The 57,671-nt window shown below is 47.6% G+C and carries 58 protein-coding genes (1 of these 58 only partly in view); 4 read left to right on the top strand and 54 right to left on the bottom strand.

Annotated elements, in window-relative coordinates; translation table 11 throughout:
• The 25 genes from JOC95_RS02240 to JOC95_RS02360 form a co-directional block, all read right to left on the bottom strand.
• Positions 1 to 40: the beginning of a complex I subunit 4 family protein gene (locus JOC95_RS02240; protein WP_204412988.1), read on the bottom strand. The gene continues 1,493 nt to the left of window position 1, outside the view; 40 of the gene's 1,533 nt are visible here — the first part of the coding sequence; its start codon is at positions 38 to 40; its stop codon lies beyond the left edge, outside the window.
• Positions 37 to 1,905 carry an NADH-quinone oxidoreductase subunit L gene (nuoL, locus tag JOC95_RS02245; RefSeq protein ID WP_204412990.1) on the bottom strand — a complete coding sequence of 623 codons (1,869 nt, stop codon included), beginning with the start codon at positions 1,903 to 1,905 and terminating at the stop codon, positions 37 to 39. Before nuoL ends, JOC95_RS02240 begins: the two co-directional genes overlap by 4 nt.
• Positions 1,906 to 1,975: 70 nt before the next feature.
• Positions 1,976 to 2,290, bottom strand: coding sequence for an NADH-quinone oxidoreductase subunit NuoK (gene nuoK, locus JOC95_RS02250; protein WP_204412992.1), 315 nt, complete (start codon positions 2,288 to 2,290; stop codon positions 1,976 to 1,978).
• Positions 2,287 to 2,808 (bottom strand): NADH-quinone oxidoreductase subunit J, encoded by a 522-nt coding sequence (locus tag JOC95_RS02255; RefSeq protein WP_204412994.1) that lies wholly within the window; start codon positions 2,806 to 2,808, stop codon positions 2,287 to 2,289. The genes nuoK and JOC95_RS02255 overlap by 4 nt, the downstream gene beginning before the upstream one ends.
• Positions 2,805 to 3,224 (bottom strand): NADH-quinone oxidoreductase subunit NuoI, encoded by a 420-nt coding sequence (nuoI, locus tag JOC95_RS02260; RefSeq protein WP_204412996.1) that lies wholly within the window; start codon positions 3,222 to 3,224, stop codon positions 2,805 to 2,807. Before nuoI ends, JOC95_RS02255 begins: the two co-directional genes overlap by 4 nt.
• A gap of 47 nt (positions 3,225 to 3,271) precedes the next feature.
• The gene (gene nuoH, locus JOC95_RS02265) at positions 3,272 to 4,285 is read right to left on the bottom strand and encodes an NADH-quinone oxidoreductase subunit NuoH (protein WP_204412998.1); all 1,014 of its coding nucleotides are present in this window, start codon (positions 4,283 to 4,285) and stop codon (positions 3,272 to 3,274) included.
• Entirely contained in the window at positions 4,285 to 5,385 is a 1,101-nt protein-coding gene (locus JOC95_RS02270) for an NADH-quinone oxidoreductase subunit D (RefSeq protein ID WP_204413000.1), read from the bottom strand. The genes nuoH and JOC95_RS02270 overlap by 1 nt, the downstream gene beginning before the upstream one ends.
• A gap of 3 nt (positions 5,386 to 5,388) precedes the next feature.
• The gene (locus JOC95_RS02275) at positions 5,389 to 6,645 is read right to left on the bottom strand and encodes an NADH-quinone oxidoreductase subunit C (RefSeq protein WP_204413002.1); all 1,257 of its coding nucleotides are present in this window, start codon (positions 6,643 to 6,645) and stop codon (positions 5,389 to 5,391) included.
• Positions 6,646 to 6,647: 2 nt separating this feature from the next.
• On the bottom strand, positions 6,648 to 7,160 hold the full coding sequence (locus tag JOC95_RS02280; protein ID WP_204413003.1) for a NuoB/complex I 20 kDa subunit family protein: 513 nt from the start codon (positions 7,158 to 7,160) through the stop codon (positions 6,648 to 6,650).
• On the bottom strand, positions 7,151 to 7,525 hold the full coding sequence (locus tag JOC95_RS02285; RefSeq protein WP_204413004.1) for an NADH-quinone oxidoreductase subunit A: 375 nt from the start codon (positions 7,523 to 7,525) through the stop codon (positions 7,151 to 7,153). Before JOC95_RS02285 ends, JOC95_RS02280 begins: the two co-directional genes overlap by 10 nt.
• 633 nt (positions 7,526 to 8,158) lie before the next feature.
• Positions 8,159 to 9,340, bottom strand: coding sequence for an endonuclease (locus JOC95_RS02290; protein ID WP_419096212.1), 1,182 nt, complete (start codon positions 9,338 to 9,340; stop codon positions 8,159 to 8,161).
• Positions 9,341 to 9,489: 149 nt separating this feature from the next.
• Positions 9,490 to 9,810: a TM2 domain-containing protein gene (locus JOC95_RS02295; RefSeq protein ID WP_204413005.1), complete on the bottom strand. Its 321-nt coding sequence runs from the start codon at positions 9,808 to 9,810 to the stop codon at positions 9,490 to 9,492.
• A gap of 591 nt (positions 9,811 to 10,401) precedes the next feature.
• A complete protein-coding gene (locus JOC95_RS02300) occupies positions 10,402 to 10,803 on the bottom strand; it encodes a F0F1 ATP synthase subunit epsilon (RefSeq protein ID WP_204413006.1) in 402 nt (133 codons plus the stop codon).
• A 25-nt stretch (positions 10,804 to 10,828) separates the two neighbouring features.
• Positions 10,829 to 12,247 (bottom strand): F0F1 ATP synthase subunit beta, encoded by a 1,419-nt coding sequence (gene atpD, locus JOC95_RS02305; protein ID WP_204413007.1) that lies wholly within the window; start codon positions 12,245 to 12,247, stop codon positions 10,829 to 10,831.
• A 45-nt stretch (positions 12,248 to 12,292) separates the two neighbouring features.
• Complete coding sequence (locus tag JOC95_RS02310; protein WP_204413008.1) at positions 12,293 to 13,153, bottom strand: F0F1 ATP synthase subunit gamma; 861 nt, start codon at positions 13,151 to 13,153, stop codon at positions 12,293 to 12,295.
• Between the two features lie 114 nt (positions 13,154 to 13,267).
• The gene (gene atpA, locus JOC95_RS02315; protein WP_204413009.1) at positions 13,268 to 14,779 is read right to left on the bottom strand and encodes a F0F1 ATP synthase subunit alpha; all 1,512 of its coding nucleotides are present in this window, start codon (positions 14,777 to 14,779) and stop codon (positions 13,268 to 13,270) included.
• An 18-nt stretch (positions 14,780 to 14,797) separates the two neighbouring features.
• Positions 14,798 to 15,340 (bottom strand): F0F1 ATP synthase subunit delta, encoded by a 543-nt coding sequence (locus JOC95_RS02320; RefSeq protein ID WP_204413011.1) that lies wholly within the window; start codon positions 15,338 to 15,340, stop codon positions 14,798 to 14,800.
• The gene (atpF, locus tag JOC95_RS02325; protein ID WP_204413013.1) at positions 15,337 to 15,888 is read right to left on the bottom strand and encodes a F0F1 ATP synthase subunit B; all 552 of its coding nucleotides are present in this window, start codon (positions 15,886 to 15,888) and stop codon (positions 15,337 to 15,339) included. The genes JOC95_RS02320 and atpF overlap by 4 nt, the downstream gene beginning before the upstream one ends.
• Positions 15,889 to 16,085: 197 nt before the next feature.
• The gene (gene atpE / locus JOC95_RS02330) at positions 16,086 to 16,301 is read right to left on the bottom strand and encodes a F0F1 ATP synthase subunit C (protein ID WP_204413015.1); all 216 of its coding nucleotides are present in this window, start codon (positions 16,299 to 16,301) and stop codon (positions 16,086 to 16,088) included.
• Positions 16,302 to 16,359: 58 nt separating this feature from the next.
• Positions 16,360 to 17,112, bottom strand: coding sequence for a F0F1 ATP synthase subunit A (atpB, locus tag JOC95_RS02335; protein WP_204413432.1), 753 nt, complete (start codon positions 17,110 to 17,112; stop codon positions 16,360 to 16,362).
• 6 nt (positions 17,113 to 17,118) lie between these two features.
• Positions 17,119 to 17,502: an ATP synthase subunit I gene (locus JOC95_RS02340; RefSeq protein ID WP_204413017.1), complete on the bottom strand. Its 384-nt coding sequence runs from the start codon at positions 17,500 to 17,502 to the stop codon at positions 17,119 to 17,121.
• Position 17,503: 1 nt separating this feature from the next.
• Positions 17,504 to 17,725, bottom strand: a complete 222-nt coding sequence (locus JOC95_RS02345) for an AtpZ/AtpI family protein (protein ID WP_204413018.1) — start codon at positions 17,723 to 17,725, stop codon at positions 17,504 to 17,506.
• Between the two features lie 600 nt (positions 17,726 to 18,325).
• Entirely contained in the window at positions 18,326 to 20,641 is a 2,316-nt protein-coding gene (locus tag JOC95_RS02350) for a S8 family serine peptidase (protein WP_338083040.1), read from the bottom strand.
• A gap of 129 nt (positions 20,642 to 20,770) precedes the next feature.
• Positions 20,771 to 21,769, bottom strand: coding sequence for an ABC transporter permease (locus tag JOC95_RS02355; protein WP_224839747.1), 999 nt, complete (start codon positions 21,767 to 21,769; stop codon positions 20,771 to 20,773).
• Positions 21,762 to 22,688 carry an ABC transporter ATP-binding protein gene (locus JOC95_RS02360; protein ID WP_204413019.1) on the bottom strand — a complete coding sequence of 309 codons (927 nt, stop codon included), beginning with the start codon at positions 22,686 to 22,688 and terminating at the stop codon, positions 21,762 to 21,764. Before JOC95_RS02360 ends, JOC95_RS02355 begins: the two co-directional genes overlap by 8 nt.
• Positions 22,689 to 22,800: 112 nt before the next feature.
• On the opposite strand from JOC95_RS02360, the gene JOC95_RS02365 reads away from it, so the two are divergent.
• A complete protein-coding gene (locus JOC95_RS02365) occupies positions 22,801 to 23,571 on the top strand; it encodes an SGNH/GDSL hydrolase family protein (RefSeq protein WP_204413020.1) in 771 nt (256 codons plus the stop codon).
• 157 nt (positions 23,572 to 23,728) lie between these two features.
• On the opposite strand, the gene upp is transcribed toward JOC95_RS02365, so the two are convergent.
• From upp to spoIIR, 11 genes are all read right to left on the bottom strand, one after another.
• Positions 23,729 to 24,358 (bottom strand): uracil phosphoribosyltransferase, encoded by a 630-nt coding sequence (upp, locus tag JOC95_RS02370; RefSeq protein ID WP_204413021.1) that lies wholly within the window; start codon positions 24,356 to 24,358, stop codon positions 23,729 to 23,731.
• Between the two features lie 164 nt (positions 24,359 to 24,522).
• Positions 24,523 to 25,764, bottom strand: a complete 1,242-nt coding sequence (locus tag JOC95_RS02375) for a serine hydroxymethyltransferase (protein ID WP_204413022.1) — start codon at positions 25,762 to 25,764, stop codon at positions 24,523 to 24,525.
• Positions 25,765 to 26,173: 409 nt separating this feature from the next.
• On the bottom strand, positions 26,174 to 26,986 hold the full coding sequence (locus JOC95_RS02380) for a leucine-rich repeat domain-containing protein (protein ID WP_204413023.1): 813 nt from the start codon (positions 26,984 to 26,986) through the stop codon (positions 26,174 to 26,176).
• A gap of 329 nt (positions 26,987 to 27,315) precedes the next feature.
• Positions 27,316 to 27,879 carry a TIGR01440 family protein gene (locus JOC95_RS02385; RefSeq protein ID WP_204413025.1) on the bottom strand — a complete coding sequence of 188 codons (564 nt, stop codon included), beginning with the start codon at positions 27,877 to 27,879 and terminating at the stop codon, positions 27,316 to 27,318.
• Between the two features lie 79 nt (positions 27,880 to 27,958).
• Entirely contained in the window at positions 27,959 to 28,396 is a 438-nt protein-coding gene (rpiB, locus tag JOC95_RS02390) for a ribose 5-phosphate isomerase B (protein ID WP_204413027.1), read from the bottom strand.
• Positions 28,397 to 28,861: 465 nt separating this feature from the next.
• Positions 28,862 to 30,151, bottom strand: a complete 1,290-nt coding sequence (locus JOC95_RS02395) for a methyl-accepting chemotaxis protein (protein WP_204413435.1) — start codon at positions 30,149 to 30,151, stop codon at positions 28,862 to 28,864.
• A 65-nt stretch (positions 30,152 to 30,216) separates the two neighbouring features.
• Entirely contained in the window at positions 30,217 to 30,645 is a 429-nt protein-coding gene (locus JOC95_RS02400; protein ID WP_204413029.1) for a low molecular weight protein arginine phosphatase, read from the bottom strand.
• A 132-nt stretch (positions 30,646 to 30,777) separates the two neighbouring features.
• The gene (locus tag JOC95_RS02405; protein WP_204413031.1) at positions 30,778 to 31,332 is read right to left on the bottom strand and encodes a manganese efflux pump MntP; all 555 of its coding nucleotides are present in this window, start codon (positions 31,330 to 31,332) and stop codon (positions 30,778 to 30,780) included.
• A gap of 98 nt (positions 31,333 to 31,430) precedes the next feature.
• On the bottom strand, positions 31,431 to 32,480 hold the full coding sequence (locus JOC95_RS02410) for an L-threonylcarbamoyladenylate synthase (RefSeq protein WP_204413037.1): 1,050 nt from the start codon (positions 32,478 to 32,480) through the stop codon (positions 31,431 to 31,433).
• A 262-nt stretch (positions 32,481 to 32,742) separates the two neighbouring features.
• Positions 32,743 to 33,183, bottom strand: a complete 441-nt coding sequence (locus JOC95_RS02415; RefSeq protein WP_204413038.1) for a GNAT family N-acetyltransferase — start codon at positions 33,181 to 33,183, stop codon at positions 32,743 to 32,745.
• Between the two features lie 66 nt (positions 33,184 to 33,249).
• On the bottom strand, positions 33,250 to 33,999 hold the full coding sequence (gene spoIIR, locus JOC95_RS02420; protein ID WP_204413042.1) for a stage II sporulation protein R: 750 nt from the start codon (positions 33,997 to 33,999) through the stop codon (positions 33,250 to 33,252).
• Positions 34,000 to 34,198: 199 nt separating this feature from the next.
• Between spoIIR and JOC95_RS02425 the strand changes: the two genes are divergently transcribed.
• A complete protein-coding gene (locus JOC95_RS02425) occupies positions 34,199 to 34,504 on the top strand; it encodes a hypothetical protein (RefSeq protein ID WP_204413043.1) in 306 nt (101 codons plus the stop codon).
• Positions 34,505 to 34,570: 66 nt separating this feature from the next.
• Here JOC95_RS02425 and prmC read toward each other — a convergent pair whose 3' ends face one another.
• The 11 genes from prmC to JOC95_RS02480 all read right to left on the bottom strand — a co-directional run bounded on the left by prmC (position 34,571) and on the right by JOC95_RS02480 (position 45,788).
• A complete protein-coding gene (gene prmC, locus JOC95_RS02430; protein WP_204413437.1) occupies positions 34,571 to 35,428 on the bottom strand; it encodes a peptide chain release factor N(5)-glutamine methyltransferase in 858 nt (285 codons plus the stop codon).
• A gap of 8 nt (positions 35,429 to 35,436) precedes the next feature.
• On the bottom strand, positions 35,437 to 36,507 hold the full coding sequence (gene prfA, locus JOC95_RS02435) for a peptide chain release factor 1 (RefSeq protein ID WP_204413044.1): 1,071 nt from the start codon (positions 36,505 to 36,507) through the stop codon (positions 35,437 to 35,439).
• A gap of 456 nt (positions 36,508 to 36,963) precedes the next feature.
• Positions 36,964 to 37,398 carry a hypothetical protein gene (locus JOC95_RS02440; protein WP_204413046.1) on the bottom strand — a complete coding sequence of 145 codons (435 nt, stop codon included), beginning with the start codon at positions 37,396 to 37,398 and terminating at the stop codon, positions 36,964 to 36,966.
• A 69-nt stretch (positions 37,399 to 37,467) separates the two neighbouring features.
• Positions 37,468 to 38,073 (bottom strand): thymidine kinase, encoded by a 606-nt coding sequence (locus tag JOC95_RS02445; protein WP_204413048.1) that lies wholly within the window; start codon positions 38,071 to 38,073, stop codon positions 37,468 to 37,470.
• Positions 38,074 to 38,213: 140 nt separating this feature from the next.
• The gene (locus JOC95_RS02450; protein ID WP_204413054.1) at positions 38,214 to 38,459 is read right to left on the bottom strand and encodes a type B 50S ribosomal protein L31; all 246 of its coding nucleotides are present in this window, start codon (positions 38,457 to 38,459) and stop codon (positions 38,214 to 38,216) included.
• Positions 38,460 to 38,839: 380 nt separating this feature from the next.
• On the bottom strand, positions 38,840 to 40,111 hold the full coding sequence (gene rho, locus JOC95_RS02455) for a transcription termination factor Rho (protein WP_204413055.1): 1,272 nt from the start codon (positions 40,109 to 40,111) through the stop codon (positions 38,840 to 38,842).
• A gap of 491 nt (positions 40,112 to 40,602) precedes the next feature.
• Positions 40,603 to 41,571: a class II fructose-bisphosphatase gene (gene glpX, locus JOC95_RS02460; protein WP_204413056.1), complete on the bottom strand. Its 969-nt coding sequence runs from the start codon at positions 41,569 to 41,571 to the stop codon at positions 40,603 to 40,605.
• Between the two features lie 382 nt (positions 41,572 to 41,953).
• Positions 41,954 to 43,246 (bottom strand): UDP-N-acetylglucosamine 1-carboxyvinyltransferase, encoded by a 1,293-nt coding sequence (locus JOC95_RS02465; protein WP_204413062.1) that lies wholly within the window; start codon positions 43,244 to 43,246, stop codon positions 41,954 to 41,956.
• Between the two features lie 186 nt (positions 43,247 to 43,432).
• Positions 43,433 to 44,077 carry a fructose-6-phosphate aldolase gene (gene fsa, locus JOC95_RS02470; protein ID WP_204413064.1) on the bottom strand — a complete coding sequence of 215 codons (645 nt, stop codon included), beginning with the start codon at positions 44,075 to 44,077 and terminating at the stop codon, positions 43,433 to 43,435.
• Between the two features lie 138 nt (positions 44,078 to 44,215).
• Positions 44,216 to 45,073, bottom strand: a complete 858-nt coding sequence (locus JOC95_RS02475; protein ID WP_204413066.1) for a class II fructose-bisphosphate aldolase — start codon at positions 45,071 to 45,073, stop codon at positions 44,216 to 44,218.
• A 337-nt stretch (positions 45,074 to 45,410) separates the two neighbouring features.
• Positions 45,411 to 45,788 (bottom strand): response regulator, encoded by a 378-nt coding sequence (locus tag JOC95_RS02480; RefSeq protein WP_204413068.1) that lies wholly within the window; start codon positions 45,786 to 45,788, stop codon positions 45,411 to 45,413.
• Positions 45,789 to 46,090: 302 nt separating this feature from the next.
• On the opposite strand from JOC95_RS02480, the gene JOC95_RS02485 reads away from it, so the two are divergent.
• Together JOC95_RS02485 and JOC95_RS02490 are read left to right on the top strand one after the other, a co-directional pair.
• Positions 46,091 to 46,633 (top strand): DUF2529 domain-containing protein, encoded by a 543-nt coding sequence (locus JOC95_RS02485; RefSeq protein WP_204413070.1) that lies wholly within the window; start codon positions 46,091 to 46,093, stop codon positions 46,631 to 46,633.
• A gap of 51 nt (positions 46,634 to 46,684) precedes the next feature.
• Entirely contained in the window at positions 46,685 to 47,209 is a 525-nt protein-coding gene (locus tag JOC95_RS02490; protein WP_204413072.1) for a GNAT family N-acetyltransferase, read from the top strand.
• Between the two features lie 60 nt (positions 47,210 to 47,269).
• Here JOC95_RS02490 and JOC95_RS02495 read toward each other — a convergent pair whose 3' ends face one another.
• The 7 genes from JOC95_RS02495 to JOC95_RS02525 form a co-directional block, all read right to left on the bottom strand.
• Positions 47,270 to 48,886, bottom strand: a complete 1,617-nt coding sequence (locus JOC95_RS02495) for a CTP synthase (protein WP_204413074.1) — start codon at positions 48,884 to 48,886, stop codon at positions 47,270 to 47,272.
• A 722-nt stretch (positions 48,887 to 49,608) separates the two neighbouring features.
• A complete protein-coding gene (rpoE, locus tag JOC95_RS02500) occupies positions 49,609 to 50,178 on the bottom strand; it encodes a DNA-directed RNA polymerase subunit delta (protein WP_275580512.1) in 570 nt (189 codons plus the stop codon).
• Positions 50,179 to 50,582: 404 nt separating this feature from the next.
• The gene (gene icmF, locus JOC95_RS02505; protein WP_204413075.1) at positions 50,583 to 53,828 is read right to left on the bottom strand and encodes a fused isobutyryl-CoA mutase/GTPase IcmF; all 3,246 of its coding nucleotides are present in this window, start codon (positions 53,826 to 53,828) and stop codon (positions 50,583 to 50,585) included.
• Complete coding sequence (locus JOC95_RS02510) at positions 53,806 to 54,462, bottom strand: TetR/AcrR family transcriptional regulator (protein ID WP_204413076.1); 657 nt, start codon at positions 54,460 to 54,462, stop codon at positions 53,806 to 53,808. The genes icmF and JOC95_RS02510 overlap by 23 nt, the downstream gene beginning before the upstream one ends.
• 16 nt (positions 54,463 to 54,478) lie before the next feature.
• Positions 54,479 to 55,618, bottom strand: coding sequence for an acyl-CoA dehydrogenase (locus tag JOC95_RS02515; RefSeq protein ID WP_204413077.1), 1,140 nt, complete (start codon positions 55,616 to 55,618; stop codon positions 54,479 to 54,481).
• Positions 55,619 to 55,638: 20 nt separating this feature from the next.
• Positions 55,639 to 56,775: an acyl-CoA dehydrogenase gene (locus tag JOC95_RS02520; RefSeq protein WP_204413078.1), complete on the bottom strand. Its 1,137-nt coding sequence runs from the start codon at positions 56,773 to 56,775 to the stop codon at positions 55,639 to 55,641.
• Between the two features lie 25 nt (positions 56,776 to 56,800).
• Positions 56,801 to 57,655: a 3-hydroxybutyryl-CoA dehydrogenase gene (locus tag JOC95_RS02525; protein WP_204413079.1), complete on the bottom strand. Its 855-nt coding sequence runs from the start codon at positions 57,653 to 57,655 to the stop codon at positions 56,801 to 56,803.
• Positions 57,656 to 57,671: the final 16 nt, after the last annotated feature.

Here is a 57,671-nt window from a genome sequence, read left to right on the forward strand (position 1 = left end):
GAGGGGCGAAAATCAAGATTGTCAAGAACATGTTGTTCATCCCAAGTACCCCCCTGTGAATGCAAAAATAATCAATAGGATTGCCAGGCCGACGAATGCGACAGCGCCGTAGACCTGCGTCTGGCCGTTCTGCATTTTCGCGCCAAGGCGTCCGATGGATTGGGTCGCATAGACAATGCCCTTCATCGTCCCGTGAACGAGGAATTCATCAACATACTTCAGGAACAGGCTGATTACGCGCGTGCCGTAGACGAATGTCATCTTATAGAACTCATCGACAAAGTATTTGTTTCGTAAGATTCCGTACAGATGCGGTGCCCCCGTGCTGAATGTGGCACGGTCGATGGAGCGGCGGTAGTAGATCATGTAGGCAATGCCGATTCCAGCGAGGGAAACGAGGATTGCGGCAATCATGATCCATGCCGGGCCTTCGATATGGGACGGGCCGTACATGTCGGTTCCTTCTGTCAGCCAATCTCCCAGGAAATGACCGAACCACGGGGTATTCATGTACCCAGCCACGACTGCCAGGACGCCAAGCACCATCATAGGGATAGTCATGACGGACGGCGACTCATGGGCATGGCGCTGGTCCCCGCGTGCCTCGCCAGTGAAGACAAGGAAAAAGAGGCGGAACATGTAGAACGCTGTAAAGAATGCTGCAATTAGTGCCAGTGCAAAAAGGAACGGATTCCCGTTTACCCAAGCTGCGATCAGGATTTCTTCCTTACTGAAGAATCCGGAGAACAATGGCACCCCTGTGATGGCGAGTGTGCCGATCAGAAACAGGATTCCGGTTGTACGCATTTTTTTCCATAGTCCGCCCATTTCGTCGATGTTCTGGGTATGTGCGGCATGGATGACGCTACCTGCTGCAAGGAACAACAAGGCTTTGAAGAAAGCATGCGTGGTAAGGTGGAACACTCCTGCCACATAGCCTGCAGAGCCAAGCGCAAGCATCATGAAGCCTAATTGACTAACAGTCGAGTAGGCTAGTACTCTTTTAATATCCTTTTGCACAAGGCCGATCGATGCGGCAAAGATCGCGGTGAACGCACCGACGATCGCGACTGTCATCAAGGCCGTTTCACTTGCTGCGAATAGCGGGAACAGGCTCGCCACCAGGTAGACCCCTGCTGCAACCATTGTCGCGGCGTGGATGAGGGCGGAAACCGGTGTCGGACCTTCCATCGCATCCGGCAGCCAGGAGTGCAGCGGGAATTGACCGGATTTCCCCATCGCCCCGATGAAAATCAGGATCGCGATGAGGGTCAGCATGCCTGCAGAAATCACGCCTGCATTAACAGCTGCAAAAATCGCATCATATTCAAAGCTTCCAACCTGCCAGAATAATAGGATAATCCCGATGAACAATCCGACATCCCCGATGCGTGTCATGATGAACGCTTTCTTGGCAGCAGCTTTTGCATCTTCTTTAAAGAAATAGAATCCGATGAGCAAGAACGATCCCAGTCCCACAAGCTCCCAGAAAATATAGAGCTGAAGCAGGTTAGGCGAAATCACTAAGGCCAGCATGGCAAAGGTAAAGAGCCCAAGGTAGGCGTAGAAGATGTGGAAACGCTCATCTCCATGCATATATCCTTTGGAATAGATATGTACTAATAAGCTGACAAGTGATACTACGACAAGCATCAAGGCATTCAATTGATTTACTTCATATCCCGCCGTCAAAGTCACATCGCCGATTTGCAGCCATTTGAATGTGGCCTTGAAGGTTGGTGCCGAAAACCTTTCCCATAATGCCATCACAGAAAAAATGAGGGATAGTCCGATGAGCGCGATTCCGACGAATGCACTCGCTTCCTTCAGTTTTTTCCCGATGAACAAGAGCAGGATAAAGGAGATCAGCGGAAAAAGCGGGATGATCCAAGCATTTTCCATCATCGTATCAAGTCCCCTTCTCTTACGCGGGTTTGTAATTTTCCCGCGCTTTTGTAAAGCAAGCTACCCCTCGTTAATTCTTCAAGGTGTTCATTTCATCGATATTTACCGTCTTGCGGTTGCGATATAGCGCAATCAGGATAGCTAACCCCACCGCTGCTTCAGCTGCTGCGACCGTAATGGTAAACAGAGAAAAGACTTGCCCTGTAATGGACGGGTTAATACCGAATTTACTAAAAGCAACTAGATTGATATTCACTGCATTCAGCATCAGCTCGATACAGATCAGCACGATGACCGTATTTCTTTTCGTCAGTGCCCCATAAAGGCCGATACAGAATAGGATTAGCGCTAAAACCAGGTAGGCCGATAATGGAACTGTTGTCATTCCTTTGTCGCCTCCTCTTCCACGTCATCACGTTTTGCCAAAATGATCGCCCCGACCAGCGCCACAAGCAACAGCACGGAGGTCAGCTCGAATGGAATCACGTATTTTGCATAGATGGCAAGACCGATCTTCTCCGTGTTGTCCACGTGCAGGTCAGCGGCACCACTGCCAAGGTCCAGGTTGTACACGCCGAAATACATCAGCCCGGCGAAACCGAGCACACCGAGTCCGATAAGGATTTTACGAGTCAGGCCCGCTGTTTCTGTTTCATCGTTATGGCGCGTGAGCATGATCCCGAACAGCATGATGATCGTGATGGCACCGGAGTAGATGAGAATCTGGACAAATGCCACGAACTCAGCGGAAAGCATCACGTAAATGCCGGCGATGCTGATGAAGGTGAACACAAGGGCGACGACCATGTGCACGACCTTCGTCAAATTCAGCATGAGCACGCCACCGGCAATCGCAGCAAGCGCGAGCCCTATGAAGGCAATGAATTCACCGGATATACTCATGCTTTATTCTCCCTTCTGATGTTCGTATCGTTTTCATCAAGCCACTCAAGATTCTTGAAAAGTCGATCGCGGCTGTATTCCGCTAGTTCGAAGTTATTCGTCATGATGATCGCTTCCGTCGGGCAGACCTCTGTACAAAGGTCACACAGGATGCAGATTTCAAAATTGATATCGTACGTATCGATGATCTTCCCTTTTTTCGTCGGATCCGGATGTTTTTTCCCGGTAAGCTGTATGCAGTCTGTCGGACAGATGTTGGCACACTGATTGCAGACGATGCACTTTTCCGGGTAGAACTTCTGGATGCCGCGGAACCGGTCCGGTAGTGGAAGCGGCTCCTTCGGGTAATTGTACGTCACTTTTTTCTTGGATAAGTTTTGTAGGGTATATTTCAAACCTTTTGCAAGACCGCGCATTTCGCTTCACCCCTATTCTTCCGTTACGCTAAGTAAGAAAGGCATTTTTATTTGAAAAATAATTCCTTAATGATCGCTGTGAAAAAGATGTTTGCCAATGCCAGCGGCAACAGTACCTTCCAGCCGAATTCCATGAGCTGATCCGCTCTTAGGCGAGGGAACGTGACACGGATCCAGATGAGGAAGAATACGACGATGCTGAACTTCAATGCGAACCAGATGGCACCAGGAATGAAGTCAAGGAACCCTCCGAATGGGGCCAACCAGCCTCCAAGGAAGAGGACCGTAGTCAAGGATGCCATGGCGAAGAGGTACACATACTCGGCAAGCATGAAGAATGCCCAGCGGAAGCCGGAATACTCGACATGGTAACCTGCAACAAGCTCCGACTCCGCTTCCGGAAGGTCGAATGGTGTACGGTTCAGCTCTGCGACAGAGGCAATCATGAAGATCAGGAATGCTACTGGCTGCAGGAGGATGAACCATGTTGTTTCGCCTTGTGATGCCACGATTTCGTTGAGGTTCAAGCTTCCTGCTAAAAGAACCACCCCGATGACACTCATGACAAGCGGCACTTCATAGGAAATCATCTGTGCCGCAGCACGCATGCCCCCTAGAAGCGAGTATTTATTGTTGGACGCCCAGCCTGCCGCCACAACCCCGACCGTCGTGATGCCGGAAATGGCGATGTAGTAAAGCAAACCTACCCCGATATCGGCAAATTGGAATTTGTCGGTGAACGGAATCGCAGCCAGCACCAGGAATGCCGGTGTGAACGCGATCACAGGCGCCAGGATGTATAATGGTCGATCCGCATCCTTAGGGATGGTATCTTCCTTAATTAATAGTTTCAGAACGTCGGCCACGGTTTGCAGGAGTCCCCATGAACCCCCGACCTGGTTCGGTCCCATGCGTCCCTGCATGAAGCCCATTACCTTACGCTCGGCAAGGATTCCGTATGTAACGAAGCCAAGCACCGCAAGCAAAAGTGCCGTTGCCAGTCCGAAGAATATGAAAAAGTTCGTCCAGGACGGTGATGATTCCAGCAGATTTTGTACCATTAACCATCAACCTCCCCAAGAACGATATCGATTGCCCCCAAAATGGTGATCAGGTTCGCCATGTTCTCCCCTTCAAGCAGCTTCGGAAGGATCTGAAGGTTGTAGAACGACGGGCGACGGAACTTCAGGCGGTACGGCTCTTTTTTACCATCACTGGCAATATAGCAGCCTATCTCCCCACGAGGAGACTCGATGCGTACATACGCCTCACCCTTTGGCGCCTTGATGATCCGTGGCACCTTTGCCATGATCTCGCCCTCTTGCGGGAACTGTTCCACCGCTTGTTCGATGATCTTCAAGGATTCCTCGATTTCCTCCATGCGGCAATGATAGCGTGCCCATGCATCCCCGCCATCACGGGTCGGCACATCAAAATCAAAGCGGTCATAGATCGAATACGGCTCATCCTTGCGCAGATCCCATTTCACGCCGGTACAGCGCAGGTTGGCCCCGCTAAGTGAGTATGCAAGTGCATCCTCCTTCGTATAGCGTCCCACCCCTTTTACACGGCTCATGAAGATCTCATTTCCTGTCACCAGATCGTGATAGCCCTTCAACTGCTCCCTCATATAAGGAACAAACTCGGCCACCTTTTCGATCCAGCCCTCAGGTGCATCCCATTTCACCCCGCCTACACGCATGTAGTTGAAGGTAAGTCTGGCACCGGACAGCTCATTCAATAGATTGATGATCATCTCGCGCTCACGGAACGCGTATAGGAATGGACTGACTGCCCCGATATCAAGGAGATATGTGCCATACCAGACAAGGTGACTCGCCACACGGCCAAGCTCCATCGCTAGCACGCGAAGGTACTCGGCACGGTCCGGGATCTCAAGTCCCATCATCGTCTCCACCGCGTGACAGAGCACATAGTTATTCGTCATCGCAGACAGGTAATCCATGCGGTCCGTATATGGGATGATCTGCGTATACTGCAGGTTTTCCGCCAGCTTCTCCGTCCCGCGATGCAGGTATCCGACGACAGGTGTAGCCTCCTTGATGATTTCCCCGTCGATCTTTACCACCAAACGGAACACCCCGTGCGTACTCGGATGCTGCGGCCCTACATTTAAAAGCATTTCCTCCGTGCGAATCATCTGCTACACCTCCACATCGTACGGCTCATAATCTTTTCGAAGCGGATGACCGACCCACTCATCCGGCATCATGATTCGCGTCATATTCGGGTGTCCGGTAAACTGGACCCCGAGAAGATCGTATGTCTCGCGCTCCGGCCAATTCGCCCCCGCCCACAATGGCACAAGGGATGGGATGACAGGATTGTCGCGATCTATTTTCACCTTCAATGCCACCGACTGTCGATTCTTATAGGAGTAAAAATGATTATAGATCTCCATATGCGTCTCAAAATCAGATCCGTGCATTTCCGACAAAAATTCAAACGTCAGCTGTTCATTGTATCTTAAAAATTCTGCAATTTTATAATAGGTCTCAGGCTTTGCCACCAGCGTAGGGACATCTTTGGAAAGTGCATTGATGTAGGAATCCTCCAACATGCCCTCGCCAAGATTGTCGTTGATCACTTTTACATATTTGTCCAAGTATTTCTGGTTTGGTGACGGCGCAGCCGGTGCTTCTTTCGTTGCTCCCGCGGGGCCGCCTGCTTTTGCTGCTGCCGCTGCCTTTGCCTTGGCTGCCGCTGCGGCTTTTGCTTTCGCTGCTGCGATTGCTTTTGCTTTTTCCTTGGCGAGTTCATCGTCACCGGCAGGCTGGTCTGCTGCTCCGCCATCGCGGTTTTGCTTGGCTAGTGCTGCAGCCTTTGCTTTTGCCGCTGCTGCTGCTTTGGCTTTTGCCGCTGCGATCGCTTTTGCTTTTTCGTCGGTTCCTGCGTCACCCGCATCGGCAGTTTCGCCGTTTTGCTTTGCCAGTGCGGCCGCTTTGGCCTTGGCTGCTGCTGCGGCCTTTGCTTTTGCCGCTGCTGCCGCTTTTTTCTTGGCGAGGTCGAGGTCATCGGTGGCGTCGGCGTTGTCGGCGGCTGAGTCCGCTCCGCCTGCGTCACGTTTTTGCTTGGCGAGTGCCGCTGCTTTCGCTTTGGCTGCCGCTGCGGCTTTCTTTTTCGCGAGTTCTTTGGCGTCCTCTTCCGCTGGTGCTTCTGACGGAACCTCCGCTTTTTCCGATGCGGATGCTTCCTGCAATTCTTTCGCCTTTTGCTTCGCTAGTGCTACTGCTTTCGCTTTGGCTGCCGCTGCCGCTTTCTTTTTCGCGAGGTCCACGTCGTCGCCTGAGTCGGCTGACGCTTCCTGCTCCTGCTTCGCTTTCATTTTTGCCAGGGCTGCCGCCTTTGCTTTTGCCGCGGCTTCCCTCTTTTGTTCTTCTAGGCTTTTTTCATCGCTCACTACTAGATCACCTGCTTCCCTGTCTTAGCTTCGTGGCGAATTTTCTCTCTCAATTTATTGATTCCATAAATAAGAGCCGCTGGATTTGGCGGGCATCCCGGAATGTACACGTCTACAGGTACAATCTGGTCCACTCCTTTGACAACGGCATAGGATTTGATATACGGACCTCCCGCGGTAGCACAGGAACCCATTGCAATGACCCACTTCGGCTCAGGCATCTGATCATATAGGCGTTTCAGGACTGGTGCCATCTTCTTCGTCACGGTGCCTGAAACGATCATACAGTCCGATTGGCGCGGAGATGTACGGAAAAAGGACCCGAAACGATCCAGATCGTAATGAGAGGAACCTACCCCCATCATCTCGATTGCACAGCAGGCAAGTCCAAACGTCATCGGCCACATGGAGTTGGAGCGCGCCCATGCTTTCAGCTCTTCTAAAGTTGTCAGGAAGACGGTCTGCTTGAGCTCTTCCATTTCCTCTGGTGATATACTCTCTAGATTTAGATCCATTTCAACACCTTCTTCTTCCAAGCATAGATTAATCCGATCAGCAGCATCACAACGAAAATCAGCATCTCAATCAAAGCAAAGATACCCAATTTCTCATACGCCACCGCCCATGGATAAAGGAAAACTGTCTCTACGTCAAAAATGACGAATAACAGAGCAAATATGTAATAACGAACATTAAACTGGACACGTGAATCATGAAAGGGATCAATCCCACTCTCATAGGTCGTTTGCTTAGCTGCAGACGGTTTATGCGGACGCAACAGTCTCCCTATCGCAAGCGCAACAACCGGTAATAAAACCCCTAGAGCCAAGAATACAACCACGATCAAATAGTTATTTTGATATAAGTTTAGTAGATTCATGCCCGCCCCCTCCGAAGCTTTCTATTTTTCAGACTGCTCTCAATATTTAAATTTGTAACCGATAACAATTATATCAAATACCAATATCTGTGTCACCAACATATCGCCCTTTATCTGACTATTGCTTCGATAGTGGAAATTTGTTGTTTGTTATTTCACATTTATTTGGGAATAAGGTATGGTTTATAGATTATTTTGCTGGTGTGGTTAATCTTTTGTTTTTGAGACCGCCATTTCATGCTTTCCTCCCGATCGTGGTCTCATTCCGTAGCTTTGAGACCGCCATCTCATGCTTTCCGCCAGATGGTGGTCTTATTCCGCTGCTTTGAGACCGCCATTTCATGCTTTCCCCTCGATCGTGGTCTCATTCCGCTGCTTTAAGACCACCATTTCATGCTTTCCCCTCGATCGTGGTCTCATTCCGTTGCTTTGAGACCACCATTTCATGCTTTCCCCTCGATTGTGGTCTCATTCCGCTGCTTTGAGACCGCCATTTCATGCTTTCCTCTCGATCGTGGTTTCATTAACCCTTTTCAAGACCGCCAATCCATTCCCCCCCATAGTCGCTGTCTCATAACCTAATAATCTCAACGCCCACATAAAAAACGCCTGGCAGCTACCAAGCGTCTTTCCCTACCAAATCATGTCCGCAAATTCCGGGTGGTCGATGAACGGGTTGCGGTTGCCCTGGTAATCTTCAAAAATGATGAGGTTCCGTCTGATTTCCCTCGCATCCACAGGGTCCTCCTCATGCCACTCAAGCAGGACGGACATTTTTCCGTGTAACGGTGCGCTTCCGTTGTTCACAAGGTCATTGAGCTCAAGATTGATCTCCCCGCTGTCCCCTTCATAGCGGACTGCCATATAAAATAACATGCGCGCGACGTCGCCCTTCACTTCATCCCTCGGCTCCCAGGAATCGCTATCGTAATAGTTGCCAAGCGCCTCTGCATGCTCCCTGCCGCCGTTGTCAAAATCAAGGTTACTGCGTGAGGAGTTGACAGAAGCGTCTGTCGGTCGCAGATGATGGAGATCGGTGCCTGGCCCCCTCTCTGTCCCGAAGTCACCGTGGGATTTTGCCCAGACATGCTCGCGGTTCCAATCATTTGCTCCCCCGCCATTTGAGGTTTTCGATTGGGAGCGCCCGGTGTAGAGCAAGATCACGTTGTTTGGGTTAGCTGGATCTTCATCGGTTACCCGCAAGGCTGCCCATAATGCGTCATAGGAAAGGGTCTGATGGTCATCGATGATGTTGTGAAGTGCTGTTTTCAAAGCCGAGCCTGTTTTGCCTTCTGCGTCTTTATAGTATTCTTCAAAGGCCGGTGGAGGGTCTACCGGGTCTTCAGGGTCTGTTGGCGGCGGGTCTCTCGGAACTTCGTCTTCAACTAATTCGATGGCCGTTGCCGACTTCAGGCCGGGATGTGAAAAATAAGCTGTAAGAGAGCCTGTCACTTTAATCTTTTCACCAAGCAGGTCCGGATTGCTTTGCAGGCCGTAGCTTGTTCTGAATGAGGAAGGAATCTGTACATATATCATTTTACCTGTATTAGCTTCGGTGGATGTATCGGCTAACGCTAGAGCATAATCGTTTGGAAAATTGCTCGTGACGACCGTTGCCGTGGAAGTCGGCTGACCCACAATATACCCTTCCACTGTCTGCGTGAATCCATTTTGACTGGATATCGCTTGTGTGACCGTCAAAGGCGATGTCCAGGATCCCGAACCATCTGCATTCATCTGACTTGGTGATACTTGGCCACAGGCAATGGTAAAGGTAAAAAGAAAAGCAACGATGCTGAGGATTTTTCTGTTCAAGTATTCCGCCTCCTTGAGTGATTTACATATTTTCAGCGTACAACATCTACTATTAAAATAGGATGAATTTTTTGTAAATGGGTGAAAATGAGTCCAATGGAGGAGTAGGCAAAAAAAAGAAGCCCCACTTGGAGCCTCTAGGTCACATGTTATATTGCCGATGGTTGGTTGGAGTACAGTTTGACCTTTTGAATGATGTTACGTTCAATCTCATCGTTCTTCAGTTCCATTCTGCGTCCAATGAAGAATACGTCTACGAAATTCCAGATAAATAAAGTAAAAATACCGAATAATAGCATGCAGACTGCGTAGCCTGTATCCCCAACATAAAAACGGTGACCTGCAAATGTGCCTGTAAACCACCATAATAAATATCCCAGCGTCTTTGATTTTTTCTTTTTGTCCATCTCCGACTGTACCAATGACAATTGTTGAGCTGACAAACTCTGTTTCTCCAAAATGTTACTCATTCTAGAATATCCCCCTAATGGATTAGTTTACCAATTAATTATAGAATTGACCTGTTTAAAAGGCAATACCTATTTAAAATGGCATGATACATAACACTCTATGTGTTTGGAAGGAGAAACTGACCAGGTTTTAGTTAAAACAAGGTAATTGAAGATTCTTTTTAAGGGCCAGTTACCTTATTTTTGGTTGGTCGAGGTCTTTTATGTAGCGAATCTGTGGGGATATCTCGTTTCGTATATGAATTTTCGTGGTTTTTTAGCATCCTCAGGGAGTATCATTTTGACATATCAACGGTTTTGGGCAGGATATCAACGGTTTTTTATTTTTATCAACGGTTTCGACGCACATATCAACGAAAATTTTCATATATCAACGAATCGGGGCAGGATATCGACGAATAGACATAAAGCTACACATTTTTACAAATTTCGCGGACCGCGGTGCAATGAGGAATGCGCAATACCCACTGCACGATGTACAACGGCCAATGCACAACGCCCATTGCCCAATACATCCCCAACCCCACCCCAAACAAAAAACCCCCACTACCAAAGTGGGGGTCTCTCCATCTATACACGGGTCACCAGAAGTTACCCTCTTTTTGCTACATTGATGCGGTTGATTGCGCGTTGGAGTGCAAGCTCGGCGCGGCGGTAGTCGACGTCATCCTGTTTGGATTGCAGTCTTTGCTCCGCCCGTCTTTTTGCTTCCTCAGCACGAGTAAGATCGATTTGCTCAGCTGCTTCTGCAGATTGTGCAAGGATCGTAACTTTATCAGGACGCACTTCCAGGAATCCTCCGCTGACAGCCACTTGTTCTGTGCTTCCGCTTTTTTTCATGCGGACTGCACCGATCTGAAGTGGGGCAACCATTGGAATATGTCCAGGCAGGACGCCGAGCTCTCCGCTTTGAGCTCGTGCCACTACCATTTCTACGTCTGATTCATAAACCGGGCCATCGGGAGTAACTACACTGACTTTTAACGTCTTCATTTCATTCCCTCCTAGGTCCCTTTAATTAAACTTCTACACCCATTTGCTTCGCTTTTTCCACTACTTCTTCGATGCGGCCGACTAGACGGAATGCATCTTCAGGTAGGTGGTCGTATTTGCCGTCAAGGATTTCCCTGAAGCCCTTCACAGTCTCTTGGACAGGAACGTAAGAACCTTTTTGTCCAGTGAACTGCTCCGCTACGTGGAAGTTCTGAGATAAGAAGAATTGGATACGGCGGGCACGTTGAACGATCAACTTGTCCTCATCCGTCAACTCATCCATACCAAGGATGGCGATGATGTCTTGTAGTTCTTTGTAGCGTTGTAAAGTGGATTGCACTTCACGCGCTACTTGATAGTGGTCTTCTCCAACTACTTCCGGTGATAGTGCACGGGAAGTGGAAGCTAGAGGATCCACCGCTGGGTAGATACCCATCTCGGAAAGCTTACGCTCAAGGTTAGTCGTTGCATCCAAGTGAGCGAAAGTTGTTGCTGGAGCCGGATCCGTGTAGTCATCGGCAGGTACATAGATCGCTTGGATCGATGTTACAGAACCTACGGATGTAGACGTGATACGCTCTTGTAATTGACCCATTTCAGTAGCAAGTGTCGGTTGGTAACCAACGGCAGATGGCATACGGCCTAGTAGCGCGGATACCTCAGAACCTGCTTGAGTGAAACGGAAGATGTTGTCCATGAAGAAAAGAACGTCCTGACCTTGGTCATCACGGAAGAACTCAGCCATTGTAAGACCTGTTAGTGCAACACGCATACGTGCTCCAGGCGGCTCGTTCATTTGTCCGAATACCATGGCAGTTTTCTTGATAACTCCGGAATCTGTCATCTCGTGGTAAAGGTCATTTCCTTCACGAGTACGCTCACCAACACCTGCGAATACGGAGATACCACCGTGCTCTTGTGCGATGTTGTTGATCAATTCCTGGATAAGAACTGTTTTACCTACACCGGCACCACCGAATAGACCGATCTTACCACCTTTGATGTAAGGAGCAAGCAAGTCTACTACTTTGATACCTGTTTCAAGGATTTCAACAGCAGTTGATAATTGTTCGAATGTAGGAGCTTGTCTGTGAATCGGATCACGACGAGAACCTGCCGGGATTGGAGCATCCAAGTCGATGTTTTCTCCAAGTACGTTGAATACACGACCTAGTGTTACGTCACCTACTGGTACAGAAATAGGATGACCAGCATCTTCTACTTCCATGCCGCGAACGACACCATCAGTAGAAGCCATAGCGATTGTACGAACTGTGTTGTCACCTAAGTGAAGAGCAACTTCAAGCGTTAGAATAACATCAACTTCGTTAGCGCTACGAGCTTTATGATTAATATGAAGAGCGTTGTATATTTCAGGAAGATGCCCGCTGTCGAACTTTACGTCAACAACCGGACCCATGATTTGAGTAACGCGACCTTTCATCGTATTCCCTCCTATCTTACTTTTGCAAAATTTGTTCGAAACGTTCTATTCTAGAGCGGAAGCACCAGCTGTGATCTCGGTGATCTCTTGCGTAATCGCTGCTTGACGGGCACGGTTGTAAGAAAGTGTAAGTCCATGGATAAGCTCTTTCGCGTTGTCCGTTGCACTTTGCATCGCTGTCATACGAGAAGCGTGCTCACTTGCTTTTGCATCCAATAATGCGCCGTAAATAAGGCTTTCTGCATATTGTGGCAGTAGTACTTCCAAGATGCCTTCCTGGGAAGGCTCAAACTCATAGGATGTGATTTTTCCTGTTGTAGGAGCGATGTCTGTAAGAGGAAGGAGTTTCTTTTCCGTTACCTCTTGAGAGATGGCACTTACAAAGTGGTTGTAGTACACGTATAATTCATCAAACGTCCCATCTGCAAACATGCTTACTGCACGGTTTGCGATGTCTTTGATTTCCGCAAAAGAGACTTGGTCCCCAAGGCCTGTGATTTCTGAAAACACAGGAATGTTGCGTTTTCTGAAGAAGTCGCGGCCAATACGACCGATGGCAATTACTGCGTACTCATCTTGAGACTTATGACGTTTTTGAATAGTTTGATGAACCGTACGTAAGATGTTGCTGTTGTAGGCACCTGCAAGTCCACGGTCAGAGGAGATGACGATGTATCCTGTACGCTTGACCGGACGGGTCTGAAGCATAGGATGCGTCACATCTGTGCTTCCTAGTGCGATGCTTGCAACAACCTCTTGAATTTTATTCATATAAGGACCAAAAGCTTTAGCATTAGTTTCTGCACGATTTAATTTCGATGCGGATACCATCTGCATGGCTTTGGTGATTTGACTTGTCTTCTTCGTCGAGGTAATTCTCGTTTTTATGTCGCGTAATGATGCCAAAGGTTCTCACCACCTTTTTAACCCTATTCAGAGCGGTCAGACACATGTAAAGGAGGAATCGAAGGGTATTCGGGTTCCTCCATTACGATGTGCAAAACGCGCTTTGTCGATCTATTACTTTTCAGTAGCTACGAAAGTCTTTTTGAATGCAGTGATTGCTTCAGCCATCACTTCGTCGCTTGGTAATCCTTTAGTTGTGCGGATTTCTTCCAATAGTTCTTTACGGTTGTGCTCCAACCAAGTCAACATTTCATCCTCGAAACGAGTAACGTCCTGTACAGGAACATCATCGATGAAGCCTTTAGTCAGTGCGTAAAGAATCGCAACTTGCTTTTCTACTTTAAGCGGCTTGTTCAAGCCTTGCTTAAGTACTTCAACCGTACGAGCTCCACGGTTCAATTTCGCTTGAGTCGCTTTATCAAGATCAGAACCGAATTGCGCGAACGCTTCTAGCTCACGGTAAGATGCAAGGTCAAGACGTAATGTACCTGATACCTTTTTCATCGCTTTGATTTGAGCGGATCCTCCAACACGTGATACGGAAAGACCAGCGTTGATCGCAGGGCGAACACCGGAGAAGAATAGGTCTGATTGTAAGAAAATTTGTCCATCAGTGATGGAAATAACGTTTGTCGGGATGTACGCGGATACGTCACCAGCTTGTGTTTCGATGAACGGTAAAGCTGTTAGGGATCCAGCGCCTTTTGCATCACTAAGTTTCGCTGCACGCTCGAGTAGACGAGAGTGTAGGTAGAATACGTCACCAGGGTATGCTTCACGACCTGGAGGACGTTTTAATAGTAGGGAAAGCTCACGGTATGCAGCAGCTTGCTTCGTCAAGTCATCATAGATAACAAGAACGTGCTTGCCGTTGTACATGAATTCTTCACCCATTGTTACTCCAGTGTAAGGTGCTAGGAATAGCATTGGAGCTGGTGCAGATGCAGATGCCGTTACAACGATTGTGTAATCAAGGGCACCGTTTTTACGTAGTGTTTCAACTACTCCACGAACTGTGGATTCTTTTTGACCGATTGCAACATAGATACACACCATGTCTTGGTCTTTTTGGTTAAGGATCGTGTCGATCGCAACAGATGTTTTACCTGTTTGACGGTCTCCGATAATTAACTCACGTTGTCCACGTCCGATTGGTACAAGCGCATCGATCGCTTTGATACCAGTTTGAAGCGGCTCATGAACGGATTTACGATCCATAACACCAGGAGCTTGTGCTTCAATTGGACGAGTTTTTGAAGTTTCGATAGGACCCAATCCGTCAACCGGTTGTCCTAATGCGTTTACTACACGGCCGATAAGTGCTTCACCTACCGGTACCTCCATGATACGGCCTGTACGACGAACTTCATCGCCTTCGCGGATTTCTCGGTATGGTCCTAAGATGATAATACCGACGTTGTTTTCCTCCAAGTTTTGGGCAAGACCCATTACTCCGTTAGAAAATTCAACTAGCTCTCCAGCCATGACGTTGTCGAGACCATGAGCACGAGCGATACCATCCCCAACCTGGATAACAGTACCAACATCGCTAACTTCGATTTCTGACTGATAGCTTTCGATTTGCTTTTTTATCAGTGCACTAATTTCTTCAGCTTTGATGCTCATGAATTTCACCCCTATCTACTATCTATTCGTTGTAAGTTGACGTCCAAGACGTTCTAATTTTCCGCTGACACTTCCGTCAAAAATGCGGTTACCGATGCGAATCTTCACACCGCCGATTAATGAGGAATCTACAATATTGCTGATGTTCAAGGATGCTTTACCAACCTTCGCTGCGAAAACAGATGAAAGCGTCGCTTGTTCTGCTTCAGAAAGCTCACGTACAGAGTAAACCGTAGCGTTTGCCACATTGCGGGCTTCGTTGGAAAGCGTTTGATACGCATCGATCATGTCGATCACGATGGATTGACGGTGACGATCTATTAAAAGCTTTAACGTATTGACGATAAATGGTGAAGCAGTTGCAAATGCTTCCTGGATGATCTGCTTTTTGGAATCTTTGCGGATTTTAGGATTGCCAAGCACCGTGATCAAATCATGGTTACTTTCGAATACCTTTTTCACTTCCGCAAGCTCCAAATCGAATTGCGCATAGAGATTATGTTCTTTTGCAAGTTCGAAAAGAGCGAGTGCATAACGCTTTGCTGCTACGTTTTTGCTCATCGCGCTTCGCCTACCTGTTTCACATAATCATCGATAAGCTTCTGTTGATCTTTTTCGTTTAATTCTTTTTCGATTACTTTAGAAGCAATCAGTACAGATAAGGAAGCAACTTGCTCACGTAATGCGATGACAGCTTGCTCTTTCTCTTGTACGATTTCTTTTCTTGCAGATTCTTTAAGACGTGCAGATTCCTCTTGTGCAGCTCTGATGATGTCTGCCTTCTGGTCTTCTGCAACCTTCTTCGCATTCTCAACTAGCGCCTGACCTTCAAGGCGTGCTTCTTTCAACAATGCTCTTTGCTCTTCTACAAGAACGCGAGCTTCTTCATTGCTTCGTTCCGCTGACTGGATTTCTGTTGCAATGTGGTCTTCACGCTGCTTCATCATTCCGATAAGCTTATCCCAAGCGAATTTACGAAGTAAGAATAGTAAGATTAAAAATACAAACAGTTGGTATAGTGCGTCCCCTAAATTAAGGGTTCCCGCTCCTGCACCAAGAACTAAGTGATCTAAGCTATACAATGCTTTCACTCCCTTCAAGGAATACATAAGAAAAGCGCAAGCACCTTAGATGTTTTGCGATTGTCGAGATTCAAAACATGGCGCTTTTGCTAAACGTTCTGCTTTTATCTGGCGTTACTTTTTACTTGTTTAATTGAAAGTCCCTTATAGTGATATAAAGGAAAGGCGAAGGTTCTCTACTGAGACGGACTTCGCCATTTTAAACCAAAAGAAATATTTTGGTATTAGTTGCTTCCGATTACCATGAACGCGATTACTACCGCGATGATAGGAACAGCCTCAACTAGTGCTACCCCGATGAACATTGTAGTTTGTAGTACGGATTTAAGCTCAGGTTGACGAGCGATACCCTCTACTGTACGACTTACGATTAGACCGTTACCGATACCTGCACCTAGTGCTGCTAAACCAATTGCAATTGCTGCTGCTAATGCACCCATTGATTATTTCCTCCTTATGTTTAAAAAAATAGTATTTTGGTTATTGAAGATTTATAAATTAATGGTCATGACTCACTTTGTGTGCCATATAAACCATTGTTAACATGGTAAAGATAAATGCTTGGATGGTACCTACGAAAATACTGAATGCCTGCCATACCAACATCGGTATGAAAGCTGCCAGAGTTCCAAGCACCCCGGATAGGATACCTGTTTCATAGCCTGTTACTGCTAGTCCTGCCAGTAACCCGAGCAAGATTTCCCCTGCAAAGATGTTACCGTATAGACGAAGACCAAGAGTCAAGGTGTTTGCAAATTCTTCTATGATCTTCAGTGGGAAAAGGAAACTCATCGGTTTGAAAAAGTCTTTCCCGTATTCTTTGAAGCCTTTCAGCTTAATCCCATAATAGTGCGTCAAGGCAACAACCATTGCCGCGAGACTAAGTGTGATTACAGGGTCGGCTGTAGGGGATTTCCACCATAAATTGTGTTCTTCTCCCACGATGATTGCGAATGGCAGACCTAACATGTTTGATACGAATACATACATTAATAGGGTCAATGCCAGCGCAAGGAATCTTCCGCCTGTTTTGTAATCCATTGTACTGCTAATGATTCCTTTTGCGAAATCTACGAGCCATTCCATGAAGTTCTGCATGCCTGTAGGTCTCAACGCCAGGGTTCTTGTCGCCAGGACAGCTATCAGGAACACTATCGTTGCCGCAATCGTTGTCATTAAAATATTAGACATATTGAAATGAAGGTCGAAGCCAAATATTTCAAGCGTCTGTATTGGAGCACCGTGATTCAACACTACTCACCTCTCTTCCCCACTGCTTGTAAAGAGTTTAACAAATGAATCTATGATAATGACAATATAGGATGTCATGATCCCTATGATGACACCGTAGAGATTCAGGTATTCCGGAAATCTCACAGCGATGACTACAGCAAGCACTGCAGCAGCCATTCTTGAAAAAGATCCTAATGTGTAAGCTTTCGCCCCAGATGCAACCGCGTCTGTGAACTTTTTCACCTTCTGGTACAAGAGCCAGTGATTATAGAAGCTTACCGCGGTCCCGAGGATCAACCCCAGAAACCAGTCCTGGTAAGGTGTGAAACCCCAACCGAGAACATATAAGGCTAATAAGAACAAAAAGTACTTTATGTGCCTTAAGAGATTTTCTTTTGATTCAGGCATATTATGACTCTCCTGAGAAGAATTGGCGGACTGCATACAAAACGCCGTATACGCCGGCTGCTAGTCCTAATAGAAGTCCAATGACCAGAAATAATGGTTCTGTGCCTATTTTGCCATCCAGCCATCTTCCACCAAATAATCCGACTAAAGTTGGGCCGACAAGGTAGGAAAGAATCGCGGACATCAAGGCCATTGCTTGGAATGGGCGGCGTTTATCACTCATAGAAAACACCCCGTTTTTCATGCGGTAAAATACTGAGGTCTTGCTTCAAAAACGATGCTAAATATGTATAAAAATGGTTGCAAAAGGTTTATGAAAACCTTATCATTTTATACCCTTTGTAAGCATACAATAGCCAAAATTCAATGTCAATGTGTTATACGGAAAAAATCGACAAAGTTTTCTTGGTAAGATTTGCAGGTGAAGCGCTTCAAAATCTCTCCTATTATTACCCAGAAAAAAACAGCCAAATGATGAACGTTTTCCTCATTCGGCTGTTGTATATCAATATTTTAACATAGATATTGTCGGGTTTAACTTTGTCGATTGTGAACATTATGTGACTATTCACGGTTTTCAGGTCGGGTTGCTTGATTGTTTTTTGGATATATGTCCATGGATGAGTTGTAATTATTGAACTCCCCTGTTGATTTTCGTTCCAGGGGTTCGCTTTCCGCGGGCGGTCTCGGGAGCCTCCTCGGCGCTTTGCGCCTGTGGGGTCTCCCGAGACGCGCTACTGCCGCAGGAGTCTCACCCCTTGCCCTACAATCAACAGGGGTCGATTGGATTTAATATTACTCCCCTTCTAAACAACTAAGAACATTATTCAAAATACAAATCCGCCTCGACCGAGTCTTCCTTTTCTAGCTTTTTGGCGAATACGACTGCTTTCACGAGGCCTTTTACTTTTATCTTATCCGCTGAGATCTGCTTTTTGAAGAGTCCCCTCGGCAGGTCGCGTTCCCAGTCAAGGTATTTGATGAAGTGGAGGGTGTCGGTTTCATAAAGGGCTATTCCGAGCTCCTCCGCTCCCTCGGGCAGATACACTTCGTACTGGTACTCCCCTTCCCTGTCGCCGTATCCGAACTGGAAGCCCATGATCCGTGGATAGTCGGGTTCTTCTATTATATAGAGGAAAGGCAGCCTCAGCTCCTGATGGTTCGCTTTTACCACGACCGCTCCTTCATGCATCCCTGTTTTCTGCTGGTTTGGGGTGATGTCGAGCGTTACCGCTGTTTTCTTCTTTTCGTTCGGTTTCAGGGTAAAAGAAATCGGGGTCTTCCACTGGATTCCTTTTGACGCTTTTGGCGGCGTGAACGTGTATTTGATATCGCGGTCGGATACGTTCTCCACCTGGATCTCGATCTTTTTTTCCTTACGGGTGTCCTTTTTCTCGAACATGCCGAAGTTCAGCGTCCCGGGATAAATCAAGCTGTTGGTGTTCACGGCTTCCTCGAGCTGGATCCGCCCTGTTCCCTGTTCGAGTACAGAATACTGGGTGCCGTCCTCTTTTTTAAGCGGTTTGGTGGTATTCATGAGTGCCGCCTTGATCTGGCTTGGCGTCCAGTCCGGGTGTGCCTGCTTGAGCAGTGCACTGGCACCGGCCACATGAGGCGCCGCCATGCTTGTTCCTTGCAGGGCAAGATAGCCATTCGGGATGGTACTGTCGATTGCCACACCCGGCGCGACCACATCGGGCTTTATCTCCCAGTTGTGCGTCACCGGCCCCCTGGAACTGAAGCTCGCGATGTCGTCCTTATGCCATTTATAGGTCGTCCTGACGTAGGAGAACTTCCTTTTCAACTGCTTTTTCAGAAAGAGGCCATCTTCCCTTGAAATGGATACCACCGGCAGGTCCATCTCTACCTCCAGGGATCCTGTAAAATTCCCCTCGAGATTATTGTAGATGACAACTGCCGCCGCTTCCTTCTCTTTGGCGTTCCAGGCTTTTTCCGAAAAAGGGATTTTCCCCCGTTCCATGAGGACTATCTTCCCTTTCAGGTCGACGTCCTCTAGATCGTCATCTTCCCCAAGCCCGACATATTCCATCTTGATTGGCCTGTTGTTAAAAATCCATTTCGCAGACCCTTGAAGCGGAAGCATCTCGATCTCTTTTTTAGACAGGAGCGCAGAGAGATGGGGAATGTTAAGCGGCGGGGTCGAGGCGCCAACCGAAATTGCCTGGGTGGAGGTTCCCGGTGATCCGACCGTCCAAAGATTTGGCCCTGAGTTGCCGCTTGATGTAACCGCTACGACGCCATGCTCCACCGCTTTGTCCAGGGCAAGGCTTGTTGGCCAATCCGGGCCATTGATTGTATTGCCAAGAGAGAGATTCAGTACATCCACCTTGTCATGTATCGCCTTTTCTATTGCGGCAATCACATGCTCGCTCGTCCCATGACCGCCAGGACCTAGCACACGATATGCATAGATCTCAGCTTCCGGAGCCACCCCTTTCAGATGGCCGTTTGCTGCGATGATTCCGGCAACATGTGTTCCATGTAGCGTCGGAATCCCCTGTGACTTCTTCGTTTCCATCGGGTCCTCGTCCTCATCGACAAAATCATATCCGCCCCCATAACTATGCTTCAGGTCCGGGTGGGTATAATCGATTCCCGTATCGATGATTCCTACCTTCACACCTTCACCTGTCAATTTATGGCCATCCTCATCATAAAAACTCCGCATCCGGTCGCCACCGATGAACGGCACGCTCTCATCGATCATCGGCGCATAGTTCGTAACCGGGGACACTTCCACCACGCCATCCTCCTGCTGCAAGCGCTCCAGATCCCTAATCGGCCCCTTGATGGCAAAGCCCTTGAACACTGCAGTATAGGTCCGCTTGATTTGGAGATCCGGATAATCGGTCGTTATTTTCCGCCGCATTCTTTCATGCTCGGACTCTTCCACTATGAGAATGACGGTCTGCTCTTCGTCCTCTTGTTCCGTTCCGGCTGCCGGCAGCGGTGGACGCTCAGGGTATTGCGGCTGCGGCGTTGGCTCCACCTGGGCCTGGCTAAAGTTGTGTAATGCATCTATCTGCAATCTATCAGCTGCAGTTGTATATGTAGGCAGAGCAGTCGAAACGATTCCGCTCGCAAAGCTTATCGCCATCACAAAATTCCTTATTTTCACGTCCCTCACCTCTACAAAGTAGCATTCGCTTATGGGTGGGAAATATGCATGTGAAGGAACAACCTACAACATACCTCTACAAAAATCATATCAATGAACGAATAACAAATTTCATTGTCCACCAGGATCTCAATACACATCCTTCTGTGTAAAACTCCAAAACGCCACAGCCAGGCAGCCTGCCGTCCAAACCCCAAGCACTGTCAGCGAAAACGGCAGGGACATACCTTCAATCGGCGGGGCCTGGCCTTCCAGGTAGTTAATAAGATCAAAGTTCAAGTTAACCAGGTATTTGGAGCTCGTCCAGCTTGAGCCGATAGTAGACAGAAGAGTGCCTGCGATTAACACAGCCATCATGGCCCCAATCCCCGTCGCTGTATTTTTCACCAGGACGGAGATCATCAGGCTTATCGTTCCAACGACCGCTGTTACCACCCACGCAAGCCCGGCTGACATCAGCAGGTATTCCCACATCGGGAGGGTGTGAATGTACTCAGTTGAAAACTCACCAGATGCAGAAGCTTGAAATCCGGTTAAGATAGGTGCGGTCCAGCCGTCATATCCGAGGATGATCCCTGAAATCCCATAACAGACAATCACGGTTACTGCCATCACCATGGAGGTATACAGCAAAACCGTCAGCCATTTGGCCATCAGGATCCTCCATCGCTTAACCGGCCGGGACAATAATGTTTTGATCGTGCCATCATTGTATTCCCCGCTCACAATATCCGCCATGATAATGATAATGAACAGGGGCAGGACAAGCGAGACTCCCTGTGATAAAAAGATGCGGATAAACGTAGGGGCTCCTGGATAGTTAGGGTTGATATCGTTGTCCAGATAATACTGCTTTTGCTTCAGGTCAAATTCGAGGAACTGTCTGAACTCGTCCTGAATTCCGCTCGATGCCAGCCGATTTTGCCGGTCGACAATTTCCTGCTGAAGATCCACCCGCCAATCCAGCGTGCCTTGCTTTTCGATTTTGTCCTGTATCTCCCGGTATTGGGCGTATGTAAACATCGACACTAGAATGACTAATATAACGCCGACAACCGCGAGGCGCTTTTTGGAAGCAATCTTCATCACTTCATTGCGAATCAGGCCAACCATATTAGGATTAGACAATATGATCGCCTCCTGTCAAACTGATAAATAGATCCTCCAAGGTCTGCACTTTCCTTTCAATCGTCCATACCTCAATGCCCGCTTTCATTAGGGCTTCATTCAGGATCGAGGTTTTGCTTTCGTCCATCAGTGTATGTATCGTATGATCATCGTACAGCTCTGCCGCCTGGACATGCGGGGATTCCTGAAAAATGTCAAGCGCACGAAAAGAATCACTCACTCTCCAGTCCACACCTGCGGAAAGTGCACCAACCAGATCGCTCACACTGCCGACCTTTACGATTTTTCCATGGCTCATAATAGCCACGCGATCCGCCAGCAATTCGATTTCACTTAATATATGACTGGATACGAGAACCGAAAGGCCCGTTTCATCGACCAGCTTTCTGATAAATAGGCGAAGATCCTTGATTCCCATCGGATCCAGTCCATTTGTTGGTTCATCCAGTATCAGCACATCCGGCCGGCCCAGCAATGCCTGGGCGATTCCAAGCCGCTGCCGCATCCCTAAAGAATAGGTACGCACCTGATCATCGATTCGCGCAGTCAGATCGACCAGATCGATGACCTCCTGTATCCGTTCTTCATCCACATCAGGCAGCATCCGCGCAAACATCTGCAGGTTTTCGCGGCCGCTTAAATATTTATACAGCTCCGGATTTTCGACGATCGAACCAAGGCGCCGCATCGCCTGAACGAATTGCTTTCTGACATCAAAGCCGCACACGTGAATCTTACCGGACGTTGGCTTAATGAGCCCGACAAGCATCCGGATCGTCGTGGTTTTCCCGGCCCCATTCGGACCCAGGAATCCAAAGACTTCGCCTGGATAAATATCAAATGATATATTATTTATAATCGTTTTCTTTCCAATGATTTTCGTTACATTTTCCAATTGTACTGTTGGCTTAACGCTCATATCTTCACCCCTGTTCTGTTCTATTCTAACTAAATTTTCAAACAATGACTCTTTTTAATACTCCATTTGAGAAATAAATTGTTACAATCACTTTAGAAAGAGAGGTAAAAACATGAAAAAATGGAAGTGGCCTTTATTTTTCACTCTATCCCTCGCCCTGACAGTTCTGTTTGGATATGGACTTGCCAGTGCATATATGGATGTTACCAGCCCGCCCCGTGGAAATATTTTGGAGAAAACAGAAGAAAGTCCTGAAACACCCGGCGATACATATGTCGCCCTTGGAGATTCCTTGACAAGGGGCGTCGGCTCGTCGAAAGGAGAAGGTTTTGTCTCCCTGGCCGGGAATGAGCTGAAAGAAAAGAATACGGTCGATCGCTTTCAAAACCTTGGTGTGCGAGGCGCCAGAATTGAAGATTTATTAACGCAGCTCGAACAGAAGGAAGTCGAGAGATCTCTTAAAGAAGCCAAAATAATCTCCATCACCATTGGTGGCAATAACCTATTTAACAGCGGGGAGATACTGGAGAAATATTCAGAGAAAACCGCCCTTAGCATCGTGGAGACTGAAATTCCTAATCTGGAGAAGACATTCAAAAGCATTCGTGAAACCAATCCGAATGCCGTCATCGTCTACATGGGACTGTATAATCCTTTCAAGCAATCGCCCAACGGTGATTCATTTGATTCCGTCATCCAAAAATGGAATGAGTCCGCTCGGGATTTAGGCTTGAAATACAGGGTTCAAGTAGTGGATACCTTCAATCTGGTCACAGATGCTAAACGAGACCTGTCCAGTGACCTCTTCCATCCGAATGATGCCACATATCAGGAGATGGCTGAAAGCCTGTCACTTGTCATTGTAAAAAATATCGTTGAATAACCAAAAGGTGAAGCTGCAGCAGATGTGCGGATTCACCTTTTTTATTCTAAACTAATCGTAAAAAAAGCCCGACCCCCACCACTGTTTAACGCTTCACAGTGCTGAGGGTCAGGCCCCTGAATTTTAATGCTTTAAAGCAGTGAGGGTCAGGCCCCTATTACTTTGTTCCGTACAATCTATCTCCAGCGTCGCCTAGTCCTGGTACGATGTAGCCTTTTTCGTTGAGCTTTTCGTCGAGGGCTGCGATGTAGATGTCTACGTCAGGGTGTGCGTCTTTTACGACTTCGACGCCTTCCGGTGATGCGATGAGGCACATGAACTTGATGTTCTTGGCGCCGCGCTTTTTCAGGGAGTTGATCGCTTCTACTGCAGAACCGCCTGTTGCAAGCATTGGATCCACAACGATGAAGTCTCTCTCTTCCACATCAGAAGGTAATTTTACATAGTATTCAACCGGTTGTAATGTTTCAGGGTCGCGATATAAGCCGACATGTCCAACTTTTGCAGCCGGGATCAGCTTCAGCATCCCTTCCACCATTCCAAGGCCTGCGCGAAGGATAGGGATGATCCCCAGCTTCTTACCTGCAAGAACGTTGGATTTTGAAACAGATACAGGAGTTTCAATTTCTACTTCCTCAAGCGGAAGATCACGGGTAATCTCGAATGCCATTAAACTTGCTACTTCATCAACCAGTTCACGAAATTCCTTCGTACCAGTATTCTTGTCTCGGATGTATGTAAGTTTGTGCTGAATTAATGGATGATCAAAGACGTACACTTTTGCCATTCGAAATCTCTCCTTTTTAATTGGTTTCATAAGCCGGCTTGTGGCCTGGCTTCGTAATCACACTTCCATTGATTCTACATAAAAAGGGATGCTGATTCAAGTTAATCTTTCGTTTTTTTACGCAAAAAGAAGAGGTCTAACATCAGACCTCATCCGTAAAGCTATTATCCTAGTGAAGGATACAATTCGTATTTTCCAGAAAGTGCTTCTACACGGGACTTCACTTCTTCAAGCTTCGCTTCGTCCTCATGATTTTTCAGCGTGAAAGCAATCAGTGACGCAATCTCATCCATGTCTTCGAGGCCAAATCCCCGGCTTGTTACGGCAGCAGTACCGATACGGATTCCGCTAGTTACAAACGGGCTTTCCGTGTCGAATGGAATCGTGTTCTTGTTTACTGTGATTCCCACTTCGTCCAATACCTTCTCCGCGATTTTACCAGTGATGTTCAAGGATTTTACATCAACCAATAGAAGATGGTTGTCCGTTCCGTCGGAAACAAGGGACAAACCTTCCTTTTTCAGCGCTTCTGCCAGACGGCCGGCATTGTCGATGATCTTTTGCGCATATTCCTTGAATGAAGGCTGCAATGCCTCACCGAATGCCACCGCTTTAGCTGCGATTACATGCATTAAAGGACCGCCTTGGATTCCAGGGAAAATGGATTTATCAATCTTTTTCGCCCACTCTTCACGGCAAAGGATCATCCCGCCGCGAGGACCGCGCAATGTTTTATGCGTCGTAGTCGTCACGAAATCTGCATAAGGAACCGGGTTTGGATGCAAGCCAGCTGCAACCAGGCCGGCGATATGCGCCATATCGACCATCAGGTATGCTCCCACTTCGTCCGCGATCTCACGGAATTTTGCAAAGTCGATGACACGAGGGTACGCGCTCGCTCCAGCCACAATAAGCTTCGGCTTGTGCTGTCTCGCTTTTTCCGCTACATCTTCATAGTTGATCGTATGGGTATCCTTGTCCACTCCATACTCTACAAAATTATATTGAATTCCACTAAAGTTAACAGGGCTACCGTGCGTCAAGTGACCGCCATGGGAAAGATTCATCCCAAGGACCGTATCGCCTTGCTCAAGGATTGTAAAATAGACGGCCATGTTCGCTTGGGCACCAGAGTGCGGCTGAACGTTCACATGCTCCGCCCCGAAGATTTCCTTCGCGCGATCGCGGGCGATATTCTCTGCCACGTCCACGTGTTCACATCCACCATAATAACGACGGCCTGGGTATCCTTCTGCATACTTGTTGGTAAGCACAGAACCCTGCGCCTCCATTACCGCTTCACTCACAAAGTTCTCTGATGCAATCAGCTCAATCTTCGTACGCTGTCTTCCTAACTCATCTTGAATCGATTGAAACACTTGTTGATCCTGTTGCGCTAACTTCACTCCGGTATCCCCCTTTAGATAGTAACATCCTAAATTATATTAATAAGCTTCTCATTCGGTTTTTCAACCTTTACCTCTATCATTTTATCACGGTGTACACACAATAGAAACAGAAAAGGAAGATTGACAGCGCTTACTGTGAAAAACTTTCGGTTTGGGACATGGGGACAGGTCCGTTGTCCCGATGTTGCCCATGGGGTCGGTCCGAAGCGTGGGACAGAGGGACAGGTCCCGCGTCCCTCTGTCCCACTCCCAAAAATCGAAAAAAGGCTCCACTTCTGGTAACGGGTTCGGTTTTGAACGTAAAAAATATCAATTAGAACACCATTTAGCATTAAGTTTTGAATCGGTATTAACATTAAATTTGCACTAGAAAAGCAATGGAATTGATTTTCCATTGCTTTTTAAGTTAATTTTTATACTTTTCTTGGTACACTTTGAATTGTTCTTCGTATTTTTGTAACTTTTTCACATCAACTTTTGAATTTAAAAACGGTTTTCGTTTTCCTACAACCATCACATCTTTATCTTCAATAGGACTTGATAAAAAGATGTATGGTTCAAAACAATCACACTTAGTATTTGGAAGGGTGACGGATAACCTAGCATATTCTTCTGTCGGGAATTGGTTCGAAATTTCAAGTTCCTTGAGCCCCTCTAATTCCGATATTGGCTCTAAAGACTCGTCCTTAACTTTTATATTTGATAAGCCCAGATATTTTAAATTCTTGAGGTATCTTAAAGGTTGAAGAGAATTTAAATCTAATGAATTCCAAATCCCGCCTGACAATTGCAACAATTCTAATCCAGTGTTTTTTTGCAAAGGGGTTATATCATTCAACTTTGAAAAGTCTGTTATTGATAAAGATTTTAAAGAAGTGTTTTTGGATAAATCCCATAAACTTTGTGCCTTTGTATTCCATTCAAGTGCCAATACCTCAACTTCTTTAAGAGAACTCATTATTGATAAATCTTCTACTCTCAGTTCATACATATGGAGCATTTTGGGATTAACTAAGCTCAAAATAGTATTGAATTCCTTTTGGTTCACTGTGTAAATCCACAATTTCGTCAGGTTAGAAAAAGATTTCAACCTTTCAATATTTTTTGTTTTTCCTCGGATTAACAACTCAGTGGGATTTTCATCTATATCGGCTAAATCATTAACAAATTCTGGTCGTTCATCAATACGAAAAATATATTGAGGGTGTTCTTTTAGCATTCTTTTACCTCCACACCTACTATTACGGAATATCTAAATATTTTATCATAATTTCAGTAGCTGAAGAATTTGTCTTCAGCTACTGCATATAGATCATGTCCTTTATTTTAAATTCCTTGTCTGCAATTCCTACCCGTTGTGCAGGAGTCCCAACTCTTGCTCGTTTTTAAACGAATTTAGATAATAATGTTAGTAAAATGCCTATATATAAACATATAAAAGAACTCCAATTCATATACGAATTAGAGTCCTAATTATATTTCTGATTTAATTTTTCTAACTTAAAACCGAACCCGTTACACTTCTGGGAGCCTTTCAGAATTGAACGATTATGAGTGGAACAAGGGACCTGTCCCCGAATACACCGCACGCGCCCCGCCGATCAGCTTTGGCCTTGTTTTCGCCATGGTGACGTGTGCTTCGCCGATGGATTTAATTTTGCTCCTTACCGGGACCGCGACATGCTTGATGTGCATGCCGATGAGGGTGTCGCCGATGTCGATGCCGGCGTCTGCCCTGATGTACTCGACCATGACCGCGTCGTCAAATTGATGATAGGCATGGGATGCCATGGCGCCTCCAGCCTGGCGAACGGGGATGACGGTCACTTCATCGAGGTGGAGCCGTTCTGCTGTAGCCCGCTCTACGACAAGCGCCCTGTTCAAATGTTCACAGCATTGAAAAGCAAGCTCGACACCAGTGCTGGTACGGAATTCCGCCAGGGCCGCAAAAATCGTTTCCGCAACGTTTTCCGTCCCGGCTGTGCCTATTTTTTCTCCGATCACTTCACTCGTGCTACACCCGATCACAAGCACCTGCCCACTCCGCAAGGATGCCTGGGCCTGCAGGTCGGCGAGCGCCTGAGCTAATTGCTCTTTCCACTCATTGTTCATGAAACTCCTCTCCTTTCACCTCTCGGATAAAAAATAAGCCCACGAATGTCCCTATCCTCTGACACCCATGGGCTCCTCATCATTTTTCGATATTGTGGATCTTTTGTACTCGGTTCGCATGGCGGCCGCCTTCATATTCCGTAGTCAGCCAAACTTTTGCGATCTCACGCGCGAGTCCAGGTCCGATTACGCGCTCTCCCATTGCCAAGACGTTGCTGTCGTTATGCTCACGTGTCGCTTTTGCACTGAACAGATCATGCACCAACGCACAGCGGATGCCCTTCACTTTGTTTGCCGCAATCGACATGCCGATCCCGGTTCCGCAAACAAGGATGCCGCGGTCGAATTCGCCATTTGCCACTTTTTCTGCAACAGGCAATGCATAATCCGGATAATCCACGGATGTCTCACATTCACAGCCAAAGTCTTCAAACTCTATATTCAACTCTTTTAAAAGTCCTTTAATCTCTTCACGGATATTGATTCCGCCATGATCTGACGCGATTGCCACTCTCATCTTTTCATCCTCCAAAATTGAAGATTTATTATATGTACATCTTACCCTTGCTCTGTGAAAAAATCCATTGTTGTGGTTGGATTTTCTCGAGATTCTAATTAAAAAGAGATCAATTACCTGTTTTGAAAAGTGCCACACTTATCTTAGTGGGTCGGAGTGCCGTTTTCGGGCTTTTTAGGGCAGCTTTTCCGCAAGCTAGAGTGTCGCGAACTACTGTTTCTGTCGAAAATGAGCCTTATTCTGTCCAAATCACCCAATAATCTATCGACTTTTTGAATTAATCTATCCACTTTAAGCCTTAATCTATCCACTTCACCTGATATTCTGTCAACTTTACAAAAACTTACAATTCACACACGAAACAGAGCCGCCGCTCCGCTCCACATAGACAAAAAAAGAAGCCGAAGAGAATGTTCCCTTCGACTTCTACCTGGCGGACGGTACAACGGGCCCGCCCCCGAAAACCTACACCCGGAACTTCGAGATCGTACGCTTCAGCTCGCTCGCCTGTGCCGCAAGCTCCTGTGAGATTTTCTCCACATTTGCGATCATGCTTGCTTGTTCTTGGGTGGTGGCGGTCACTTCTTCGGCTCCGGCTGATGTTTCTTCTGCGATGGCTGCGACTTCCTGGGATTGTCGTGCCGTTACGCGGATGCTGTCCATCTGCTGGTCGACGAGGGTTGCGATCTGTTTGACCGCTGCCGCCACTTCAAGGACGGAATCTGTCATTTCAGCGATGACGGTGTTCGTGGCGGTTCCTTTTTCCGCTTCCACGTTTGCCGCTTTTACCTGGCTTGTGATCTGGGTGACCACATTTTTCACTTCTTCCTGGATGTTCTTGATCAGTTCGGAAATGCCCTGAACGGCCTTGGCACTTTCATCCGCAAGGGAACGAACCTCTTCCGCCACCACTGCAAACCCGCGTCCATGTTCACCGGCTCGTGCCGCTTCGATGGAAGCATTCAACGCTAACAGGTTTGTCTGGCCTGCGATGTCGCCGACAAGGGAGATGATATTCTCCACTTCTTTTGCATGCTTTTCCAAGCGCTCCACTGAATCGAGGGATTGCTTGTTTTCCCCTGCAAGACGTTGAATCCCGGAAACAAGGCTATGGATGACCTCTTTGCTTTCTTCGAGGTCTTTTACCATTTCTTCAGATAAGGATTGGGAGGATGTTGCCTTCTCATGCACCTCGTCCGCAATCTTGATCACTTCTTCCACCGACTCTGCCGTATCCTGGATCGAGGACGCGGAGCTCTCGGCACCTTTTGCAATTTCTTCAATGGTCATGGAGATGCTTTCCGCTTGATCGGATGCTTGCAATGATACGTCGGAAATCTCTTCCACCTTGCGATTCGTCTGCTGGAAATGCTGGTCGATCGATGTTACCATTTCACGCAGATTGTGAAGCATCAGATTGAACGCGTCACCGACTGCACTGATTTCATCGCGGGAATTAGTGACAGGCACATCTTCCGACAGGTCGCCATTCGCAACCTTTTGCGCCACTTCTTCAAGCTGTTGCAGCGGCTTTGTGATAAATCGTGCAGCGAAGAACGCGAGAATACCGGACCATGCCACACCAAGGACGAGTGTAAGGACCGTGAACAAACTCGCATCTATGATATTTTCCACGTAATTGACTACTACATAAATAAAAATCCCACTTACTGTGTACGTGATTGCAGCCAGGATTGTCGCAAATAAAACGAGCTTGTAGCGCAATCCGAACTTATACTTTCGTTTTTCCCCCATGATGCTCATGCTCCTCCTCCCTTGCTGCTGCAGTCCGAAAGGAAGAAAGCATCACCAAGGTTTCTTTATATGATTTTTTTAATTACCAACTCGATCAAATCTTGCAATTCTTCAAACGTGTTGCGATATGTATGGACACTGCCGCCAAAAGGATCGGATACCTCGCCATCTTTCCCGACAAATTCCTTCAGGGAGAATGTTTTGCCCAAAGCTTTTGGAAAGCGTTCTTCCACCAACGCCCTGTGCTGCCCTGTCATCGTCAAAATATAGTCGGCCCAATCAATGGATTTTTCCGTTACCAGTGAAGACGCATGACTGGATGGGATGCCTTTTTCCTTCAGCACTTCCTGCGCCTGATAGGAGGCTAGGCTACCCGGCATGGCAAAAACCCCAGCAGAACGGACCTGCACATCTTTTAGCTTTTTACTGGCCAAAATTGCCTCTGCCATCGGGCTCCGGCACGTATTTCCTGTGCATACAAACAATATATTCATGACGCACTCCTCCTTTTTACCCCCATTATAGACAAAAGGACGGAGAAGAAAAATAGTTTACATGTTTTATTTCGGCAAACATCATCCAACCTTTAACCCAGAAATGAAAAAAAGACCCGCGAAAGGTCTCTGTTAGGTGAAAAATAAAAGCTTCAATCCAAACCCAAGCAAAATGCTTCCGCCAAGCGCTTCGCTGTACGAGCCGAGCCAGCCCTGAAGCTTTCTGCCAAAAAATAACCCCATCCAGGTGAGCAGCATGCTGACAGCACCGAACATGAGGATCGTCAGCAGGGTGCGCGCCCCGTAAATCCCAAGGCTCAAGCCAACCGAAAAGCTGTCCAAGCTGACGCTCAGGGCAAATATGATCAGCCCCATGCCGACCGGGGTGATCAGAGGGCCGTCCTCTTTCTTGAACGAGGAAAGCATCATTTGGACACCGAGCATGATGAGGAGCAATCCCCCTATCAAGGTGGCGATCGAGCCGAACTGATCGGAAAGCAATTTTCCGATACTCATGCCGATAAGCGGCATCACCACATGAAAAACCCCAATGGTCACTCCTATGTAAAAGATCTGGCGCAATCTCAGTTTGATCATCCCCATGCCAAGGCCCACCGAAAATGCGTCCATTCCTAATGCGACTGCCATTAAAAAGAGCGTCATCAATTCCCCAAACATCAATGCCATTTAGCGCATACCCCTTCCCAGGACTTGTCTACTTCCAAGATATGCAGGGGGAACGATGAATAGAAGGCAAAAAAAGAGGCAAGTTCCGCTAAAGGAACCTACCTCTCTTTGATGACTTTGTGGCCTGCCGCCTTTTCGAGACGGTTCATGATCGCTGCCCCCATCCCGCTCTTCGGGAAGGTTTCGCTGAAAATGATATCCACATCGGTCGCATTGAACGCCCGGAGTGCATCATATAAGTTTGTGGCGATTGTGGATAAGTCGCTTCGTGTTCCACAGGCTAGCATCACATCACCCGCTTCACCCATTTGTGATTTCGTCTCCTCCGTCACGAGCAAGCCGACTTTTTTCCCGTCGTTCTGGGCTTTATGGACCGTACTTTTTAGAAAATCCAACCCGCCTTCCACTAAAAAGACCGGCGCAACAGGTGCGTAATGGGTGTATTTCATGCCAGGTGATTTTGGCGCCTGATCCTGCGAGGTCAAGGCTGGATCGACTCCGACCTCTCCTACGACCGCTTCAAGCTGTTCTTTTGTCACCCCGCCCGGACGCAAAATGACCGGGATCTCCGTTGTGCAGTCCACCACCGTTGATTCCAGGCCGACCCCTGTTGATCCGCCGTCCACGATTCCGGCGATTTTACCGTTCAGATCCTCGTCCACATGCGCGGCGCTTGTCGGACTCGGCTTTCCGGAAAGATTGGCACTCGGTGCAGCAAGCGGTAGCCCCGCCACTTCCATCAACGCTAGGGCAACCGGGTGATCCGGCATTCGCACCGCAACTGTATCAAGACCTGCCGTCACGTACCTTGAAACACTCCCCTTACTTTTCAACACAAGCGTAAGCGGACCTGGCCAGAAGGCATCCATCAATTTCTCCGCAACTTGCGGAAGGTTATCCACAAGCCCTGTGAGTTGTTCTTTTTTAGTAATATGGACAATCAAGGGGTTATCGCCTGGACGTCCCTTCGCTTCAAAAATCTTTTGTACAGCCTGGTCTGACAAGGCATTCGCCCCAAGACCATATACCGTTTCAGTAGGAAAAGCCACAACCTCTTCCTGTTGAAGAAGTGCGGCCGCCTCTTTCAGCTGTGGATAATTCATTTTCATAGGATCTGCGTTATCCACAGACCATTTCTTCGTCAACATCTTATCTACCTCTTTTTACAATCTATCAACATGTGAATAGAAAAGGATTCATTGCACCAAATATAAACAAATTGCCTCCATAACACAATATTTATCCACAAATTGTGGATAAGGCATGTGTGTTCGGTGGATAACTTTGTGAATATCATAGGGGGTGCCTGGCCCGCTCCGCATTAGCGCACTAAAGTAACAAGTGCCTGACCCGCTCCGCGGTAGCGCACTAAAGCAATTGGGGTCTTGCCCCTCCTTTAAGCGGCCACTCTTATAGTTTGCACATCATAAAGGTGCAGGTTTGTTGTTCGAGTGTTTCTTTTAGGTGCGGCGATTGGGTGATTTTCTTCGGGACGTTGTGGATTTCTTGTGGAAAGAAGCCCAGTAGCTCGAAGAATTGTATGTAGTCGTTCTTGTTGGTCACCAGGAATAATCGGTCGAGTTCTTTTCGGCGGGCATGCTGCTGGGTGTGCTCGAACATCTGCAGCAGATGCATCTGTTTGACGGAAGGACCGATCACAAGCGAGCGCAACAGACCATCCTTATCGACTTTTTCAATCCCGATGGTCCCGCAGATGCCTGTTTCTTCTTCCTCCAGGATGATATAATCCTCGATTTTCTCTTCCAACCCTATTGTACTAATATTTGCTTGTCTTAAAAAGACCTGCATCGCCCATTGATCCTCTTTTGTTGCCTCGCGTAACTTTTTCATTTCATCCACCTCTTCTAGTATTTTTTCTACTACTACTCTATTGAGGTGGATGAAAAAGTAGAACAGTTATGCGGTGATTTTTTCCCATAGAGATGATAGAGCTTCGAATACGAAGAATTTCACTTCGACTTCCTCCGGCTCTTCATCGACGACAAATTCCTGCGGCTCTGCGGATGCGGATGCGGATGCAGATGTAACGTTCATTTCCGTGTCATTTTCAAGGATGCTTGCTGATTTTTTGGACTTGCTTTCTTTTGCATTGGCTCCTGTCTCTTCTTCTTCAAAAGGCGTCGCGGTCGCTTCCCCATTGGAGAAGTCAAGGAAGCATAATGGCGGGAACAGCACGCACCACCAGTTGGCTCCTGTACCTTCACCAAGTGTGATCAGGATCGCTTCGTAGTCACCGGCAGGATAGATGAATTTGCCGTACATCTTCGTTGGGAAATCGACTCTTCCGAAGTCTACATTATACTCCTGAACCAATCCTTCTGCCACCATGACTTCTTCTACAATCTTCTCGATCTCCGGGATGTTCCCCTGAATGACTTCACGTGCATTCTCCATGGAAGTGAGCCCTTCCACCCAAACTGTGATTTCCTCATTCACTCGGTCGCGGATCTTCCTTTTCAGCTCCTGATCTTCTTCTGAATCACTGTTGGCCAATATGCGGAGCCTGATCGCCTCATCCGGAATGACCATCGCGCCATTCTTCACTTCCAAGCCGGCTGAGGCCTGTTCCCCTGCCACCGTTAAATACGCTCCCATAAACATCAGTACTATATATAAAAAGATCACATTCTTTTTTAAAGTTCTCATCTCAAATCCTCTCCCCTCTAGGAAACAGTCTTGGCAGAAATGAACCATCCTAAACTAGTAAAATGAAATTTTTTTAACTGATACTAGTTTAATAGTTTGGAGGTTTTACTGCTCTGGCTTCGGGGTATACAAATAGGACGTGCACCCGTTATTTCGGAACACGATACTAGTTTAAATTCGAGGAAAGGAAGAAGTACTGATGAGATCGTTTACGTGCAACATTGAATCTTTTCGCATTGGGGAAATGAAGAGTGCTTTTAATCATATCAGCATTCCTATTGATTTCGAAATCCTAGTAGGCGGCCGGTGGATGAATGGCAAGGCTTTTTATCACCATTATCACCGCAGCATCTCTTATGATTCCAATCTGTCTCAATTGATAAACTTTGCAAAAGCGGAGCAGAAGGAAGAAATCCGTCAATCTGTCGTCCGATATGTGGAAGAAAAGACAAATAGGGGCCTGACCCTCGCCAGACCCCACATGGATGAAGGAGCAATCATTTAAGCTCAACTATCAACACCTTGCCCCACAAAAAGTCGCAAGGTGCCGCTCCTTATCTCCTTTTAAAAATCATCCTAATTCTGCAAATACCATTCTATCTTTTCCGTTGATATCGAGCACCACTTCCGCACGGGCATCCGGGAAAGTTTCCAGCAACAGATTTTTCACCGCTTCCCCTTGTCCCATTCCCACTTCAAACGCAACAATGGCACGGTCCTTCAACACCTGCGGCAACTCCACCATGAAACGCTCGTAAAATTCCAGTCCGGAAACACCGCCGACCAGCGCACGGTATGGCTCAAAGTCCTTTACCACGACCGATAAGCCTTCGTATTCCTTTTCCGGAATATATGGCGGATTGGACACCACTATATCCACTTTGATGCCCTGCTCAATGAACGGCAACAGCAGATCACCCTGCAAAAATTCCACATCAGCACCAAGCGCCTCCGCATTATCCTTGGCAACCTCCAACGATTCACCGGCAATATCTGTTGCCATCACGTTCAGGTTTTTATTTTCAAGCGCCAAGGTCACCGCAATCGCACCGCTGCCTGTCCCGACATCGACCACACTCAACTTTTCCGTAGCATCGGCAAAATGCCTTTTCACCCTATCCAGCAAGCCGACAACCAATTCCTCCGTTTCCGGCCTTGGAATCAGCACCTCTTCGCTTACAAAAAAGCTGCGGCCGTAAAACTCCTCTTTACCCATCAAATACTGCACCGGAATCCCTGCAGCATGCTTATGGACATTGAAAACGAAGGAGCTTTGTGTGTCCATCGGCATCATTTCCTGCATCCGGCTGAAAAGCTGGGCCCGATCGAGCTTCATATGATGACGCAACAATAATTCTCCCGCATTCTCGTCGCGCTCATTCTTTTTTAAAAAATAAGAAGCCCAGTTCAGGGCTTCGTATACCTTCATAGCCTTCATCATTTCTCCATCTGTTCCATTCTGAGCGCTTGGTCTTCCATGATCAAAGCGTCCACGATTTCCTGAAGCTTACCTTGCAGGATCTGGTCGAGCTTCTGGATCGTCAAGCCGATGCGGTGATCTGTAACACGGTTCTGCGGGAAATTGTACGTACGGATACGCTCGGAACGGTCCCCTGTACCGACAGCCTGCTTACGATTGGCATCATATTCGGCCTGGACTTCACGTTGAAACTTATCATACACACGTGCACGAAGTACTTTCATCGCTTTTTCCTTATTCTTGATCTGCGACTTCTCGTCCTGACAGGAAACGACCGTGTTCGTCGGAATATGCGTCAAACGGACTGCCGACATCGTCGTATTTACCGACTGTCCCCCAGGTCCGCTGGAAGCAAATGTGTCCACCCGTATATCCTTGTCATGGATCTCGATTTCCACTTCCTCCGCCTCAGGCAATACCGCAACCGTCGCTGTGGAAGTATGGATGCGCCCGCCGGATTCCGTCTCAGGCACACGCTGTACACGATGCGCGCCGTTCTCGAACTTCAGCTTGGAATAAGCACCCTTACCGGTGATCATGAAGATGATCTCCTTATAACCGCCGACTCCAGTCGATGCAGCCTCCATCACTTCCGTCTTCCAGCCCTGCGCTTCCGCATAACGGCTGTACATGCGGTAAAGGTCCCCTGCGAACAATGCAGCCTCGTCCCCGCCTGCAGCGCCGCGGATCTCCATGATTACGTTCTTGTCATCGTTCGGATCCTTCGGTAAAAGAAGGATATGCAGACGTTCCGCCAATGCTTCCTGCTGCTCCTCAAGCTCCGAAATCTCCTCTTTCACCATTTCGCGCATGTCCGCATCCATCTTGTCCTCGAGCATCGCTTTCGCACCTTCGAGCTGCTCTTTGACATCCTTATATTCACGGTATGCTTCCACGGTTTCCTGTATATCGGACTGTTCCTTCGAATACTCGCGAAGCTTCTTCGTATCACTGATAACTTCCGGGTCACTCAATAGCTCCGTTAATTTATCGTAACGCATTTCCACTGCCTGCAAACGATCAAACACGTGCATTCACCTCTATGTAATGTGTGCAAAACCTATACGGGTTTGCATCAATATTTTTCTACCTATAACATTCTAATTATAGTATAGGTTAGGTGGTGCGTCAAAATCAAATAAGTGGAAGTTGGGGGTTTTAGCGCGATGTGGTGTGGTGGTGCTTTTTACGGCGGCCGCGGGATCTTGGAGAGATGCGACATAATCGCGTGATACCCCTACCTGTATGGGTACCAACAGGTATTTTAACGAAAAATTGTAAATATCAACGAAAACGTTGCACATATCAACGAGAATTTTTATTTATCAATGAAAATAAATTTTTATCCACGAAAACCGACCACATATCGACGAATCGACAAATACCCCCACATTTCGACCACCGACCACACTAACACTAAATCACCGCTACACAAAAAATCCGCCCATAAAAATCGGACGGATCACTTGCGAGGGTGTGGCCCCTCAACGTTCCTTGATGGTCAAATGCACCCGATATCTAGGCATCACATCAATAAATTTACGCTTCAGCGTGCGCTCGACCTTGTCTTTTTCCTCTTTGGACAGGGAACCGTTGGAGTAAGCGGTCACCCGGGCATGGTCGCCTGTGATGGAGACAGGGCCGGGTTCGAGGTCACTGTTCAAGGTGATGACCTCGGCGAATTTTTCCTGATCATCCCCGTAATCGGGCCGTTCTTCGGTCAGATCGAGGAAATTTGGGTTTTGGTTTGTATTGAAGTCATTGGAATCCTTATGCTCTTCATACGATCCATCGTCGTCGGTGACGCCGATCAGCCTTGTACCGTTTTCCACTTCGCGCTGGCCGGTGAGGTCTTTATCAGCCCCGCATCCAGCTATAAAAAAAGAGCATACGACTATTGCCAGGATTGCATGTTTCATGCAAACACCTCCTGCCTTTAGCGTATCCCCTTCTCCAAAATATTTTCGGACAAATTATAGGAAAGAATGTTATTTTTTCACTTCTTGCAACACGGACACATGTAGAGGAACTTCATGATGATGACGACAGCGAGGTTCATAAGATTCAGAAGCGCCGACTAAAATAATTGGGTCATCGTAGCATGCTGGCTTTCCATTGATCAGACGTTGCGTACGGCTTGCAGGTGATCCGCATACAGCACATACCGCTTGCAGCTTTGTCACCGTTTCAGCAATCGCCAAAAGCTCCGGCATCTTACCGAATGGCTCTCCACGGAAATCCTGGTCAAGCCCTGCAGCTATTACACAGTAGCCCCTGTTTGCTAATTCCTGAATCACTTCCACAATATGCTCATCAAAAAACTGTACTTCGTCAATGCCCACCACTTCTGTCTTTTCCTCCACCTGATCGAGGATATCTTTTGAAGTTGGAACAGGCATCGCTATGATGGATGTCCCATTATGAGAAACCACCGCCTCATCGGCATAACGGTTGTCAATTGCTGGTTTGAATACTTGAATGTTCTGTTTGGCAAATTGGGAGCGTCGCATGCGGCGAATTAGTTCTTCTGATTTTCCAGAAAACATACTGCCACAAATCACTTCTACCCAACCCGAATGCTTCATTACGTACATGCACGGCCTCCCCCTTCTGTTTATAAGCGTATAAAAAGTGCTTAGTCTTTAGCAAGAGACATAAGCACATTTTCATGAAATATGTAAGGTAAGTAAAAAAAAACAGGCAAGATATAGGATAACCTGCCTGTTTTACTTTATTACTTAAGGCCGTATTTTTTGTTGAAACGCTCAACACGTCCATCAGCAGCAGCATGCTTCTGACGTCCAGTGTAGAATGGGTGAGAATCAGAAGAGATCTCAACTTTGATTAGAGGGTAAGTAGTACCGTCTTCCCATTCGATAGTTTCGTTTGTTTTCATCGTAGAACCAGTGATGAATTTGAAACTAGTGTTGATGTCCATGAATACAACTTTACGGTAATTTGGATGAATTCCAGCTTTCATTCTTTTCATCTCCTTTTTGCCCTGAGTCTTTCGAAACAGAGTTAGGTTTCAAATGATACCAAACAAGGTTCGACATCATTTATCTTAAAAACACACTGATGAAATTATATCAAGTAATGTTTGGTTTTGCAACCTTACTTTTGGACTTATATTTACCAAATCGGCACGCAATATTTTCCACAAAGATTAGTTGAAGTCATCAAACTCCCCTGTTGGTTTCCGCTCCAGGGGTTCGCTTTCCGCGGGCGGCCTCGGGAGCCTCCTCGGCGCTAATGCGCCTGTGGGGTCTCCCTTGACACGCTACTTCCGCAGGAGTCTCACGTCTTACACTCCAACCAACAGGGGCCAAAGTAATGTAGATTATTTACCTTTTTAAATTCCTATCGCTTCGCCGTTCCTGCCTTTTGGTCTTCTTCGAGCATGTCGAAGAATTCCTGGTTGGACTTGGATTGGCGCAGGCGTCTTAGGAGCTTTTCGGCAAAGTCCGGGGTGTCGGACATCGTTTTGCGGATGGCCCATAGCTTGTCCAGATGGTCTTTAGGAATAAGAAGTTCTTCTTTACGGGTTCCGGAACGACGGATATCGATCGCCGGGAAGATTCGGCGCTCGGCCAGGTTGCGATCAAGGTGTAATTCCATGTTCCCTGTTCCTTTAAATTCCTCATAGATGACGTCATCCATACGGGATCCCGTTTCAACAAGAGCCGTCGCAAGGATCGTCAAGCTTCCGCCCTCTTCGATATTACGCGCTGCACCGAAGAAACGCTTCGGACGGTGGAAAGCAGCCGGGTCGATACCACCGGAAAGCGTACGTCCGCTTGGCGGGATGACAAGGTTATAGGCACGTGCAAGACGTGTGATGCTGTCCATCAGGATGATGACATCGCGCTTATGCTCAACAAGGCGAAGTGCTCGCTCCAGTACAAGCTCTGCCACCTTGATATGGTTTTCCGGTACCTCATCAAATGTGGAACTTACAACGTCTCCTGCAACAGAACGCTCGATGTCCGTCACTTCCTCAGGACGCTCGTCGATCAGAAGTACGATCAATTCCGCTTCCGGATGGTTGGTTGTAATGCTGTTGGCGATCTCTTTGATGAGCATTGTTTTACCCGCTTTTGGCGGTGCAACAATCAATCCACGCTGACCGAATCCGACAGGTGCGATCAGGTCCATGATGCGTGTGGAAAGGCCTTTAGGCTTTGTTTCCAGGACGATTTGTCTGTCCGGATATAAAGGAGTCAACGCAGGGAAATGGACGCGCTCTTTTGCCGATTCCGGATCGTCGCCATTGACTGCTTCTACATGTAAAAGTCCGTAATAACGCTCGTTTTCCTTAGGAGGACGCACTTTCCCGGATACCTTGTCCCCGTTTCTCAAGTCGAAACGACGGATCTGGGAAGCCGAAATGTAAATATCCTCGGAGCTTGGGGAGTAGTTGATCGGGCGCAGGAAACCGAACCCTTCAGATTGCACCACTTCCAATACACCTTCCATGAAAAGGAGGCCGTCTTTTTCTGCCTGTGCTTTTAAAATGGCAAAAATAAGTTCTTTTTTCGTCAGTTTGCTGTAGTAGGAAACTTTATGCTGACGGGCAAATTCATATAGTTCTTTAAGCTTTAAATTTTCTAAATGAGAAATAGTCAAATCCATAAAAAGAAAACACCACTCTATTCTTTTATTTAGTATCAATGGAAAAAGATTGTTCATTTGTCTTCCAGAACTGATTCAAGCTGAAATAAGTTCGAAGGATGGGAAATCCGGCAGTCGGATCTAAGGTAAGTTCCTGCACCATGATAAATTGGATGAATTGGATAAAGGGTGAGGACTTACTCCCGTTTTACATGTGGGATAAACTCTCCTTTTGAAGAAATTGTAGAAGAATCGCTAGGAAGAAAAAGATAGATTTTAACATAAAACGCGTAGCATATAATATTTTACCCACATTTCATACTTTTAAGCAACAACTTTCTATAGACAGGCTTAGTGCCATTCTATTATTTTCTGGGGAATATTCCACAATCCCCCCGAATAGTGTCGAAAAGAATCTCTACGCCCTAAATAATTCGTAACAGCCTGTGTTTTTTTGACCTATCAAATAGAGGAAAACCGTAAACGGCATACGCGTTTACGGTTCAAGAAATTTATGGTTTGAAAACAAGATTAGGTTTTTTCTTGATGTTATGCTGTCCATCGATGAAGCGCACCGTTCCGGATTTTGCCCTCATGACCACGGAATGAGTCGTTGCGTTGGTGCCTTTGAACTGGACACCGCGGAGAAGCTCACCATCTGTCACTCCCGTTGCTGCAAAAATGGCATCATCCCCGCGAACGAGGTCTTCCATTCTCAGTACCGCGTCAATGTTTTCGATCCCCATCTTTTTGCAACGAAGCAGCTCTTCTTCGTTTTGCGGCAATAGCTTCCCTTGGATCTCTCCGCCGAGGCATTTAAGGGCAACTGCAGCGATTACGCCTTCAGGTGCTCCGCCTGAACCGAACAGGATGTCGACACCTGTGTGGTCGAATGCCGTGTTAATTGCCGCAGCTACATCGCCGTCATCGATCAGCTTGATGCGCGCCCCTGCTTCTCTCAGTTCGGAGATGATCTTTTCATGGCGCGGTCTGTTCAAGATGACTGCCACCACGTCTTCAATCTCTTTATTCTTCGCTTCCGCTACTGCTTTCAAATTGTCCAAAACAGATGCGTTGATATCGATTTTGCCGACCGCTGCTGGACCTACTGCGATTTTGTCCATATACATATCTGGTGCGTGCAGGAGATTTCCGTGATCCGCCACCGCTAAAACAGCAAGTGCGTTCCATCCTCCTGATGCCACGATGCTCGTTCCCTCTAACGGGTCAACCGCAACGTCCACACGCGGCCCGTATCCTGTTCCAAGCTTCTCGCCGATATATAGCATCGGCGCCTCATCCATTTCCCCTTCACCGATCACAACCGTACCTTTCATAGGAATGGTGTCAAATACATCGCGCATCGCAGAGGTAGCCGCTCCATCCGCACTGTCCTTGTCGCCCCTACCCATCCAACGTGCTGATGATAGAGCTGCCGCTTCTGTTACTCGAATTAATTCCATGGATAAACTTCTTTCCATTCTTCCCACTCCTTCTGTTCACTATGAATCTAGCAATTTATTGTCAAACTACCAGTTGCACGTGCAAATGATAGCATTGTGATATACTTTTCGTTAATAGTATATCACATTTGACGAAAAGAGAAAGTGGTTTCATGAAAAAAGCAGAACTCCCGGGATGGTGGGGGTTCTGCTTTATTATTTGGTAGACAGTTCTAAAACCGCTGGTGATTTCCGCACTAGGCTGCGCTTTCCGCGGGGCGTTTGTGGAGCCTCCTCGGCTTCGCCTGTGGGGTCTCCACTAAATGCTATCTCCCGCAGGAGTCTTCGCCTATTGCTCCAATCACCAGCTAGTAGACCTGTGAAAGTTCTCTTTTGTCTAACTGCAGATTGCTAAAACTTCTTACGAATTCTGCATCTGCTCGATTTCTTCTTCGGTCATGGATTCGCGCCAGATTGTGGCTCCAAGTCCTTCGAGTTTTTCTTCGAGATGGCTGTAGCCGCGGTCGATATGCTCGAGGCCTGTCACTTCGGTCAGTCCATCTGCCAATAGGCCGGCTATGACAAGTGCGGCACCTGCACGCAGGTCGCTTGCTTTTACCTTTGCGCCTTGCAGCTGGACAGGGCCGTTGATGATGGCTGAGCGCCCTTCGACTTTGATCTGGGCATTCATGCGTCGCAGTTCATCCACATGCTTGAATCGCGCAGAATAGATGGTGTCAGTGACGATGCTTGTCCCTTCCGCTTTTGTCAAAAGGGTCGTCATCGGTTGTTGCAGGTCTGTCGGGAATCCTGGGTGGACGAGCGTTTTCACGTCGACCGCCTTCAGTTTTTCGCCTGGTACGACCAAGAGCTGATCCTGGTTGTCATTGATGTCGATGCGTACGCCCATTTCTCGCAGCTTTGCGATCAGTGGCTCCATGTGAGTCGGGATGACGTTGTCGATGATCATTTCTCCACCGGTTGCAGCTGCCATAATCATATATGTACCTGCTTCGATACGGTCAGGGATGATGGTGTGCTTGCAACCATGAAGGCTTTCGACTCCATCGATACGGATCACATCCGTCCCTGCTCCCTTGATTTTTGCGCCCATGCTGCTCAAAAGGGTAGCAACATCGATGATTTCAGGCTCTTTTGCAGCATTTTCGATGATCGTTCTGCCTTTTGCTTTTACTGCAGCAAGCATGATGTTGATGGTTGCACCAACACTGACGACATCGAGATAGATGCGTGCGCCGCGGAGCTCATCTGCCCGCAAGTAGATTGCACCTTGTTCATTCGTTACTTCTGCCCCTAAGGCTTCAAAACCTTTGATATGCTGATCGATCGGTCTTGGGCCAAGATGGCATCCACCTGGTAAACCTACCACCGCTTTTTTGAATCTGCCGAGCATCGCCCCCATCAAATAATAGGAAGCGCGAAGCTTTTTCACTTTTCCGCTAGGCAGAGGCATGGCGATCATCTGGGATGGGTCGACTGTCAAGTCCTCCCCGTCCATATTTGTTGTGCCGCCAATCTCTTCAAGTAGGCTGCTTAAGATTTCTACATCTGATATTTTTGGTAAACCCTCGATTGTTACTGGTGAATCTGCAAGGATTGTTGCAGGAATCAGTGCAACCGCGCTGTTTTTCGCACCACTTACACGCACCGTTCCATTTAACTTATTGCCACCAAGAATTTTTAACTTTTCCATATAGGTCTCCCTTCAAGGCGAGGTTGGTTTCCAAGAGTGTTATTTTCATTATACACAATTATTACCAATCTTAAAATTTTCGTTAAGTATTAGTTTACACGATATTTTTAAATTCTTATATGGAAAAGCTTAATTCTTTATCTAAACGTAATATTTCGTACTTTATTCCTAATTTTTACACAAGGATCATTGTTGGCGGTTGTTCCAATCAGCAAGGAATTTCTCGATCCCCTGGTCAGTCAGCGGGTGTCCGAACAGCTGCATGATGACCTTGTAAGGAACTGTTGCAATGTGAGCACCTTTTAATGCTGCATCTGTGATATGCATCGGATGGCGGATCGAAGCCGCAATGATTTCAGTCGGGATGTCATGGATCGCGAAAATGTCAGCAATCGTGGAAACGAGATCCATGCCGTTCTGTCCGATATCGTCAAGTCTGCCAAGGAATGGGGATACATAAGTTGCTCCCGCTCTAGCTGCCAATAACGCTTGGTTCGCGTTGAAAATAAGTGTTACGTTCGTTTTGATGTTCAGCTCGGAAAATACTTTTACAGCCTTCAAGCCGTCCGGTGTCATTGGAACCTTCACTGTGATATTCGGAGCAATCGCAGCAAGCGCCTTGCCTTCTTCAATCATCCCATCAGCATCAAGCGCGATGACCTCAGCAGAAACTGATCCCGTTACAAAAGAAGTGATCTCGCGAAGGCGGTCTTCGAATGTGATGTTCTCTTTTGCAACTAAGCTTGGGTTTGTTGTAACTCCAGAAAGGATTCCTAGCGCATGCGCCTCTTTAATTTCTTCCAGGTTTGCTGTATCGATGAAAAATTTCATTGGTATCTCTCCTTTTAATATATGGTGTGTGCGCTTTCATATAAGAAATAAACAAAACCGCCTGAGGTGGCGGTTTTGCAATATCGTTGCCTTGTTGTTGGTTGAATGGTTGTTGTTGTTGAAATATGTTCTGTTGTCTTATGCTTTGTTGGAAGAACCGAATTCGCGCATTTTTCCTTGAACAGTAGCTTTGATCGCGTCACGAGCTGGTCCAAGATATTTACGTGGATCATACTCTTCCGTTTTCACTGCTAAAGTTTCACGGACTGCTTTCGCAGATGCAATTTGGTTTTCCGTGTTTACATTGATTTTCGCAGTTCCAAAAGAAATTGCTTTCTTAATGTCATGCGTAGGGATTCCAGTACCACCATGTAATACTAGAGGAACACCAGCACGGTTGTTGATGTCTTCCATCTCTTTGAAGCCTAGGTTCGGTTCGCCTTTGTAAGGGCCGTGTACGGAACCTAATGCAGGAGCCAAGCAATCGATGCCAGTGCGTTTTACAAGCTCTTCACACTCAGCAGGGTCTGCATAGATAACGCCGTCAGCAATGACGTCGTCTTCCTGTCCACCTACTACACCAAGCTCTGCTTCAACAGATACTCCGTGGAAGTGTGCCAATTCTACTACTTTGGAAGTTGTTTCGATGTTTTCCTCAAAAGGATGATGGGAAGCATCGATCATAACAGATGTAAATCCAGCGTGGATCGCTTTTGCACAAGATTCAAAGCTTGAACCGTGATCTAAGTGAATCGCAACCGGAACTGTCACTTTATATTCTTCCATTAGCGCTTTAACCATTGCTACTACTGTTTTGAAGCCACCCATATAACGAGCTGCACCTTCGGAAACACCAAGAATGACCGGTGATTTTTCCTCCTGTGCCGCCTGTAGAATTGCTTGTGTGAACTCAAGGTTGTTCAAGTTGAACTGACCTACTGCATAGCCTTCTGCATTTGCTTTTTTCAGCATTTCTGTCATGGAAACTAAAGGCATGGTAAAATCCTCCTTCGTATTATACTCACTCCGAAAAGTTTTTCCCGTTCTTACAAGATGGCAAACCTAAAGGACGCGGTGGGAAATCGCAAGGAATTCCAACCATGTTCTTAGATACCCCTTCTTATATGTAACAGTTTCACCAATATCAAATCTAGCTTGACCAATTGAAAAACTAGTTATGTATGAGAGTGAAACAAACTGTAAAACTTGTCGGAAGATATTATCCAGTACCTAGCATACCAACTCTGAAAGAAAACTACAACTACCGAACATTCCCCTTTTTCGTTGTAAGCGGTAACACCCTCAATGTTTTAATTTTCAGTCACAATCCCGATTATTTTTCGGTGGATTGCGGCATATTTTTTCTAACGGCATCCCGTATTTCATCAATATCAAAAGGCTTCGCAAAGTGCGTGATGGCTCCTAAATCCTTCGACTCCTGGATCATGTCCAATTCCCCATACGCTGTCATGATGATCACTTGGATATCTGCATTGATCGCCTTCAGCCTCTTCAAGATCTCAATTCCATCCATTCCAGGAATCTTCATGTCCAGCAAGACCAAGTCAGGTGAATGCTTTTCTACGATATCTAACGCTTGATAACCATTTGCAGCCTGGAACGTCTGGTACCCTTCCTTCTGAAATACCTCATTTAGCAAAATGCGTATCCCATACTGGTCATCCACAATCAGCAATTTTTGACCCATCATTCCACCTCATTCCTAGAAAATAGTAAATCCGTTTCCACCCATCCACCTATTTCTACTATAATAGACTTATTTCCTGCTTTTCCCCGATAATATTTTTTAACCATGACTAAATATTAACCTATAACGAGTGCTATTTTAACTATTAGTATGGGATTTTAATAAATTCTTTGTAGGGGATAATAAAAATGATTTATAAAACAATATTAAAAAAATTTCAAATTGGGGCCAGACCCCGGCAGGGATTTCCCTACTTGTGTCATACTGCAAGTAAGTACAGGTTGTAATTGTAGGAGGGTGTTTTTATGTTGAAGATTTTTACGACGCAGCTTCAGGGTGTGTTTGGGCGTATTGGTGGAGATGAGGATTTTGGGTTTGAGGATGGTGCGAGGCTTTTGGCGCAGGCTGTGGTCGGGGATGGCCGCATTTACATACATGGGGTGAAGGAAATGAAGGCGGTGGAGTTTGAGGCTACTGAAGGTGCGGAGCCGCTGCCTAAGGCGACGCTTCTATCGGATCTGGACAGTTATCATGATCTGACTGACACGGACCGTGCATTGATTGTTTCCCGGTTTTCCACGGATGAGGAGGCGATCGAAACAGCGAAGGCTTTGAAGGAGCTTGGGATCGAGATTGTCGGGATCTCCACCGTGATGCCGGACGAGGGGGCCGAAACGCTTGATTCCATTGCGGATGTCCATATCGACTTGAAGATGAAAAAGCCGCTCATCCCTGGCGATGATGGGGAACGCTTCGGCTTTCCGAGCGGCATGGCTGGCCTTTATGCCTATTACGGACTGGCTTTTACCATTAAGGAAATTTTAGAAGAGCAAGACGACGAATATTAAAGGGAAAACAGTCTCAAATGGCGAATCCATTTTCGTTGGGAGGTGCATCAAATGGAACTGATAAAAACATTAGAGGTACAAAGGGCCGTCGCAGGAGATGGTCCTGCCATATTAAAGATCTTGAAGGATCGTGCGACATTGTTGAAGGAAAAGGGCTCTACGCAATGGAATTTCCTTTTGACAGACGAGGAAGATGAAGAAATCAAGGAATATGTAGTGAAAGGTTTCTTTTTCAAAGTGATGGATGGGAATGACATCGTTGCAACCTTTCTCCTCTCGCCAAGTCAAAATGAATGGGACATCCATCTTTGGGGCCAGGAGGAATCCAAACCGTCCACTGTCTATCTGCATAAACTCGCAGTTGCTCCGGATAAGAGAGGCGGGAAGATCGGGGACTTTGTCATGAAGTGGATCAAGGAGTACGCGGCACGGCAAAGGATAGAAACAGTCCGATTGGATTGCGTCGCCTCGGACTTTTTGCGCAACTTTTATGAAAGTCACGGATATATACTTTATAAAGATACGCAGGGCCAACTTTTATACGAATGGAAAAGAAACCATCATACACTAGCTTGAAGAATACAAAAAGGAGAAGCCGCTCCCATGAGACTGCTTCTCCTTTTTCTATCTATAAAATTAAGCCAATACTGTTGTGTTCTTGATTGCAGCTTCCACGAAGTCGCGGAATAACGGCTGCGGACGGTTAGGTCGGGAAGTGAACTCCGGATGGAATTGGGATGCAAGGAACCAAGGGTGGTCTTTGATCTCAATCACTTCTACAAGGCGGCCGTCCGGGCTTGTACCGGAGAACGTGAAGCCTGCTTCTTCCATCTGTTGACGGTACTGATTGTTGAACTCATAGCGATGACGGTGACGCTCGTACACAACGCCTTCGTTGTAAGCCGCTTGTGCAAGGGAACCGTCATTCAATTTACATGGATATAAGCCAAGGCGAAGGGTTCCGCCAAGATTTTCAATATCCTTTTGCTCAGGCAATAGATCGATGATCGGGAATGGCGTTTCCGGGTTCAACTCGGCAGAGTGCGCCCCTTCCATTCCAAGTACGTTACGTGCAAATTCCACTGACGCAAGCTGCATGCCGAGGCAAATACCGAAGAATGGTACCTTGTTGACACGCGCATAACGGATCGCTTCGATTTTACCTTCGACGCCACGGTCTCCGAATCCACCAGGAACAAGGATCCCATCTGCTCCTTGAAGAAGCTCGTCCACATTTTCAGCTGTCACGTTCTCAGCGTTGATCCAGTTGATTTTCACATCTGTATCAAACTGGTAGCCTGCATGACGAAGTGCCTCTGCCACAGAAAGGTACGCATCCTGAAGCTCGACATATTTACCGACCAATGCGATCGTCGTTTTCTTGGAAAGGTTTTTCACCTTGTCGACAAGCTTCGTCCAATCCGTCATGTCCGCTTGAGGTGCTGCTGCATCAAGCTTCAAATGTTCGCAAACGATGTTGTCCATGTTTTGCGCCTGGTATGCCAAAGGAACCTCATAAAGAGTTTCCGCATCGATGGACTCGATGACCGCCTTCTCATCGATATCACAGAACAAAGCAATCTTGTCCTTCATATCTTGGGAGATCGGCATTTCGGAACGCAATACGATGATGTTCGGCTGGATCCCCAAACCGCGAAGCTCTTTTACACTATGCTGTGTCGGCTTTGTTTTCAGCTCACCTGCAACACGAATGTAAGGAACGAGTGTACAGTGGATGTACATCACATTGTCACGGCCGATATCGCTCTTGATTTGACGGATCGCTTCAAGGTACGGCAAGGATTCGATATCCCCTACTGTTCCGCCGATTTCCGTGATGACCACGTCTGCACCAGTTTCTTTGCCGGCGCGGAATACGCGCTCTTTGATTTCATTCGTGATATGTGGAATAACCTGTACTGTCCCACCAAGGTAATCTCCGCGACGCTCTTTTTTCAAGACCGTGGAATAGATCTTCCCTGTAGTCACGTTGCTGAACTTGTTCAGGTTGATGTCGATGAAACGCTCATAGTGACCAAGGTCCAAATCCGTCTCCGCACCATCATCCGTTACGAATACTTCCCCATGCTGATAAGGACTCATGGTACCCGGGTCCACGTTAATGTATGGATCGAACTTCTGGATCGTCACACTCAATCCTCTGTTTTTCAAAAGCCTTCCTAAAGATGCTGCTGTGATCCCTTTACCTAGAGATGACACAACCCCACCTGTTACAAAAATATACTTTGTCATGCTGTCTCCCCCTCGATTAAATGTATTTTACTGTTATTTACAAACTAACTGATCTTTTAGAGGCAATTAATATTTTTATCATTAGTCAAAAACACGAAAATCATTTACTAAAAAATGAAGCTGTTCCTAAAATGGTTTAGGTACAGCGTGGAATTTCCGTCTTCTGTTTTTTGACCAATAAAATAAAAAAACGCTCCTCCTGCCAGTGTTTCTGGCAAAGGGAGCGTGTATCTGATATACCGAATCATTCTTGTCCTTTTAAAAGGAGCCCAAAAAAGATTCTACTTAGTTTGAGGGGAAAAGTCAAGGAGGATTTTTTGGGGTTGGTGGGAGGAGTGTTGTTTGTAGTGGATGTTGGTTAGGGTGGGCGTGGTGTCGCATGGTATGGGGTGGCATGGCATGGGGTGGCATGGCATGGGGTGTGGTCGCTTGGCGTGGCGTGCCTTGGAAGGCATGGCGTGGCGAAATATGTCGTATCATGCGGATTGTGCATATCTGTTCTGTTTTTGAGCGCAAATCGGATTTTTTGTGCATATAATCATTTTTTTGTGCATAAAGTGCTGGTTTTTCACCGCAAATCAAAATTATTGAGCGTAAGAGGTTGAGAAGGTGCAATCCACTTGGGAATTTCGTGGCTTGGACCGACCTTAAACAAAAAATGCTCCGAAAAATAATAAAACCCCCTGAAAAACCAGGGGGTTTCATCAAGAACACTCAAACTTTTACAGCTTGTCGTCCTCATCTTCTTCAAATTCTTCGTCTTCCTCTTCTTCCTCATCGTCTTCAAGGTCGTATTCCTCGTCTTCGATAAGGTCTTCTTCGAATTCTTCGTCGTCATCGTCTGCATCATCTTCTTCAACGTCGTCAAAGTCATCGTCTTCGGCGTCATCCTCTTCGTAATCGTCAAGGTCGTCGAATTCAAGCTCTTCTTCATCCAGCTCCTCGAACTCGTCCGCATCAAGATCGTCATCGTCGGATGCTTTCTTCGCCTTCTTCTTCTTCGTTTTAACCTGAGGAGTCGTTTCCTCTTCTATTTGATCATAAGGATACCATGCACGAAGTCCCCATTGGTTTTCTCCAATACAAATAAAACGGCCGTCAACGTTTAAGTCCGTGTAGAACTGTGATAATTTGCTGCGAAGGTCTTCATCAGTGAAGCCTGTCAGCTTTTTGATCTCCGTAAGTAGTTCCCCAAATGTCACAGATTGCTTCTGGTCTTGGAAAAGAGCGTACGCGATTTCGATAAGCGACATTTCTTTTACTTCTTCTGCCGTTAAGTGGTTTAATGCCAATGTCTGCACATCCTTTCTTTATATGTAAAAGGTATATAATATTAAAGATTTCTAGAAAAATCCATACCATTCATTATAAACAAATCCTTTGGGTTTAATCCAGTATAAATTAATTCTTTGGGGAAATTTTTGATCAACCGTGGTTAGGCAACCTTGAAAATATAGCAACAACATTAAACACCCTGTTGGTTTCTGCTCCAGGGGTTCGCTTTCCGCGGGCGGTCTCGGGAGCCTCCTCGGCGCTAAAGCGCCTGTGGGGTCTCCCTCTACGCGCTACTTCCGCAGGAGTCTCACCCCTTGCGCTGAAACAAACAGGGGAAAGTACATCAATATCTCTGATGCTTTCTAACAAAAACCCTACACAAAAGGACAGGCAACTTTCCCCCTGTCCTTTTCCTAACCTACTACATATTCCGTCTAAACTGCCCGCCAACTTCATAGAGTGCAGTCGTGATTTGACCTAAGCTCGCTACTTTTACTGTCTCCATTAGTTCTTCGAAGATGTTTTCTCCGTTGATGGCGACTTGTTTGAGGCGGTTCAGGGCTTCTTCGACTTTGTCGGTGTTGCGGTCCTGGAAGGCGCGCAGGTTTTTGATTTGTGTTTCTTTTTCCTCTTCCGTGGAACGTGCCAGCTCGATGTCGTTGAGCTCGTCTTCGGATGGAGGGTTTGGATTTTGGTATGTGTTGACGCCGATGATCGGCAGTTCGCCGGTGTGCTTTTTCATTTCATAGTACATGGATTCGTCCTGGATCTTGCCGCGTTGGTATTGTGTTTCCATCGCGCCAAGGACGCCGCCGCGGTCGTTCAGGCGTTCGAATTCCTGGAGCACCGCTTCCTCCACTAGATCTGTCAGCTCTTCCACAATGAAGGACCCTTGTAGCGGATTTTCGTTTTTCGCGAGGCCGTGTTCTTTTGTGATGATCATCTGGATGGCCATCGCGCGGCGTACGGATTCCTCTGTCGGTGTCGTGATGGCTTCATCATAGGCATTCGTGTGAAGCGAGTTGCAGTTGTCCTGCAGTGCCATCAGAGCCTGAAGCGTCGTACGGATATCGTTGAAGTCGATTTCCTGTGCGTGCAGGGAACGGCCGGAAGTCTGGATATGATACTTCAGCTTTTGGCTGCGCTCGTTTGCCTTGTATTTATTTTTCATGACGGTCGCCCAGATGCGGCGCGCCACACGGCCGATCACGGTGTACTCTGCATCCAGCCCGTTGCTGAAGAAGAACGACAGGTTCGGTGCAAAGTCGTTGATGTTCATGCCGCGGCTCAGATAGTACTCGACATAGGTGAAGCCGTTTGCCAGCGTGAACGCCAATTGCGTAATCGGATTCGCGCCCGCTTCGGCGATATGATAGCCGGAGATCGAAACGGAATAGTAGTTTCGCACCTTTTTATCGATGAAGTACTGCTGGATGTCGCCCATCACACGCAGTGCAAACTCGGTTGAGAAGATGCAGGTGTTCTGGCCCTGGTCCTCTTTTAAAATGTCCGCCTGTACGGTTCCGCGGACCGTCTGCAGCGTTACTGCACGAACCTCGGCAAACTCCTCCACTGTCAGGACGCGGCCAATCTCTCCCTCGCGCTTTTGCACCTGCTGGTCGATCGCCGTGTTCATGAACATTGCCAGGATGACCGGTGCAGGCCCGTTGATTGTCATGGATACCGATGTGCTTGGTGCGCACAGGTCAAAGCCTGCATAAAGCTTTTTCATATCATCGAGCGTACAGATGCTGACGCCGCTGTTTCCGACTTTTCCGTAGATGTCCGGACGTGGTGCCGGGTCTTCGCCGTAAAGGGTGACAGAATCGAAGGCGGTGCTTAAACGTTTCGCATCGTCATCCTTGCTCAAATAGTGGAAACGGCGGTTGGTACGCTCAGGCGTGCCTTCTCCTGCGAACTGGCGCTTCGGATCCTCGCCTTCACGCTTGAACGGGAATACGCCGGCTGTGTAAGGGAACTCCCCTGGAACGTTCTCCTTGTACACCCACTTCAAGATCTCCCCGTAGTCCACATATTTAGGGAGGACAACTTTAGGAATTGCAAGGCCCGATAAGCTCTTGGTCGTCAATTTCGTGATAATTTCCTTGTCGCGGATCACCGTGACGAATTGGTCGCCGCTGTACTTTTCTTTCTTTTCTGCCCAGCCAGCTAAAATCTTGCGGGAGTCGGCGGTCAGCTTTTCTTCATATTCGTTGCGGATTGCCTGAAGCGCCTCGACCAGCTCCTCTTTATCGGAAGCTGCTTCCATCGCACCATCAAGTTGGAAAAGCTTGCGTGCAAGCTCCACCTGCTCCTGTGCATCTTTATGGTACGTGCGGACGGTGTCGCTGATTTCGCGCAAATAGTAACGGCGGTCGTTCGGGATGATGACGTTCTGCTTTTCCACGTCCTTGGATGTCGGCAGGTTCGTTGTATGGTTCGAGCCTGTTTTTTCATTGATCAAACCAAGCAGGGCTGCGAAAAGCGTATTCGTACCCAAGTCGTTGAACTGGCTTGCAATTGTACCGTATACCGGCATGTCGTCAAGCTCTTTATCCCAGAGGAGACGGCTGCGCTGATACTGCTTTTGCACTTGGCGCTTGGCATCCTCGGAGCCCTTGCGCTCGTACTTGTTGATGACGATCAGGTCGGCATAGTCGATCATGTCGATTTTCTCAAGCTGGGATGGTGCACCGAATTCGCTTGTCATCACATACATCGAGATGTCACAGATCTCGGTGATCCCTGCGTCCCCCTGCCCGATTCCGCTCGTTTCGACGATGATCAGGTCAAAGCCTGCCGCCTTCGTAACAGCGATCGCGTCCTTGATCGCCAAGGACAATTCGGAGCGTGAGCCGCGGGTTGCGAGTGAGCGCATGTAGACGCGCGGGTTGAAGATCGCATTCATGCGGATGCGGTCCCCGAGCAGTGCGCCGCCTGTTTTCTGTTTGGTCGGATCGATGGAAAGGATCGCGACCTTGTTGTCCGGCACTTCGTTGATGAAGCGGCGGATCAGTTCATCGGTCAACGAGCTTTTCCCTGCTCCCCCGGTTCCAGTGATCCCAAGGACCGGTACCGTTTTCTGCATTTCTTTTACCTTGCTTAAAGCAGCCTGAGCTGTCGCTGCCACTTCTTCATTCGTTGTCACCTGAAGCTCGGCAAGCGTGATCAGCTTGGCAATGGCCTGGTGATTGTCGGCTGACAGACGCTCGACTTCATCACCCAAGCTTTTTGCTGTCACAAAATCGCAATCCTTCAGCATCGAATTGATCATGCCTTGAAGTCCGTGCTCGCGGCCGTCCTCCGGTGAGAAGATGCGGGCGATCCCGTATTCATGTAGCTCCTTGATTTCGCTCGGGATAATAACCCCACCACCGCCGCCGTAGATGCGAATATGTGAAGCTCCTTTTTCCTTCAGCAAGTCAAACATGTACTTGAAATATTCGACATGCCCTCCCTGATAGGATGAAATCGCGATCCCCTGGACATCCTCCTGGATTGCGGCATTGACGATTTCCTCCACCGAACGGTTGTGGCCGAGATGGATCACCTCTGCCCCGCTCGCCTGCAGAATGCGTCTCATGATGTTGATCGATGCGTCATGCCCATCAAATAGACTTGAAGCCGTGACAAATCGGATATGGTTAGTTGGACGATATACTTCCATGCTTCACGTTCTCCCCCTTTGTAAGTCCGTTTAATAACAGTTCAATCTGGCCTGCGATATAATCCTCGAGCTTGAAATGCTTATGCAGCACCCAGCGCCTGAAGCCCCACATCTGTCCCTGGACAAAGATGTTGTGGGCCATGAGCTGGATTTCCTGTTCCGGAAGCTTCATCCCCTCCGCCTCCATGCAGTTGCGTATCACCTGCTCGAACATCGCGACCATTTCAAGCTCCTTATTCAAAACATATGGCAAGGCATCCTTGGAGAGCGATTTTGCCTCCTGATACATCACCAATACTTCATCCTGCATATCATCCATGACGCGAAAATAAAAGGAGATGGCGGCCTTCAAGCTTTCAAGATTGCCCCGCTTCATATCGAGCTCCTCCTGCAGCCGCTCCCCAACCTGGTCATAGATCCTGTCGCACACAAGGTAGAGTACGTCCTCCTTCGTGCGGATATATTCGTAAAGCGTACCGATACTAAATCCCGCTTCCTTGGCAATTTCACGGGTTGTGGTGCGGTGGAAGCCTTTTTCCTTAAAAAGGCTCACCGCACCCTTGATCATCTGGTCACGCCGTTTTTCAATCAGCTTTTCATCTTTGACGGATGCATGTACTTGACGTTTTTTCATCCCGTTTTCCACCCACTTACTTGGTAAGCATTCTGGAAATGACTAGACGTTGGATTTCTTGTGTTCCTTCATAGATTTGCGTGATTTTCGCATCCCTCATATAGCGCTCGACCGGATAGTCCTTCGTGTAGCCATAGCCGCCGAACACCTGAACCGCCTCGGTAGTTACCTTCATTGCCGTGTCCCCGGCAAAAAGCTTCGACATTGCGGACTCTTTTCCGTAACTTAGGTTTTCAGACTCTCTCCAAGCAGCCTGATAGGTCAATAGCCTTGAAGCTTCAACAGATGTTGCCATGTCGGCAAGCTTGAAGCTTACTCCCTGCTGTGCTGCGATCGGCTTGCCGAACTGCACGCGCTCTTTTGCATATCCTACCGCTGCATCAAGGGCACCCTGTGCAATCCCGACTGCCTGCGCGGCAATTCCGTTACGTCCGCCATCAAGCGTCGTCATCGCGATCTTGAAGCCTTCCCCTTCTGCACCAAGCATGTTCTCTACCGGCACACGGCAGTCTTCAAAAATGATTTCCGTTGTCGGTGAGGAGCGGATCCCGAGTTTCTTTTCCTTCTTCCCGACGCTGAAGCCTTCAAAGCCGCTTTCGATGATGAATGCACTCGTACCCTTATGCTTACTGGATGGGTCAGTTACCGCGAACACGACATAGATATTGGCAATGCCGCCGTTTGTGATGAAAATCTTCGAGCCGTTCAACACATAGTGATCGCCATCAAGCTTTGCAGTCGTTCTCATTCCGCCAGCATCAGATCCGGAGCCTGGCTCAGTCAGGCCGTAGCCGCCGATGCTCGTTCCCTGTGCAAGTGGCACCAAGTATTTCTGCTTCTGCTCTTCTGTTCCGTATTTGTAGATCGGCCAGCTCGCAAGTGACGTGTGGGCAGATAATGTCACCCCAGTTGACGCACATACGCGGGAAAGCTCCTCGACCGCGATGCAATATGCCAGATAGTCACTGCCGATTCCGCCGTACTCTTCCGGAAAAGGAATCCCTGTCAGTCCGAGGTCCGCCATCTTGCGGAAGATCTCCATGTCAAAGCGCTCTTCCTCATCGCGCTCCGCTGCTGTCGGTTCCACTTCATTCTTGGCAAAATCGCGTACCATTTTACGAATCATTTCATGTTCTTCGCTTAGTAGAAAATTCATCTGTTCCATCCCCTTGATTGTTAGTTTAGTAGGTGTTTCCCGATCACCAATCGCTGTATCTCACTTGTACCCTCGTAGATCTCGCATACCTTCGCATCGCGGAAGAACCGCTCAACCGGATAGTCCTTCGTGTAGCCGTAGCCGCCGTATACCTGTACCGCTTCTGTTGCGACATTCATTGCCGTCTGTGACGCGAAAAGCTTTGCCATCGATGCTTCCTTGCCGCAAGGCTTGCCTAGTGCACGCAGGTTCGCAGCACGATAGGTCAAGAGCTTTGCGCCTTCTACCGCAGTTGCCATATCAGCAAGCTTGAAGCCGACTCCCTGCTGAAGTGCGATCGGCTTGCCGAACTGCTCGCGCTCTTTTGCATAGGCGGTTGCATGCTGCAGTGCCGCTTCTGCGATTCCGAGTGACTGGGCTGCAATCCCGATCCGGCCTACATCAAGGTTTGCCATCGCGATTTTGAACCCTTCGCCTTCCTTGCCAAGCAGGTTTTCTGCAGGCACTCTCGCATCTTCAAAGGTCAGCTGCACCGTTTTGGAGCCATGCAAGCCCATTTTGTGCTCATCTTTTCCGATGATGAAGCCTGGAGTGTCCTTTTCCACGATGAATGCGCTGACGCCCTTCGTCCCAAGCTCCGGATTGGTGGAGGCAAATACGATATACGTATCCGCTTCGCCGCCGTTTGTGATGAACACCTTCGAACCGTTCAGCACATAGTGGTCATCTTTTTTCACCGCACGTGTCTTCAGGCTCCCTGCATCCGAGCCGGCACTTGGCTCGGTAAGGGCGAATGCGCCAAGGTACTCACCTGAAGCAAGCTTTGTGACGTATTTTTGCTTCTGCTCTTCTGTTCCAAAATAAAGGATCGGGTTCGTTCCAACCGATGTATGAACGGATAAAATAACCCCAACTGTCGCACTGACGCGGGAAAGCTCGTTGATTGCAATGATGTAGGATGGAAAGTCCATGCCCGCTCCACCGTACTCCTCAGGAATTGTCATGCCCATCAAGCCAAGATCGGCCATCTTTTTCAGAATCTCTCTCGGGAACTCGCCGTCCTCCATTTTTTCCACAAACGGGGCGATTTCCGTTTCTGCAAAATCGCGCACCATTTTCCGTACCATTTCCTGTTCTTCCGTGAATCTCAAGTTCATCCCGTTCGACCCCTTTCCTGCTGCCTTATGTCTCGTATGTGTAGAATCCGCGTCCTGTCTTGCGTCCGAGCCAGCCTGCTTTTACATATTTACGAAGCAACGGGCATGGGCGGTATTTGTCATCGCCAAAGCCTTCATGCAAGGTTTCCATGATGTAGAGGCAAGTATCGAGCCCGATGAAGTCAGCAAGCGTCAGCGGCCCCATCGGATGGTTCATCCCAAGCTTCATCACTTCATCGATCGCTTCCGGTGTTGCCACCCCTTCATATACCGTGAAGATCGCTTCATTGATCATCGGCATGAGCACACGGTTGGACACAAAGCCTGGGAAGTCATTCACTTCGACTGGCACCTTGGAAAGCTTTTTCGTCATGTCTTCAATCGCGGCATACACCTCATCGGCTGTTTGCAGGCCGCGAATGATCTCGACCAGCTTCATTACCGGTACCGGGTTCATAAAATGCATCCCGATCACTTTTTCCGGTCTGTTTGTCGCCGCGGCGATTTCTGTGATTGGCAGGGAAGATGTATTGGTAGCCAAAATCGCATGTGCTGGAGCGATACCATCCAGCTGTGCGAAGATCTTTTTCTTGATGTCCATGTTCTCCACTGCCGCCTCGATGACGATGTCGACGTGCTTTGCGTCTTCAAGATTCGTTGTAGCCGTGAGTCTCCCTAGCACCTCATCCTTCGCTTCTGCGGTCATGCGGCCCTTTTCGACGCTTCTTACAAGGTTTTTCGTGATGCCTGCAAGCCCGCGATCAAGGAATTCCTGCTTCAAATCGTTCATATATACATGGAAGCCTGCCAACGCACAAACCTGCGCGATTCCAGATCCCATTTGCCCTGCTCCGATTACCATTACCTTTTGAATTGTCATGTTCTTTGAGTCCCCC

Origin of the sequence: Sutcliffiella tianshenii (genome assembly GCF_016908565.1) — a bacterium.
GTDB lineage: Bacteria > Bacillota > Bacilli > Bacillales > Bacillaceae_I > Sutcliffiella_A > Sutcliffiella_A tianshenii.

Excerpts from the sequence above, each read along its gene's own strand:
- JOC95_RS02515 (WP_204413077.1), bottom strand. The coding sequence starts at position 55,618 with ATGAATTTTCTACTAAGCGAAGAACATGAAATGATTCGTAAAATGGTA.
- JOC95_RS02320 (WP_204413011.1), bottom strand. The coding sequence starts at position 15,340 with ATGAGCAAAAACGTAGCAGCAAAGCGTTATGCACTCGCTCTTTTCGAA.
- atpD (WP_204413007.1), bottom strand. The coding sequence starts at position 12,247 with ATGAAAGGTCGCGTTACTCAAATCATGGGTCCGGTTGTTGACGTAAAG.
- fsa (WP_204413064.1), bottom strand. The coding sequence starts at position 44,077 with ATGAAATTTTTCATCGATACAGCAAACCTGGAAGAAATTAAAGAGGCG.
- nuoL (WP_204412990.1), bottom strand. The coding sequence starts at position 1,905 with ATGATGGAAAATGCTTGGATCATCCCGCTTTTTCCGCTGATCTCCTTT.
- JOC95_RS02280 (WP_204413003.1), bottom strand. The coding sequence starts at position 7,160 with ATGGATCTAAATCTAGAGAGTATATCACCAGAGGAAATGGAAGAGCTC.
- JOC95_RS02465 (WP_204413062.1), bottom strand. The coding sequence starts at position 43,246 with ATGGAAAAGTTAAAAATTCTTGGTGGCAATAAGTTAAATGGAACGGTG.
- JOC95_RS02415 (WP_204413038.1), bottom strand. The coding sequence starts at position 33,183 with ATGAAAAAGTTACGCGAGGCAACAAAAGAGGATCAATGGGCGATGCAG.
- JOC95_RS02365 (WP_204413020.1), top strand. The coding sequence starts at position 22,801 with ATGAAAAAATGGAAGTGGCCTTTATTTTTCACTCTATCCCTCGCCCTG.
- JOC95_RS02300 (WP_204413006.1), bottom strand. The coding sequence starts at position 10,803 with ATGAAGACGTTAAAAGTCAGTGTAGTTACTCCCGATGGCCCGGTTTAT.
- JOC95_RS02410 (WP_204413037.1), bottom strand. The coding sequence starts at position 32,480 with ATGTTGACGAAGAAATGGTCTGTGGATAACGCAGATCCTATGAAAATG.
- JOC95_RS02380 (WP_204413023.1), bottom strand. The coding sequence starts at position 26,986 with ATGCTAAAAGAACACCCTCAATATATTTTTCGTATTGATGAACGACCA.
- JOC95_RS02450 (WP_204413054.1), bottom strand. The coding sequence starts at position 38,459 with ATGAAAGCTGGAATTCATCCAAATTACCGTAAAGTTGTATTCATGGAC.
- rpiB (WP_204413027.1), bottom strand. The coding sequence starts at position 28,396 with ATGAGAGTGGCAATCGCGTCAGATCATGGCGGAATCAATATCCGTGAA.
- JOC95_RS02270 (WP_204413000.1), bottom strand. The coding sequence starts at position 5,385 with ATGATTCGCACGGAGGAAATGCTTTTAAATGTAGGGCCGCAGCATCCG.
- JOC95_RS02400 (WP_204413029.1), bottom strand. The coding sequence starts at position 30,645 with ATGAATATATTGTTTGTATGCACAGGAAATACGTGCCGGAGCCCGATG.
- nuoK (WP_204412992.1), bottom strand. The coding sequence starts at position 2,290 with ATGACAACAGTTCCATTATCGGCCTACCTGGTTTTAGCGCTAATCCTA.
- upp (WP_204413021.1), bottom strand. The coding sequence starts at position 24,358 with ATGGCAAAAGTGTACGTCTTTGATCATCCATTAATTCAGCACAAACTT.
- JOC95_RS02440 (WP_204413046.1), bottom strand. The coding sequence starts at position 37,398 with ATGAAACATGCAATCCTGGCAATAGTCGTATGCTCTTTTTTTATAGCT.
- rho (WP_204413055.1), bottom strand. The coding sequence starts at position 40,111 with ATGGATTTGACTATTTCTCATTTAGAAAATTTAAAGCTTAAAGAACTA.
- JOC95_RS02480 (WP_204413068.1), bottom strand. The coding sequence starts at position 45,788 with ATGATGGGTCAAAAATTGCTGATTGTGGATGACCAGTATGGGATACGC.
- JOC95_RS02385 (WP_204413025.1), bottom strand. The coding sequence starts at position 27,879 with ATGAACAATGAGTGGAAAGAGCAATTAGCTCAGGCGCTCGCCGACCTG.
- nuoI (WP_204412996.1), bottom strand. The coding sequence starts at position 3,224 with ATGCGCGGTCTTGCAAAAGGTTTGAAATATACCCTACAAAACTTATCC.
- JOC95_RS02255 (WP_204412994.1), bottom strand. The coding sequence starts at position 2,808 with ATGAGTATATCCGGTGAATTCATTGCCTTCATAGGGCTCGCGCTTGCT.
- nuoH (WP_204412998.1), bottom strand. The coding sequence starts at position 4,285 with ATGGTACAAAATCTGCTGGAATCATCACCGTCCTGGACGAACTTTTTC.
- JOC95_RS02405 (WP_204413031.1), bottom strand. The coding sequence starts at position 31,332 with ATGGCATTGATGTTTGGGGAATTGATGACGCTCTTTTTAATGGCAGTC.
- JOC95_RS02345 (WP_204413018.1), bottom strand. The coding sequence starts at position 17,725 with ATGAGTGATAAACGCCGCCCATTCCAAGCAATGGCCTTGATGTCCGCG.
- JOC95_RS02425 (WP_204413043.1), top strand. The coding sequence starts at position 34,199 with ATGAGATCGTTTACGTGCAACATTGAATCTTTTCGCATTGGGGAAATG.
- atpE (WP_204413015.1), bottom strand. The coding sequence starts at position 16,301 with ATGGGTGCATTAGCAGCAGCAATTGCAATTGGTTTAGCAGCACTAGGT.
- atpA (WP_204413009.1), bottom strand. The coding sequence starts at position 14,779 with ATGAGCATCAAAGCTGAAGAAATTAGTGCACTGATAAAAAAGCAAATC.
- JOC95_RS02360 (WP_204413019.1), bottom strand. The coding sequence starts at position 22,688 with ATGAGCGTTAAGCCAACAGTACAATTGGAAAATGTAACGAAAATCATT.
- JOC95_RS02495 (WP_204413074.1), bottom strand. The coding sequence starts at position 48,886 with ATGACAAAGTATATTTTTGTAACAGGTGGGGTTGTGTCATCTCTAGGT.
- atpF (WP_204413013.1), bottom strand. The coding sequence starts at position 15,888 with ATGTATTCCTTGAAGGGAGTGAAAGCATTGTATAGCTTAGATCACTTA.
- JOC95_RS02285 (WP_204413004.1), bottom strand. The coding sequence starts at position 7,525 with ATGAATCTACTAAACTTATATCAAAATAACTATTTGATCGTGGTTGTA.
- JOC95_RS02395 (WP_204413435.1), bottom strand. The coding sequence starts at position 30,151 with ATGGGGGAAAAACGAAAGTATAAGTTCGGATTGCGCTACAAGCTCGTT.
- JOC95_RS02485 (WP_204413070.1), top strand. The coding sequence starts at position 46,091 with ATGTTGAAGATTTTTACGACGCAGCTTCAGGGTGTGTTTGGGCGTATT.
- JOC95_RS02340 (WP_204413017.1), bottom strand. The coding sequence starts at position 17,502 with ATGCCTGAATCAAAAGAAAATCTCTTAAGGCACATAAAGTACTTTTTG.
- JOC95_RS02445 (WP_204413048.1), bottom strand. The coding sequence starts at position 38,073 with ATGTACGTAATGAAGCATTCGGGTTGGGTAGAAGTGATTTGTGGCAGT.
- JOC95_RS02520 (WP_204413078.1), bottom strand. The coding sequence starts at position 56,775 with ATGAACTTGAGATTCACGGAAGAACAGGAAATGGTACGGAAAATGGTG.
- spoIIR (WP_204413042.1), bottom strand. The coding sequence starts at position 33,999 with ATGAGAACTTTAAAAAAGAATGTGATCTTTTTATATATAGTACTGATG.
- JOC95_RS02510 (WP_204413076.1), bottom strand. The coding sequence starts at position 54,462 with ATGAAAAAACGTCAAGTACATGCATCCGTCAAAGATGAAAAGCTGATT.
- prmC (WP_204413437.1), bottom strand. The coding sequence starts at position 35,428 with ATGAAGGTATACGAAGCCCTGAACTGGGCTTCTTATTTTTTAAAAAAG.
- glpX (WP_204413056.1), bottom strand. The coding sequence starts at position 41,571 with ATGGAAAGAAGTTTATCCATGGAATTAATTCGAGTAACAGAAGCGGCA.
- JOC95_RS02525 (WP_204413079.1), bottom strand. The coding sequence starts at position 57,655 with ATGACAATTCAAAAGGTAATGGTAATCGGAGCAGGGCAAATGGGATCT.
- JOC95_RS02475 (WP_204413066.1), bottom strand. The coding sequence starts at position 45,073 with ATGCCTTTAGTTTCCATGACAGAAATGCTGAAAAAAGCAAATGCAGAA.
- JOC95_RS02490 (WP_204413072.1), top strand. The coding sequence starts at position 46,685 with ATGGAACTGATAAAAACATTAGAGGTACAAAGGGCCGTCGCAGGAGAT.
- JOC95_RS02295 (WP_204413005.1), bottom strand. The coding sequence starts at position 9,810 with ATGAGTAACATTTTGGAGAAACAGAGTTTGTCAGCTCAACAATTGTCA.
- icmF (WP_204413075.1), bottom strand. The coding sequence starts at position 53,828 with ATGGAAGTATATCGTCCAACTAACCATATCCGATTTGTCACGGCTTCA.